Annotated in this window: 59 protein-coding genes and 1 tRNA gene (2 of these 60 cut by a window edge); 29 read left to right on the forward strand and 31 right to left on the reverse strand. The window is 66.7% G+C overall.

Annotated features, from left to right (window positions below):
* From kynU to G4Z14_RS03500, 3 genes are all read left to right on the forward strand, one after another.
* Positions 1-251: the end of a kynureninase gene (kynU, locus tag G4Z14_RS03490; protein WP_164623347.1), read on the forward strand. Its footprint begins 943 nt before the window's first position; only the last 251 of its 1,194 coding nucleotides appear in the window; its start codon lies beyond the left edge, outside the window; its stop codon occupies positions 249-251.
* Positions 252-476: 225 nt separating this feature from the next.
* Positions 477-1,310, forward strand: a complete 834-nt coding sequence (gene kynA, locus G4Z14_RS03495; protein ID WP_164623348.1) for a tryptophan 2,3-dioxygenase — start codon at positions 477-479, stop codon at positions 1,308-1,310.
* 131 nt (positions 1,311-1,441) lie between these two features.
* The gene (locus G4Z14_RS03500) at positions 1,442-2,440 is read left to right on the forward strand and encodes a L,D-transpeptidase (RefSeq protein WP_227751485.1); all 999 of its coding nucleotides are present in this window, start codon (positions 1,442-1,444) and stop codon (positions 2,438-2,440) included.
* Between the two features lie 88 nt (positions 2,441-2,528).
* On the opposite strand, the gene G4Z14_RS03505 is transcribed toward G4Z14_RS03500, so the two are convergent.
* From G4Z14_RS03505 to G4Z14_RS03525, 5 genes are all read right to left on the reverse strand, one after another.
* Complete coding sequence (locus tag G4Z14_RS03505) at positions 2,529-3,215, reverse strand: D-lyxose/D-mannose family sugar isomerase (protein ID WP_164623349.1); 687 nt, start codon at positions 3,213-3,215, stop codon at positions 2,529-2,531.
* A 161-nt stretch (positions 3,216-3,376) separates the two neighbouring features.
* Positions 3,377-3,604, reverse strand: a complete 228-nt coding sequence (locus G4Z14_RS03510; protein WP_164623350.1) for an N-(5'-phosphoribosyl)anthranilate isomerase — start codon at positions 3,602-3,604, stop codon at positions 3,377-3,379.
* Between the two features lie 35 nt (positions 3,605-3,639).
* Positions 3,640-4,401 (reverse strand): gamma-glutamyl-gamma-aminobutyrate hydrolase family protein, encoded by a 762-nt coding sequence (locus tag G4Z14_RS03515; protein ID WP_164623351.1) that lies wholly within the window; start codon positions 4,399-4,401, stop codon positions 3,640-3,642.
* Positions 4,402-4,556: 155 nt separating this feature from the next.
* Entirely contained in the window at positions 4,557-5,459 is a 903-nt protein-coding gene (locus tag G4Z14_RS03520; protein WP_164623352.1) for a DMT family transporter, read from the reverse strand.
* Positions 5,456-6,661, reverse strand: coding sequence for a pyridoxal-phosphate-dependent aminotransferase family protein (locus G4Z14_RS03525; protein WP_164623353.1), 1,206 nt, complete (start codon positions 6,659-6,661; stop codon positions 5,456-5,458). The genes G4Z14_RS03520 and G4Z14_RS03525 overlap by 4 nt, the downstream gene beginning before the upstream one ends.
* Before the next feature lie 192 nt (positions 6,662-6,853).
* On the opposite strand from G4Z14_RS03525, the gene G4Z14_RS03530 reads away from it, so the two are divergent.
* A complete protein-coding gene (locus G4Z14_RS03530) occupies positions 6,854-8,566 on the forward strand; it encodes an ABC transporter ATP-binding protein (protein WP_227751486.1) in 1,713 nt (570 codons plus the stop codon).
* Positions 8,567-8,570: 4 nt separating this feature from the next.
* Positions 8,571-9,323: a CAF17-like 4Fe-4S cluster assembly/insertion protein YgfZ gene (ygfZ, locus tag G4Z14_RS03535; protein ID WP_164623354.1), complete on the forward strand. Its 753-nt coding sequence runs from the start codon at positions 8,571-8,573 to the stop codon at positions 9,321-9,323.
* 52 nt (positions 9,324-9,375) lie between these two features.
* On the opposite strand, the gene efp is transcribed toward ygfZ, so the two are convergent.
* Positions 9,376-9,939 (reverse strand): elongation factor P, encoded by a 564-nt coding sequence (gene efp, locus G4Z14_RS03540; protein ID WP_164623355.1) that lies wholly within the window; start codon positions 9,937-9,939, stop codon positions 9,376-9,378.
* Between the two features lie 213 nt (positions 9,940-10,152).
* On the opposite strand from efp, the gene G4Z14_RS03545 reads away from it, so the two are divergent.
* The gene (locus G4Z14_RS03545) at positions 10,153-10,479 is read left to right on the forward strand and encodes a DUF6280 family protein (protein WP_164623356.1); all 327 of its coding nucleotides are present in this window, start codon (positions 10,153-10,155) and stop codon (positions 10,477-10,479) included.
* A 96-nt stretch (positions 10,480-10,575) separates the two neighbouring features.
* Here the strand turns inward: G4Z14_RS03545 and G4Z14_RS03550 are convergent, their stop codons facing one another.
* From G4Z14_RS03550 to G4Z14_RS03560, 3 genes are all read right to left on the reverse strand, one after another.
* Positions 10,576-11,505, reverse strand: coding sequence for a TIR domain-containing protein (locus tag G4Z14_RS03550; protein WP_164623357.1), 930 nt, complete (start codon positions 11,503-11,505; stop codon positions 10,576-10,578).
* Positions 11,506-11,626: 121 nt separating this feature from the next.
* Positions 11,627-13,012 (reverse strand): TolC family outer membrane protein, encoded by a 1,386-nt coding sequence (locus G4Z14_RS03555; protein ID WP_164623358.1) that lies wholly within the window; start codon positions 13,010-13,012, stop codon positions 11,627-11,629.
* A gap of 97 nt (positions 13,013-13,109) precedes the next feature.
* Complete coding sequence (locus tag G4Z14_RS03560) at positions 13,110-13,763, reverse strand: protein-L-isoaspartate O-methyltransferase family protein (RefSeq protein WP_164623359.1); 654 nt, start codon at positions 13,761-13,763, stop codon at positions 13,110-13,112.
* A 209-nt stretch (positions 13,764-13,972) separates the two neighbouring features.
* Between G4Z14_RS03560 and G4Z14_RS03565 the strand changes: the two genes are divergently transcribed.
* Positions 13,973-14,290, forward strand: a complete 318-nt coding sequence (locus tag G4Z14_RS03565; protein WP_164623360.1) for a hypothetical protein — start codon at positions 13,973-13,975, stop codon at positions 14,288-14,290.
* Between the two features lie 75 nt (positions 14,291-14,365).
* Here the strand turns inward: G4Z14_RS03565 and G4Z14_RS03570 are convergent, their stop codons facing one another.
* The 8 genes from G4Z14_RS03570 to G4Z14_RS03605 all read right to left on the reverse strand — a co-directional run bounded on the left by G4Z14_RS03570 (position 14,366) and on the right by G4Z14_RS03605 (position 22,302).
* Entirely contained in the window at positions 14,366-15,979 is a 1,614-nt protein-coding gene (locus tag G4Z14_RS03570) for an AMP-binding protein (RefSeq protein WP_164623361.1), read from the reverse strand.
* Positions 15,980-16,025: 46 nt separating this feature from the next.
* Positions 16,026-16,424, reverse strand: coding sequence for a RidA family protein (locus tag G4Z14_RS03575; protein ID WP_164623362.1), 399 nt, complete (start codon positions 16,422-16,424; stop codon positions 16,026-16,028).
* Positions 16,421-16,834, reverse strand: coding sequence for an acyl-CoA thioesterase (locus G4Z14_RS03580; RefSeq protein ID WP_164623363.1), 414 nt, complete (start codon positions 16,832-16,834; stop codon positions 16,421-16,423). The genes G4Z14_RS03575 and G4Z14_RS03580 overlap by 4 nt, the downstream gene beginning before the upstream one ends.
* The gene (locus G4Z14_RS03585) at positions 16,831-17,967 is read right to left on the reverse strand and encodes an acyl-CoA dehydrogenase family protein (protein WP_164623364.1); all 1,137 of its coding nucleotides are present in this window, start codon (positions 17,965-17,967) and stop codon (positions 16,831-16,833) included. Before G4Z14_RS03585 ends, G4Z14_RS03580 begins: the two co-directional genes overlap by 4 nt.
* 75 nt (positions 17,968-18,042) lie before the next feature.
* Positions 18,043-18,855 (reverse strand): enoyl-CoA hydratase family protein, encoded by an 813-nt coding sequence (locus tag G4Z14_RS03590; protein WP_164623365.1) that lies wholly within the window; start codon positions 18,853-18,855, stop codon positions 18,043-18,045.
* Positions 18,852-19,283, reverse strand: coding sequence for a MarR family winged helix-turn-helix transcriptional regulator (locus G4Z14_RS03595; RefSeq protein ID WP_164623366.1), 432 nt, complete (start codon positions 19,281-19,283; stop codon positions 18,852-18,854). Before G4Z14_RS03595 ends, G4Z14_RS03590 begins: the two co-directional genes overlap by 4 nt.
* The gene (locus G4Z14_RS03600) at positions 19,280-20,020 is read right to left on the reverse strand and encodes an SDR family NAD(P)-dependent oxidoreductase (RefSeq protein ID WP_164623367.1); all 741 of its coding nucleotides are present in this window, start codon (positions 20,018-20,020) and stop codon (positions 19,280-19,282) included. Before G4Z14_RS03600 ends, G4Z14_RS03595 begins: the two co-directional genes overlap by 4 nt.
* Entirely contained in the window at positions 20,017-22,302 is a 2,286-nt protein-coding gene (locus G4Z14_RS03605) for a bifunctional salicylyl-CoA 5-hydroxylase/oxidoreductase (protein ID WP_164623368.1), read from the reverse strand. Before G4Z14_RS03605 ends, G4Z14_RS03600 begins: the two co-directional genes overlap by 4 nt.
* Before the next feature lie 110 nt (positions 22,303-22,412).
* Between G4Z14_RS03605 and G4Z14_RS03610 the strand changes: the two genes are divergently transcribed.
* The 3 genes from G4Z14_RS03610 to G4Z14_RS03620 are packed head-to-tail and all read left to right on the forward strand — an operon-like array spanning position 22,413 to position 25,419.
* Positions 22,413-23,171: an enoyl-CoA hydratase-related protein gene (locus G4Z14_RS03610; RefSeq protein ID WP_164623369.1), complete on the forward strand. Its 759-nt coding sequence runs from the start codon at positions 22,413-22,415 to the stop codon at positions 23,169-23,171.
* An 11-nt stretch (positions 23,172-23,182) separates the two neighbouring features.
* Positions 23,183-24,295, forward strand: coding sequence for a 3-hydroxyacyl-CoA dehydrogenase (locus G4Z14_RS03615; protein ID WP_164623370.1), 1,113 nt, complete (start codon positions 23,183-23,185; stop codon positions 24,293-24,295).
* Positions 24,295-25,419: an aminotransferase class V-fold PLP-dependent enzyme gene (locus G4Z14_RS03620; RefSeq protein WP_164623371.1), complete on the forward strand. Its 1,125-nt coding sequence runs from the start codon at positions 24,295-24,297 to the stop codon at positions 25,417-25,419. Before G4Z14_RS03615 ends, G4Z14_RS03620 begins: the two co-directional genes overlap by 1 nt.
* A gap of 43 nt (positions 25,420-25,462) precedes the next feature.
* On the opposite strand, the gene G4Z14_RS03625 is transcribed toward G4Z14_RS03620, so the two are convergent.
* Positions 25,463-26,017 (reverse strand): winged helix DNA-binding protein, encoded by a 555-nt coding sequence (locus G4Z14_RS03625; RefSeq protein WP_164623372.1) that lies wholly within the window; start codon positions 26,015-26,017, stop codon positions 25,463-25,465.
* Positions 26,018-26,136: 119 nt separating this feature from the next.
* On the opposite strand from G4Z14_RS03625, the gene G4Z14_RS03630 reads away from it, so the two are divergent.
* Entirely contained in the window at positions 26,137-27,228 is a 1,092-nt protein-coding gene (locus G4Z14_RS03630; RefSeq protein ID WP_164623373.1) for an LLM class flavin-dependent oxidoreductase, read from the forward strand.
* Positions 27,229-27,264: 36 nt separating this feature from the next.
* Entirely contained in the window at positions 27,265-27,753 is a 489-nt protein-coding gene (locus G4Z14_RS03635) for a flavin reductase family protein (protein ID WP_164623374.1), read from the forward strand.
* 98 nt (positions 27,754-27,851) lie between these two features.
* Here G4Z14_RS03635 and G4Z14_RS03640 read toward each other — a convergent pair whose 3' ends face one another.
* The 5 genes from G4Z14_RS03640 to G4Z14_RS03660 all read right to left on the reverse strand — a co-directional run bounded on the left by G4Z14_RS03640 (position 27,852) and on the right by G4Z14_RS03660 (position 34,455).
* Positions 27,852-29,390 carry an indolepyruvate oxidoreductase subunit beta family protein gene (locus G4Z14_RS03640; RefSeq protein ID WP_164623375.1) on the reverse strand — a complete coding sequence of 513 codons (1,539 nt, stop codon included), beginning with the start codon at positions 29,388-29,390 and terminating at the stop codon, positions 27,852-27,854.
* Complete coding sequence (locus tag G4Z14_RS03645; protein WP_164623376.1) at positions 29,387-31,552, reverse strand: thiamine pyrophosphate-dependent enzyme; 2,166 nt, start codon at positions 31,550-31,552, stop codon at positions 29,387-29,389. Before G4Z14_RS03645 ends, G4Z14_RS03640 begins: the two co-directional genes overlap by 4 nt.
* A 3-nt stretch (positions 31,553-31,555) precedes the next feature.
* Positions 31,556-32,026: a MarR family winged helix-turn-helix transcriptional regulator gene (locus G4Z14_RS03650; protein WP_164623377.1), complete on the reverse strand. Its 471-nt coding sequence runs from the start codon at positions 32,024-32,026 to the stop codon at positions 31,556-31,558.
* Positions 32,023-33,582 (reverse strand): phytoene desaturase family protein, encoded by a 1,560-nt coding sequence (locus tag G4Z14_RS03655; RefSeq protein WP_164623378.1) that lies wholly within the window; start codon positions 33,580-33,582, stop codon positions 32,023-32,025. Before G4Z14_RS03655 ends, G4Z14_RS03650 begins: the two co-directional genes overlap by 4 nt.
* Before the next feature lie 81 nt (positions 33,583-33,663).
* Entirely contained in the window at positions 33,664-34,455 is a 792-nt protein-coding gene (locus G4Z14_RS03660) for a cyclase family protein (RefSeq protein ID WP_164623379.1), read from the reverse strand.
* Positions 34,456-34,559: 104 nt separating this feature from the next.
* Here G4Z14_RS03660 and G4Z14_RS03665 point away from each other — a divergent pair, with 104 nt between their 5' ends.
* The 8 genes from G4Z14_RS03665 to G4Z14_RS03700 all read left to right on the forward strand — a co-directional run bounded on the left by G4Z14_RS03665 (position 34,560) and on the right by G4Z14_RS03700 (position 42,795).
* Positions 34,560-36,125 (forward strand): phytoene desaturase family protein, encoded by a 1,566-nt coding sequence (locus G4Z14_RS03665; RefSeq protein WP_164623380.1) that lies wholly within the window; start codon positions 34,560-34,562, stop codon positions 36,123-36,125.
* A gap of 47 nt (positions 36,126-36,172) precedes the next feature.
* Positions 36,173-37,693: an ABC transporter substrate-binding protein gene (locus G4Z14_RS03670; RefSeq protein WP_164623381.1), complete on the forward strand. Its 1,521-nt coding sequence runs from the start codon at positions 36,173-36,175 to the stop codon at positions 37,691-37,693.
* Positions 37,694-37,834: 141 nt separating this feature from the next.
* On the forward strand, positions 37,835-38,848 hold the full coding sequence (locus tag G4Z14_RS03675) for an ABC transporter permease (protein ID WP_164623382.1): 1,014 nt from the start codon (positions 37,835-37,837) through the stop codon (positions 38,846-38,848).
* Positions 38,838-39,704, forward strand: a complete 867-nt coding sequence (locus G4Z14_RS03680; protein WP_164623383.1) for an ABC transporter permease — start codon at positions 38,838-38,840, stop codon at positions 39,702-39,704. Before G4Z14_RS03675 ends, G4Z14_RS03680 begins: the two co-directional genes overlap by 11 nt.
* On the forward strand, positions 39,701-40,573 hold the full coding sequence (locus tag G4Z14_RS03685) for an ABC transporter ATP-binding protein (protein ID WP_164623384.1): 873 nt from the start codon (positions 39,701-39,703) through the stop codon (positions 40,571-40,573). Before G4Z14_RS03680 ends, G4Z14_RS03685 begins: the two co-directional genes overlap by 4 nt.
* Positions 40,566-41,366, forward strand: coding sequence for an ATP-binding cassette domain-containing protein (locus G4Z14_RS03690; RefSeq protein WP_164623385.1), 801 nt, complete (start codon positions 40,566-40,568; stop codon positions 41,364-41,366). Before G4Z14_RS03685 ends, G4Z14_RS03690 begins: the two co-directional genes overlap by 8 nt.
* 60 nt (positions 41,367-41,426) lie before the next feature.
* Positions 41,427-41,879 (forward strand): RbsD/FucU family protein, encoded by a 453-nt coding sequence (locus tag G4Z14_RS03695; RefSeq protein ID WP_164623386.1) that lies wholly within the window; start codon positions 41,427-41,429, stop codon positions 41,877-41,879.
* A gap of 4 nt (positions 41,880-41,883) precedes the next feature.
* Positions 41,884-42,795 (forward strand): ribokinase, encoded by a 912-nt coding sequence (locus G4Z14_RS03700; RefSeq protein WP_164623387.1) that lies wholly within the window; start codon positions 41,884-41,886, stop codon positions 42,793-42,795.
* A 47-nt stretch (positions 42,796-42,842) separates the two neighbouring features.
* On the opposite strand, the gene G4Z14_RS03705 is transcribed toward G4Z14_RS03700, so the two are convergent.
* The gene (locus tag G4Z14_RS03705) at positions 42,843-43,232 is read right to left on the reverse strand and encodes a YkvA family protein (RefSeq protein WP_164623388.1); all 390 of its coding nucleotides are present in this window, start codon (positions 43,230-43,232) and stop codon (positions 42,843-42,845) included.
* A gap of 31 nt (positions 43,233-43,263) precedes the next feature.
* Positions 43,264-44,616 (reverse strand): phosphohexomutase domain-containing protein, encoded by a 1,353-nt coding sequence (locus G4Z14_RS03710; protein ID WP_164623389.1) that lies wholly within the window; start codon positions 44,614-44,616, stop codon positions 43,264-43,266.
* 102 nt (positions 44,617-44,718) lie between these two features.
* Between G4Z14_RS03710 and hisB the strand changes: the two genes are divergently transcribed.
* The 3 genes from hisB to G4Z14_RS03725 all read left to right on the forward strand — a co-directional run bounded on the left by hisB (position 44,719) and on the right by G4Z14_RS03725 (position 46,926).
* Positions 44,719-45,306 (forward strand): imidazoleglycerol-phosphate dehydratase HisB, encoded by a 588-nt coding sequence (hisB, locus tag G4Z14_RS03715; RefSeq protein ID WP_164623390.1) that lies wholly within the window; start codon positions 44,719-44,721, stop codon positions 45,304-45,306.
* A 70-nt stretch (positions 45,307-45,376) separates the two neighbouring features.
* Positions 45,377-46,015: an imidazole glycerol phosphate synthase subunit HisH gene (gene hisH, locus G4Z14_RS03720; protein ID WP_164623391.1), complete on the forward strand. Its 639-nt coding sequence runs from the start codon at positions 45,377-45,379 to the stop codon at positions 46,013-46,015.
* Positions 46,003-46,926 (forward strand): glutaminase, encoded by a 924-nt coding sequence (locus G4Z14_RS03725; protein ID WP_164623392.1) that lies wholly within the window; start codon positions 46,003-46,005, stop codon positions 46,924-46,926. The genes hisH and G4Z14_RS03725 overlap by 13 nt, the downstream gene beginning before the upstream one ends.
* On the opposite strand, the gene G4Z14_RS03730 is transcribed toward G4Z14_RS03725, so the two are convergent.
* The 3 genes from G4Z14_RS03730 to G4Z14_RS03740 all read right to left on the reverse strand — a co-directional run bounded on the left by G4Z14_RS03730 (position 46,923) and on the right by G4Z14_RS03740 (position 48,475).
* Positions 46,923-47,156 (reverse strand): Ada metal-binding domain-containing protein, encoded by a 234-nt coding sequence (locus G4Z14_RS03730; RefSeq protein WP_164623393.1) that lies wholly within the window; start codon positions 47,154-47,156, stop codon positions 46,923-46,925. The genes G4Z14_RS03725 and G4Z14_RS03730 overlap by 4 nt on opposite strands.
* Positions 47,144-48,022, reverse strand: coding sequence for a DMT family transporter (locus G4Z14_RS03735; RefSeq protein WP_164623394.1), 879 nt, complete (start codon positions 48,020-48,022; stop codon positions 47,144-47,146). The genes G4Z14_RS03730 and G4Z14_RS03735 overlap by 13 nt, the downstream gene beginning before the upstream one ends.
* Before the next feature lie 63 nt (positions 48,023-48,085).
* Positions 48,086-48,475, reverse strand: coding sequence for a DUF2147 domain-containing protein (locus tag G4Z14_RS03740; protein ID WP_164623395.1), 390 nt, complete (start codon positions 48,473-48,475; stop codon positions 48,086-48,088).
* A 151-nt stretch (positions 48,476-48,626) separates the two neighbouring features.
* On the opposite strand from G4Z14_RS03740, the gene hisA reads away from it, so the two are divergent.
* The 3 genes from hisA to G4Z14_RS03755 all read left to right on the forward strand — a co-directional run bounded on the left by hisA (position 48,627) and on the right by G4Z14_RS03755 (position 50,565).
* Positions 48,627-49,346 (forward strand): 1-(5-phosphoribosyl)-5-[(5-phosphoribosylamino)methylideneamino]imidazole-4-carboxamide isomerase, encoded by a 720-nt coding sequence (gene hisA, locus G4Z14_RS03745; protein WP_164623396.1) that lies wholly within the window; start codon positions 48,627-48,629, stop codon positions 49,344-49,346.
* Positions 49,347-49,480: 134 nt separating this feature from the next.
* Positions 49,481-50,242: an imidazole glycerol phosphate synthase subunit HisF gene (gene hisF / locus G4Z14_RS03750; RefSeq protein ID WP_164623397.1), complete on the forward strand. Its 762-nt coding sequence runs from the start codon at positions 49,481-49,483 to the stop codon at positions 50,240-50,242.
* A complete protein-coding gene (locus tag G4Z14_RS03755) occupies positions 50,239-50,565 on the forward strand; it encodes a phosphoribosyl-ATP diphosphatase (protein WP_164623398.1) in 327 nt (108 codons plus the stop codon). The genes hisF and G4Z14_RS03755 overlap by 4 nt, the downstream gene beginning before the upstream one ends.
* A gap of 51 nt (positions 50,566-50,616) precedes the next feature.
* On the opposite strand, the gene G4Z14_RS03760 is transcribed toward G4Z14_RS03755, so the two are convergent.
* On the reverse strand, positions 50,617-51,042 hold the full coding sequence (locus G4Z14_RS03760) for a CoA-binding protein (protein WP_164623399.1): 426 nt from the start codon (positions 51,040-51,042) through the stop codon (positions 50,617-50,619).
* 164 nt (positions 51,043-51,206) lie between these two features.
* A complete protein-coding gene (gene rlmB, locus G4Z14_RS03765; protein ID WP_227751487.1) occupies positions 51,207-52,013 on the reverse strand; it encodes a 23S rRNA (guanosine(2251)-2'-O)-methyltransferase RlmB in 807 nt (268 codons plus the stop codon).
* A gap of 126 nt (positions 52,014-52,139) precedes the next feature.
* Here rlmB and G4Z14_RS03770 point away from each other — a divergent pair.
* Positions 52,140-52,223: transfer RNA gene (locus tag G4Z14_RS03770), tRNA-Tyr, on the forward strand.
* Between the two features lie 98 nt (positions 52,224-52,321).
* The gene (locus tag G4Z14_RS03775; protein WP_164623400.1) at positions 52,322-53,110 is read left to right on the forward strand and encodes a dimethylarginine dimethylaminohydrolase; all 789 of its coding nucleotides are present in this window, start codon (positions 52,322-52,324) and stop codon (positions 53,108-53,110) included.
* Here the strand turns inward: G4Z14_RS03775 and G4Z14_RS03780 are convergent.
* Entirely contained in the window at positions 53,107-53,532 is a 426-nt protein-coding gene (locus tag G4Z14_RS03780) for a hypothetical protein (protein WP_227751488.1), read from the reverse strand. The two genes, G4Z14_RS03775 and G4Z14_RS03780, sit on opposite strands and share 4 nt — an antisense overlap.
* A 78-nt stretch (positions 53,533-53,610) precedes the next feature.
* Between G4Z14_RS03780 and G4Z14_RS03785 the strand changes: the two genes are divergently transcribed.
* Positions 53,611-53,898, forward strand: partial view of a hypothetical protein gene (locus G4Z14_RS03785; protein WP_164623401.1) — the beginning only. Its footprint extends 714 nt past the window's final position; only the first 288 of its 1,002 coding nucleotides appear in the window; it begins with the start codon at positions 53,611-53,613; its stop codon lies beyond the right edge, outside the window.

Below are 53,898 nucleotides of genomic sequence, written 5' to 3' on the forward strand. Positions count from 1 at the left end.
CCCCGCGCGATCACGCCCTGCGCGGCAGCCAGGTGTCGTTCCGCCACCCCGAAGGCTATGCGATCATGCAGGCGCTGATCTCGAAAGGCGTGATCGGCGACTTCCGCGCTCCCGACATCATCCGCTTCGGCTTCACCCCGCTCTACACCTCGGACGCTGACGTGACCAAGGCCGTCGACATCCTGGCCGAGATCATGGCAAACTCGCTCTGGGATATCCCGGAGTTCAAGACCCGCAAGAAGGTCACCTGACCCATGGCTTTCATACTGGCTCAAATATCCCCGCCGGAGGCTCCCGGCCTCTCGGTCGGAGCCTCCGGCGGGGATATTTTGACCAATGTGAAAGCCGCAAGCGCCCCCCTGTGCCGTCCCTCGGGCTGGACCTGCCTGTGGCGCACCCTGGGCAATCTCTCGGTGCTGAACCGGAAGGCCTGCGTCTGACGCGTGCCCTTTCCCTTTCACCCTACGGAGACGACCATGACTACCTATGACCCCGCCAAGGATGGCGCGCAGATGTCCTTCGACGGCCGCATGTCCTATGGCGACTATCTGCAGATCGACCGCATCCTTTCGTCGCAGCGCCTGCTGACCGGCGCGCATGACGAGATGCTGTTCATCATCCAGCACCAGACCTCGGAGCTGTGGATGATGCTGGCGCTGCACGAGCTGGATGCCGCCCGCCGCGCCGTGGCCGAAGACCGGGCGCGCGAGGCCTTCAAGATGCTGGCGCGAATCTCCCGCATCTTCGAGCAATTGAACAACGCCTGGGACGTGCTGCGCACCATGACGCCGGCCGATTACACCACCTTCCGCGAGGGGCTCGGGCAATCGTCGGGCTTCCAGTCCTGGCAATACCGGCTGATCGAATATGCCGTCGGCAACCGCAACCTTGCCATGCTGAAACCCCATGCCCACCGCGCCGACCTGACGGCCAAGCTCGAGGCCGAGCTTGCCCGCCCCTCGCTTTACGACGAGGCGCTGCGCCATCTCGCCCGCGCCGGCCTGCCGGTGCCGCAGGAGGTGCTGACGCGCGACCTGCGCCAGCCCTGGGTCGCCCATGAGGGCGTGCAGGCGGTCTGGGAAATGGTCTACCGCGAGCCGCTGAAATATTGGGAGGCCTATGAACTGGCCGAAAAGCTGGTGGATTTCGAGGATTACTTCCGCCGCTGGCGCTTCAACCACGTCACCACGGTCGAGCGCGTGATCGGCTTCAAGCGCGGCACCGGCGGCACCTCGGGGGTGAATTACCTGCGCCGCATGCTGGAGGTCGAGCTTTTCCCCGAACTGTGGCACCTGCGCACCACGCTCTAGGGCTTTCGGCGTATTCCGGGCCACATTCCCCATTGCGGGAGGTCGGGGGGCTTTGACGAGACAAAACCCCTCGGCTAAGCGTAACTGGAACAGATCGGCCTTTCACGGCCCGGAATCGCTTGGAAACCTCGATGCCCCATTTTGTCCTTCGCCTGTTGGCCATGACGGCCCTGTCGCTTTCGCTGGCAGCCTGCGTGACCGATCCGGCCCTGATGGGCACCACGGTCGCCTCGTCCTCGGTCAAGACCAAGGATCTGCCGCGCGAGGCGAAGCTGCTTGAAGGCGTCTATGCCGCAAAGGCCGATCCGCAGTTCAATGTTCCGGCCGTTCCGGTGGAAAAGGTGCCGCAGCAGTTCCAGCGCCAGACTGTGGTCTATGAGACCGACCAGCCGGTCGGCACCATCATCATCAACCCCGGCGCCAAGCATCTCTATCTCGTCACCGGCAAGAACAAGGCCGTGCGCTATGGCATCGCCGTCGGTCGGGCCGGGTTCCAGTGGTCGGGCGAGGCGCTGATCACCGATCGCAAGACCTGGCCGTCCTGGACGCCGCCGAAGGAGATGATCGAGCGCAAGCCGGAACTGGCCAAATGGGAGAAGGGCCAGCCCGGCGGCCTGGACAACCCGCTTGGTGCCCGCGCGCTTTATCTGACCACCAATGGCGTCGACTACGGCTATCGCATCCACGGCACGCCGGAATGGAACTCGATCGGGCGCAGCGCCTCGTCAGGCTGCATCCGGATGATCAACCAGGACGTGATGGACCTCTATGAGCGCGTGCCCAACAATACCAAGGTCATCGTGCTGAATGCCGATGGCTCGATGCCGAAGGGCCTGACGCTGCCGCCGCCGCAGCCGAAGAAGGCGAAGCCGGCGGAACCGGCGATCGTAGTGCCGAAGCCGGCCGTGATGCCGGCCCCGATCATCACCAATGGCGCGCCCGCGGTCGTCCCGGCCCCGGCCGCCACCGTCATGCCGGCGGTTGCCCCGGCTGCCCCGGCCCCGGCTGCGGCTGCGGCCCCGGCGGCTGCAACGCCGGCCCCCGCCCCGACGGCGACGCCCGCTGCGGCTGCCCAACCGGCCGCCGCCTGTTTGGTGGCGCTGGTGAACGGCGTCTGTCCGTCGAACTGAGACACCGGTGCAGGACACCAGGCGGCCCCGCCGGGCCGCCTGGTGTCAGTTGCCCAAGCCGCGCGCGCGCCGGACGGCGGCGGCCCGTTCAGCCCAGCCAGCGCCGGTAATCGCTGACCAGGAGGTGCAGCGGGGCCTCGTCCTCGTCGATCTCGGCAAAGCGGCCGATCGGGTCGCGAAAGATGTTGTCGGTCTCGTCGTCATTGACCGTCGAAACCTCGCCGATCAGCACATCGCCCCCTTCGCCCCAGAAGGCATGCCAGTCGCCCGGCATCAGAGTGACGCTTTCGCCGGGCGCCAGTCGCAGCTTTTCACCGGGGGCAAAGGCCCGGTCGATGCCGTCGCAGCGCACGAGGCCACCGCGGTCGGCGGCAAAGCCGCCCCGGTCGTCCGAGCCGTAAAGCTCGACCACCAGCGTCGCGCCGCCGCGGTTGATGATGTCCTCGGCCTTGAGGACATGGGTGTGCATCGGCGACAGCTGATCCTGCCGTGAAATCAACAGCTTCTCGGCATAGCACATGCCGCCGCCGCGCTGCAGGTCGGACAGCAGCCCGTTGCGGAGCGTGAAGAGAAAAAGGCCAAGCTCGTCAAACTGGCCCTGCCCGTAATCGGTGATGTCCCAGCCGCAGCGCCCCGAAATCACCCGCGCCGCACGCGCCTTGTTGGCGCGGAACGCCTCCGGCGTCCAATAGGCAAACGGCGGCAGGGCGAAACCATGGCGGCGGATCATGTCATCGGCAGCCTGCATGATCTGGTTGATGCGTGAGCGTTTCATCGGCCCCCCCTTCTGTCCGGCCGATCATACCCCGCCCGCCCGCGCCAACAAGCGGCGAAAATCGCCCGATTTTCGCACCGGATTTCCGGACGGAAATCCCGGGCCGGCCCGGCCGGGTGGAATTCGTGTGCATTCCATTTGCGATTTTCGGGGAAAATCGCCTAGACCAGCCGCTGCACGGGTTCGCGGTTGCAAAAGACCACGAACTGACCGGCGTTGCGGTAGACCCGGAAGCCCCGGCGTTTCATCTCGGCCAGAAAGGCCTCGGTGCCGACGAAACGGTCGACATCCGACGCCTTGCGACGGATCACCTCGCCGTTCCGTGCCGCGCGCGAGGCAAAGAATTCGGCGTAGAACTGCTGCGGGGTCTGGGGCTGAATCGCGGACATGCGCCGATCCTGCCCCGACTTGGGTAAACAGCCGGTTAAGACCGGCCGGCCCAGATCCTGACCGCCTGTCCGAAGGCGGCAAACAGCGGTCGCGACACCGGGTCATTCGCCGCGTTCCATTCCGGATGCCATTGCACCGCAAGCGTAAAGCCCGGCGCATCCTGCACATAGATCGCCTCGGGCGTGTCGTCGGGGGCGCGGCCCTCGATCACGATACGGTGGCCGGGACGGGCAATGCCCTGACCGTGCAGGGTGTTGGTCATCACCTCTTCGGCCCCCATCAGCCGATGGAACACCCCGCCCTTGGTGAAGCGCACCGGATGGCGCAGGGCAAAGGCTTCTTCCAGCGTGCCTTCGGGCGGCATACGGTGGTTCATCCGCCCCGGCAGCTCGCGGATTTCGGGATGCAGGCTGCCCCCCATCGCCACGTTCAGCTCCTGAAAGCCCCGGCAGATGCCGAGGAAGGGCTGGCCGCGTTCCACGCAAGCCCGGATCAGCGGCAGCGTGATCGCATCGCGGCAGCGGTCGAACTCGCCATGCGCCGGGGTCTCCGCCTCGCCATATTCCGACGGATGCACATTCGGCCGCCCGCCGGTCAAGAGGAAGCCGTCGCACAGCTCCAGCAGCTCGTCGACCTGCACCAGTCGCGGGTCCGAGGGCAGGATGATCGGCAGGCAGTCGGCCACCTCGGCTACGGCGGTCGAGTTGATATGCCCGGAGGCATGCACCGGGTAGCGGTCATTCATCTGATGCGAATTGGCGATGATGCCGACAGTCGGCCGTTTGCCTTTTGCCATGGGAGGTTCCTTCACGCCTGATGTCACAATAGGCAGTGCCGCGCCCAAGGTGAAGCCCCCGAAGCGCAGGGGAGCTGTGCGCAAAAGCGCTTCACCGAGGGGGAGTTGCGATCGGAGCGGATTGCCCGATGCGGCGGCAAGCGGGAAAACGGCCCTCAGGGCTGCTCTACCCCGTCCGGTGCCGGCGGGCGGCCAAGGGCGCGCTCGCGCATCGAGATGTAAAGCGCGCAGGCAATCAGGATCCCCACCCCGACAAAGGTCCAGAAGTCCGGGAAATCCCGGAAGAAGGCCCAACCGAGGATGACCGACGTCACCATCTCGGTATAGGCCAGCGGCGCCAGAAGCGAGGCTTCGGCATGGTCATAGGCCCGCACGATCATCAGATGGCCGAAGGTGGCGATGAAGGCCAGCGCCACGAACAGCGCCCATTGCGCCGGCGTCGGCGGCACCCAGACTGTCCAGATCACGACCGACAGGATCAGCCCGCCCAGGAGCGAGGTCTGGAACGTCGTGACCATGGCATGCGCCTGCCCCGAGATTGCCCGCGTCATCACGAAATAGCAGGCCAGAAATCCCCCCGCGCCAAGCGCCAGCCAGGAGCCGGGGTTCACTTCGGTCAGGCCGGGGCGGATGATGATGAGCGTGCCGATGAAGCCCACCGCCACCGCGATCAGCCGGCGCGGGCCGACATGTTCGCGCAGGATCAGGGCCGACAGCAGGGTGACAATCAGCGGCTGGACGAAGAAGATCGCCAGGGCGTCGGCAATCGGCAACCAGCGCAGCGACAGGAAGAAGCAGAAGGTGGCGGAAACCAGGAAAGCGGCGCGGATCAGGTGATAGACCGGCCGCGCCGGCCAAAGGCCCCGCGGCCCGGCAATGCGCAGCGCGAAGGGCAGCGTCAGCACCGCGCCAAGCGCCAGCCGCGCCCAGACGATCTGCAACACGGGCAGCCCCTCGGCGCCAAGGATCTTGGCGATCACGTCGATGCCGGGCAGTACCGCCATGGCGCCAAGCATCAGGGCGACGCCGAAGATCGGGTGTTTGACCTGCGTGTTCATGCCCGCACCGCCGCCACCACCGCCGTCGCCGCCTCCAGCGCCCCTGCCCCATGCGGAATGGCAAGCGCCTGCAGCCCCGCCTGCATCACCGCCAGCACCCCCAGCGTCATATGGGCGTTGACATGGCCCATATGGGCGACGCGCAAGAAGCCGCTGCCCTGCGGGTCGTCCTCGGTCGCCATGCCCAGACCGATGCCCAGCGTCACGCCTGCCTGCGTCTCGCACCAGTGCCGCAACCGCGCCGCATCCGGCGCCCCGAAGCGCGCCGCCGTGACGGCCCGGGCGCGGGCGGGCGGTTCGGCCATGTTCAGCCCGATGCGCGGATGGCCCTGCCCCCAGGCGTCAAACGCCGCCCAGACCGTCCTGGCCAGCGCCTCGTGCCGCGCCCAGACATTCGGCAGCCCTTCGTCGCGCAGGATCATGCTCAGCGCCTCGCGCAGGCCGTAAAGGTGATGCGTCGGCGCAGTGCCGTGCCAGTATTGCCAGAACTCCGGCCCGTCGGCCCGCGGCGTCCAGTCCCAGTAGGGCGTGCGCAGGCCCGCCGTGGCGCCGACCGCCCGGGCCTTTTCGGAAAACCAGACAAAACCCATGCCGGGCGGCAGCATCAGGCCCTTCTGGCTGGCGGCAAAGGCGATATCGACGCCCCAGTCGTCCATGCGGAATTCGTCGCAGCCCATCGAGGCGATGCAATCCACCCCCAGAAGCGCCGGATGCCGCGCCCGATCCATGGCGGCGCGCAGGCCGGCGATATCGGTGCGGGCCGAGCTTGCAGTGTCGACATGGGTGGTCAGCACCGCCTTGATCTGCCCGTCATCGGCGGCAAGCCTTGCCTCGACCCGCACAAGATCGGGCGTCGCATGGCGGCCGAAATCCATCACCTCGACGGCAACCCCCTGCGCTGTCAGCACATTGGCCCAGCCAAGTCCGAACAGCCCCGAGGCCAAGAGCAACACCTTGTCGCCGCGGGAAAACAGGTTGGTGTCCACCGCCTCCCAAAGCGCATGGCCGTTGCCGATGTAGCAGGCGACATTGCCGGCCGTACCCGCCAGCGCGCGCAGGTCGGGCCAGAGCGAGCCGACCAGCCCGATCAGCTCGCCGTCATAGATGTTCGGCGCGGTGCGGTGCATGGCGTTCTGGATGCGGTCCGGCACGACCGACGGCCCCGGAATGGCAAGGTAGGGGCGGCCATGGGCAAGCGTCATCGGGCGTCCTTTCGGCTGGATGCCCAAGGGCTAACCCCACCCCCTTGCCCCGTCAACCGACGCGCGGGAACTGGTCCGACCGCCTCCCGGCTTCTGGACAGCACCGCGCGGCGGGGCTATGGCTGGTCCCTGCCCTTTCCCCGCGCCACAGGCCCAAGTTTGAGCGACGCTCCCCCCCCGAAACCCCGCCTCATGTCCAGGTTCTGGCGCGATTACCTGCGCCCGCAGGCCGGGATGATCGCCCTCGCCTTTCTGCTGCTGCTGATCGAGGGCGCGACGCTGGGTGCGCTGTCGAAGGCGATCGAGCCGCTGTTCGATCAGGTCTTTGCCAAGGGCGACCAGGCCGCGCTCTGGCCGGTCGGTCTTGCCATCCTCGGGCTGTTCGTGATCCGCGGCCTTGCCACCATCGCCTCGCGCACGGTGATTTCCGCGGTGACGCAAAAGGTCGCCGCCCTGATGCAATCGGCCCTTCTGCGCCATTTGCTGACACTGGAGGGCCGGTTCTTTCAGGACAACCCGCCCGGCGCGCTGATCGAGCGGGTGCAGGGAGACACGCTGGCAGTGCAGGGCATCTGGAGCGCGCTTGTTACCGGCATCGGGCGCGATCTGTTCAGTCTGGTGTTCCTGTTCGTCGTCGCGCTGTCGATTGATCCGGTCTGGACCATCGCCGCGCTGGTCGGGGCGCCACTGCTGATCCTGCCTTCGGTTCTGGTGCAGCGCTATATCCGCAAGAAGGTCGTGCAGCTGCGCAATCAGGCGGGCTTGCGGGCGACACGGCTGGACGAGATCTTCCACGGCATTCAGGCCGTCAAGCTCAACCGGATGGAGGCCTATCAGGCCGATCGCTTTGACCGGGTGCTGGGGCTGATGCGGCGGGCCGAGATCAAGATCTCGGCGGGCCGGGCACTGATGCCCGGCATGATGGATTTCGTCACCGGCTTCGGCTTTTTCGCGGTCCTGCTGATGGCCGGCGGCCAGATCGCCGGGGGCGCGCGCAGCACGGGCGAGTTCATGGCCTTCTTCACCGCCATGTCGCTGACCTTCCAGCCCATGCGCCGCCTTGGCGATCTGTCGGGCAGCTGGCAGGTAGCTTCGGCCAGTCTGGAGCGGATCTACCGGCTGCTTGATACCGCGCCGGCGCAGACCCGCCCGGCCCGCAGCGCCACCCTGCCCGCCCCCGGCGCCCCGGAGATCCGGTTTCAGGACGTGACCTTTGCCCATGGCGACCAGCCGGTGCTGCGCGGCCTCAGCTTCACTGCCCGCGCCGGGCAGACCACCGCCATCGTCGGGGCCTCGGGGGCGGGAAAATCGACGGTGTTCCAGCTGCTGACCGGCCTTCTCGATCCGGCCTCGGGGCAGATCCTGATCGGTGGGATCGACACGGCGGCGCTGGCGCTGCCCGATCAGCGCCGGCTCTTTGCCTCTGTCACGCAGGATGCCGCGCTTTTCGACGAAACCCTGCGCGAGAATGTCGAGCTTGGCCGCCCGCTGGACGATGCCGCGCTCAAGGCCGCGCTGGCCATGGCGCATGTGACCGACTTCCTGCCGAACCTGCCGCTTGGTGTCGACACCCCGGTCGGCCCGCGCGGCTCGGCGCTGTCGGGCGGGCAAAAGCAGCGGGTGGCGATTGCGCGGGCCCTGGCGCAGGACGCGCCGGTGCTGCTGCTTGACGAGGCGACCAGCGCGCTGGACGCCGGCTCCGAGGCCGCCATCGCAGCCGCCCTCGCCCGCGCCGCACAGGGGCGCACGACGCTGGTGATCGCCCACCGCCTTGCCACCGTGCGCGAGGCCGACCATATCCTTGTCATGGATCAGGGCCGGGTGGTCGAAGAAGGCCCACACGCCGCACTTCTGGCGCAGGGCGGAATTTATGCGCGGCTTTACCAGCTGCAATTCAAGGGCTGAACCGATGGGAGAAACCACCCCTGACCGCAAGGTCTATGCCCTGAGCGGCGCCGATGCGCTGCCGTTCCTGCAGGGCCTTGTAACGAATGACGTGCTGCCCTTGGCCAAGGCGCCCGGCATCGTCTGGGCGGCGCTGCTGACGCCGCAGGGCAAGTATCTGGCCGATTTCTTCGTGGTGAACACTGGCGGGGCGCTGCTTCTGGACATCAAGGACAGCCTTGCCGAGACGACTGTCCAGCGCCTGTCCATGTACAAGCTGCGCGCCGATGTGCAGATCACCCCCACCGAGCTGGCCGTGACCCGCGGCCTTGGCCCGGCGCCCGAGGCCGCCCTGCCCGACCCGCGCCACCCGGCGCTCGGCTGGCGGGCTTACGGCGCGGCGGGCAGCGCCCCGCAGATCGACTGGGACGCGATCCGCGTCGCCCATGTCATCCCCGAAGGCGGCATCGAGCTGATCCCGAACGACAGCTACATCCTGGAAAACGGCTTCGAGCGGCTGAACGGCGTCCATTTCCGCAAGGGCTGCTATGTCGGGCAGGAAGTCACCGCGCGGATGAAGCACAAGACCGAGTTGCGCAAGGGGCTGGTGCGGCTGGGCATCGACGGCGCGGCCCCGGTCGGCAGCGAGGTAACGGCAGACGGCAAGCCGGTGGGCCGGCTGTTCACTCAGGCGGGCGGACGCGCGTTGGCGCATCTGCGGCTCGATCTGGCGCAGGGCGACCTGATGGCGGCAACCGCATCGCTGCGGCTGGAATAGCAAAAGGCCGCCCGCAGGCGGCCCCGAAATTCGCCCGAATTTCGCCGCGCCCTCAGGCGCGTTCGGAATATTCCATGGTGTCGGTGTTGACGATCACATCCTCGTCGATGTCGATGAAGGGCGGAACCATGATCCGCACGCCATTGTCCAGCACCGCGGGCTTGTAGGACTTGCTGGCGGTCTGGCCGTTCTGCACCGGCTCGGATTCCACCACCTTGCAGGTCACCTTGACCGGCAGGCGCACGTTCAACGGCTCTTCGCCGTAATACTGCACCGCCACCGTCATGCCATCCTGCAGGAACGGCCGGCGATCGCCCAGAAGCTCGGCATCCAGTTCGATCTGCTCATAGGTCTCGGTGTCCATGAACACCAGCTTCCCGTCGGTTTCATACAGGAACTGCTGGTCCTTCATCTCCAGATCGACCTGATCGACCTTGTCTTCCGAGCGGAAGCGTTCATTCAGCTTGCGCCCATCGCGCAGGTTCTTCAGCTCGGCCTGCGCAAAGGCCCCGCCCTTGCCGGGCTTGACGTGAGTGACCTTCACCGCCGCCCACAGACCGCCATCGTGGTCAATGATGGTGCCGGGCTTGAGTTCGTTTCCGTTGATCTTGGCCATGGTGGCAAAACCTTGTCAAAAGGTTGAATTGTTCAGGTGGCCCCCTATATATGGCAGATTGTTCCGGGGCAAGCCGACTAGATACGGTGCTGGCATATTCGACCCATGCACAAAACGCATGGCTGTTATTCGAAAGATGACAAGCCGAATCGTAGCAAAGTCGTTACAAGCACAGAACGCGAGAAAGACAAGAGCAAGAACAGGATCACGAGCATGCTCGATTCCATCGACAGCACGGCCTTCAACTTTGAACAGGGGCAGCGCGCCCGCAAGCTGTTTGCCGCAGTGGTGCTGGCTGCCCTCGACGATGCGATCGCCGATGACAAGAAATACGGCAACGGGCCGGACCAGATCGCCCGCTGGGCGCGGTCGCGCGACGGGCGCGAAGTGCTGTCCTGCGCCGGGATCGACCCGAACGAGCGTGTGGTGAAGGGCCTGATGGAATTCGTGTCCAAGGGCGTGCGCACTTCGGTCGCGCTCAGCCGCGAAGAATCCGAACGCCGCCACGCGCTGGAAATGGAACAGGCCGAAGCCGCCTGATCCGGCCCCGCGCCCCGGCCAGATGCAAAAGCGCCCCGCGGGGCGTTTTTTTCATGGCAGGCGGCATGGGTGGCGCCGAGACGGCGGCGCTGCGCGTTACAGCAGATCGTCCGAGGCCAGCCCCCGGGCGATCTCGGCCCGCACCAGCTTGCGGATGTTGCGGGTGATGCGTTCGCCCAACCGGCCCTGAAGCTCTTCGCGCAGCACGTCGCGGACGATCTCGCGCAGCATGGCCTCGTCGACCGGCAGCTCCGGCAGGTCATCGCCCGGCGCGGCGCGCAAGGCAGAGACCTTTGGCCCCATGTCGCCCAGCTCTTGCAGCACCGCCGCTTCCGCCGCGTCCGCCCAGGTCAGCGGCGGCTCGACCGAACCCGCGGCCCAGGGATCGGGGCGAAGCTGGTCGGCCTCGTCCGCCCCGGCCGATTGCGCCCAGCCCGGCAGGGTGGCGCTTTCGTCGGCCTGATGCAGCCGGTCCGCCCCGGGCTCCGGTGCGGCCGGGTCGGGGTTCCGGGCCTCAAAGCCGATCCCGGCCAGCTCGCTTTCGGCCTGAACCGCTTCGACATAGGCGGTTGCAAACCGCTCCGACACGGCTCCGGCATCCGGCGCGGCCTCGGGGTCAGGCTCGGCGGCAGCGGCGACCGCGGGCTCCGAGCGGCTCGACTGGAACTGCACCGGGGCGACATAATCCTCGATCACCGGGACATCTTCCCAGATCTCGGCCAGCGGCGCATCGAGCGGCGCGTCAAGCGAGGCATCTCCGGTCTCAGGCTCCCAGTCATCGGATTGCTGATCGACCCCGGCCCCGACCGCCGCCACCAGATCGTCAATGCCGCGCGCGGCGGGGCTTTCGACACCCGGATTGTCCTGAACCACCCGCAGGGCGGGGGTCAGCAACAGCTTGCCGCGCTCGCCAGCCCCCGCAGGCGCTGCGCCCGAGGCCGCCACTGGCCGCATGTCTTCCGACACCAGCCGCCGGATCGACGACAGCACATCCTCGATATCGCTGCTGCTCAACGGTTCTGACATGCCGATTTCTGCCCTGTCTTGTACCCCTTGCGGGTTTTCCCGGACCATAGCGCGGGTGCCTTGGCAGCACAAGAAAAAGGCCCGCGCGGTGGCGGGCCTTCCTTGCAGGTGTTGCACGGGATCAATCCGCGATCTTTTCCAGAATGCGGTCCAGCGCCTTGCCCTGCGCCGAATGCACCGGCGCAGCCTTGACGGCGTCGTAATAGGCTTCCGGATCAAAGCTCGGCACCCCGAGGTTCAGCTGTTCGGCGGTCAGCTGCCCCATCGCCGACAGCACCTGGTAGACCCCGACATAGCGGTTGGCCTCGGCTTCCAGCCGGGCAGCGCGGGCCGAAAGCAGGTCCTGCTCGGCGTTCAGCACGTCCAGCGTGGTGCGGGCGCCAAGTTTCGCCTCCTCGCGCACCCCGTCAAAGGCCTTTTGCGCCGCCGTCACCTGCTGGCGCCCGGCCTCGATCGAGGCATGGGCCACCGCCAGCTGCGCCCAGGCCTGACCGACCGTCTCGCTGACCTGCACCACCGCCTGCAGAAGCCCTGCCTCCGCCTGTTCCTTGCCCGCCATGCTCTTGCGGTAGACCGCGGCATTCTTGCCGCCCGACAGCACGGTCTGGCTCAACTGCAGCCCGACCCCGAGCGAGGCCGGCCCGTCCTGCACATCCTTGCTCAGATCGACCGAAGCGCCCAGCGTCGGCCCAAAGGCCGTGGCGGCGATCTTCACGTTCAGATCGGCGGCCGCGGCCTGATGCTGGGCCTGGATGACAACCGGATGGCCGCGTTCGGCGACCGCCTTCGCCGCCTCAAGCGAACCGGGCAGCGCGGGCGTCTTGGGCGCCGGCGCCAGAGTGCCGGGATAATGGCCCGTCACCGCCTTGTAGCGCTCGCGCGCCACCATCAGCTGGCCCTGTGCCGCAGCCAGATTGGCATTCGACGCCGCCAGTGCCGCCTCGGCCAGCGACACGTCGGTCTGCGTCACCTCCCCCACCTCGAAACGGTCGCGGGCGGCGCGCAGTTCCTGCGTGATGACCCGCACGTTCGATTCGCGCAGCGCCACGATCTCGTGCTGCAACTGCACGTCGACATAGGCCGACACGGCGGCCAGCAGCACCTGCTGCTCCACGTTCACCAGCGACGAGCGCGCCGCCAGCACCTGCTCGCGCGCGGCGGCAACCGACAGCTTGCCACGGCCGCCGGCCCACAGCACGACCTGGGCGGACAATTCCAGACTGGCCGAAGTCTGATGGTCGAAGGGCGCCGAGAACGGGCTGCTGCGGATCGAGCGATCATATTGCCGCGCCCCGGCCGAGGCGGCAAATTCCAGCACCGGACGCAGGCTGGCCACGGCGATCGCGGCATCCTCGTCGGCGGCCCGCAACACCGCCTGGTTCTGATCCAGCAGGTTCGAGGTCTTGTAGGCCGCCACCAGCGCGTCAGCCAGCGTCTCGGCCTGCGCCGCGGCCGAGGCCATGGCAAACCCCGTCACAAAGCCGAAGAGTTTCAGGAATTTCCGCATCTTTGCCGCCTATCTTTGGTCACGTCCGGTTCTGGCCCGCCCCGCCCTTACCCCTCGCGTCGCGGGGCGCAAGGCGGGACATCGCGGCATTCATATTCTAAAGTTCGAATTCATGTCGAGGGGCAAACCCCGCCATCACCGGCGCGGCCGCATTGAAGGCAAAGCGCCAGACCAGCTTGCCGCCGGCCTTGTGGCCGATCTTCACGGCGCCAAGCGGGCCGTCCATGAACAGCGCGGCAATCCGCCCGCCGTCCTTCAACTGATCCACCAGCGCCTGCGGAATGGCCTCCACCCCGCCCTGCACCGTGATGACGTCATAGGTGCCGCATTTCGCGCAGCCCGCGGCGAGCGGGCCGGCGACGACCGCCACATTGTCCACGCCTTCGGCCGCCAGCTGGCGCTGCGCCTCGGCGGCAAGCGCCTCATCCTCCTCGACCGCAACCACCGCCTCGGCCATGCGGGCGATGACCGCCGAAGAATACCCCAGCCCGCAACCAAGATCGAGCACCACCTCCGACGGCTGGATGTCCAGCGCGTCCAGCATCTTCGCCAGGGTGCGCGCCTCGAGCATCACGCGGTCGCCGCCAAGGACAAGGTTCTCGCCGATATAGGCCGCCTCGCGCTTGGCGCCCGGCACATAGACCTCGCGCGGGACGGCGAGCATGGCCTCGATGATCGGGAATTTGGTGACATCCTGCGGGCGCACCTGAGTGTCGACCATCATCACGCGGCGGGCGGAATAGGTGCTCATCTGAATACCTTCGGCAATTGGGTCAGCTTGCGCCCCGTCTTGCCACAGCCCGCGCGCAGGGGCAACGGCACAATGCGCGCTTTGGCAAGGCAGAGGCGGTGGAATTCTCCGATCCGCCGCAAAGCTGGCATGATTCGTTAACTCCGCCCGGCACATCCTGCCCCGGACGATGAAACCGCTCCGATGAAACCGCTCCAAGGGGGATTGCCATGCCCAACCTGTCACCCGCCGATGAACTGGCCGAGATCCGCGCCGAAATTGCCCGGCTGAAGGCGCGCGAGGCCGCCTTGCGGTCCCTGTTCCTGTCCGATCCCGCAGCCAGCCACTCCGGCCGCTGGAGCCGGGTCGAAGTGGTGCAAAGCCAGGAGCGGCGCTTCAACCCCGCGCTCCTGCCCGACAGCATCCGGCAGGACCCGCGCTATTGCGACCTGCGCCTTGTGCAGACTGTGCGCTGCCTGCCCGCCACGCTGACGGTGGCGGTGCGCCCCGGCTGGCCGATCCGGCGCGACCCCGCGGCGCTGCACTGACGGTTGCGGCCCAGGGGTGATTTCCGCCCGGAAATCGCCATGCGGAATTCGCCCGAATTCCGCCCCGCCGCCCGCTCAGTGCTTCAGCTTGAAGCGCTGGATCTTGCCGGTCTGGGTCTTGGGCAGGGCCTGCACGAAGATCACCCGGCGCGGATATTTGTAGGGCGCGATGGTCAGCTTCACATGATCCTGCAACAGCTTGATCATGCGGGCATCCCCGACCCGCCCCTCGGCCAGCACGACATGGGCCTCGACGATCATGCCGCGCTCTTCGTCCGGCGCCCCCACCACCGCGCATTCCGCCACATCGGGATGCGCCAGCAGCGCCGCCTCCACTTCCGGCCCGGCGATGTTGTAGCCGGCCGAAATGATCATGTCGTCCGAGCGCGCGGCAAAGTGGAAGCGCCCCTCCTCGTCCTGCCAGAAGCTGTCGCCAGTCAGGTTCCAGCCGTCGCGGACATATTTCTTCTGCCGCGCATCGGCAAGATAGCGGCACCCCGTCGGCCCGCGCACCGCCAGACGACCGACCTCGCCGCGCGGCAGTTCCTTCATCTCCTCGTCCACGATCCGCGCCTCATAGCCCGTCACCGGCCGCCCGGTGCAGGCCGGGCGATGGTCATCAAAGCGGTTGGTCAGGAAGATGTGCAGCATCTCGGTGGCGCCGATGCCGTCCAGCATCGGCTTGCCGGTCTTGGCCATCCATTCCTCATAGACCGGCGCCGGCAGGGTTTCGCCCGCACTGACCGCCGCGCGCAGCGACGACAGGTCGGCCCCCTCGTCCATCGCCTTCAGCATCACCCGATAGGCGGTGGGCGCGGTGAAACAGACTGTCGCCTTGTGGGTCTGGATGATCTCGATCATGTTCGGCGGGCTGGCCTGTTCCAAGAGCGCCGCCGCCGCGCCAAAGCGCAAGGGAAACACCGCCAGCCCGCCCAGCCCGAAGGTAAAGGCCAGCGGGGGCGAGCCAACGAAGACATCGTCGGGCGTCACGCCCAGCACTTCGCGGGCATAGCCGTCGGCGATGATGAGAAGGTCGCGGTGAAAGGCCATTGCCCCCTTCGGCTCGCCTGTCGTGCCGCTGGTAAAGCCGATCAGCGCCACATCGTCGCGCCCGACGGGGGGCGCGGTGAAGCGCACCGATTTGCCCAGGGCAAGCCGGTCCAGCTCGGCATCATGGTTCGCCGTGCCGTCAAAGCCGACCACCGCCTTGAGATATTTCGAATGCTTGGCGCAGGCCACCATCTCGTCCATCAGCCGGGTGTCGCAAAGGGCAAGGCTGATCTCGCCCTTGTCGACGATCTGGCCCAGCTCGCCCGCCCGCAGCATCGGCATGGTGTTGACCACCACTGCGCCGGCCTTGGTCGCCGCCAGCCAGCAGGCCACCATCGCCGGATTGTTCGCCGACCGGATCATCACGCGATTTCCGGGCTTTACGCCGTAATCTTCAACCAGAACATGCGCGATGCGGTTGGTCCAGTCGGCCAACTCCTTGTAGGTCCGCAAGCGGCCATTGCCGATCAGCGCGGTGTGGTCGCCAAAGCCCTTGTCCACCATGCGGTCGGTCAGCTCGACGGCGGCATTGATGAACTCGGGGTACTGGAACTGCTCCAGCCGGAATTCCGGCCAGTCCTCGACTGGCGGCAGGCGGTCGCGGGTGAAAGTGTCGGTGTGGCCGGTCGGTCCCAGCATGGCAAAACTCCCCTGTTGATGCCCCGGTTTGGCCCGGGATCTGCGGTTATTGCGGAATGACGGCAGTGGCCTCGATCTCGACCTTGGCGCGGTTCTCGACCAGCGCCACGACCTGCACCAGCGCCATCGCCGGATAGTGCCGCCCGATGATCTCTTTATAAGCGGCGCCCAAGCCTTTGAGATTGGCCAGATATTCCCGCTTGTCGGTGACATACCAGGTCAGGCGCACCAGATGCTCGGGCTTGGCCCCGGCCTCGGCCAGCACCTCGACGATCGAGCGCAGCGCCTGCGCCACCTGCGCGACGAAGTCGTCGGTCTCGAACTCGCAGTCCGCGTTCCAGCCGATCAGCCCGCCGGTGAACACCATGCGGCCGGTGGCGGCGACGCCATTGGCATAGCCCCGCGCCGGTTTCCAATGTTTCGGGTGCAGGATTTCGTGGCTCATTCTTCGGTCTCCAGATGTGCGGCCAACCGGGCGCGCAGCGCCTCGGGCCAGGCTGCGGCCTTCATGTTGTCGATCCAGACAAGGGTGAGATGCGCCCGCATCCGCAGTTCGGCCCCCATCCGCCCGGTGATCTCCACCACCGCCGAACTGCCGCCCAGCTTGCGGACGACCAGCGTGAAGGCCACCTTGTCGCCCAGCCGCGAGGGCGCCACGAAATCCGCTTCGATATGCACCGTCGGCACGCCATTGCGGCGGCCATCCAGATGCATCTCGGCAAAACTGCGGCCCACCTCGTCGGCGAAGAAATTCTCGACAACCGAGTTGGTCATCTCGAAATAGCGCGGATAGAACACGATCCCCGCCGGGTCGCAGTGGTTGAACTCGATCTGAATGATGCGGCTGTAGCTCATCCCAGAAGGCTCCGCGCGATCACCACCCGCTGCACGTCGCTGGCGCCTTCATAGATGCGCAGCGCCCGGATCTCGCGGTACAGGCTTTCCACCGCAAAGCCGCTGCGTACCCCGTCGCCGCCATGCAGCTGCACGGCCATGTCGATCACCTTCTGCGCCGCCTCGGTGGCATAAAGCTTGGCCATCGCCGCCTCGCGCGAGATGCGGGCCTGGCCCATGTCCTTGACCCAGGCGGCGCGATAGATCAGCAGCGCGGCGGCGTCGATCTGCACCGCCATGTCGGCCAGATGCCCCTGCACCATCTGGTAATCGGCCAGCCGCCCGCCCCCGGCGCGCTCGCGCGTTGCCCGCACCAAGGCCTCGTCCAGCGCCCGGCGGGCAAAACCCAGCGCCGCCGCGCCCACAGTCGAGCGGAACACATCCAGCACCGACATCGCAATCTTGAACCCCTCGCCCGGCTTGCCGATCAGCGCCGCCTCGGGCAGCACCACATCGCTCAGCCCCAGATGCGCCAGCGGATGCGGCGCCATCACCTCGATGCGGTCCAGCACCGTCAGGCCGGGCGTGTCCGCCGGCAGCAGGAAGGCCGAAAGCCCCTTCGCCCCCGGCGCCTCGCCGGTGCGGGCGATGATGACATAGACATCGGCAATGCCGCCGTTCGAGATATAGGTCTTTTCGCCGTTCAGCACCCAGCCCTGCGGCCCGCGCACCGCTGTCGTGGCGGTCTGCGCCACATCCGACCCGGCCCCCGGCTCGGTCAGGGCAAAACCCGAAATCGCCTGCCCGGCCCGAGTGCGCGCCAGCCACTCCCGCTGCGCCGGCGTGCCGAAGAGCGACACCGCCCCCATGCCAAGCCCCTGCATGGCAAAGGCGAAATCCGCCAGCCCGTCATGGCGCGCCAGCGTCTCGCGGCTCAGGCAAAGCGTGCGCACATCCAGCGCTTCGCCCGCCCCGGCCGCGGTCGGCTGCAACCAGCCCCCCGCGCCCAAGGCCGCGACCAGCCCCTTGCAGGCCGCGTCGACATCGCCGTGATCCACTGGCAGGTGCGCCGCGCACCAGCCCTCCAGCGCCTGCGCATGGGCGCGGTGGCGCTCTTCGAAGAAGGGCCAGCTCAGGAAGGATCGGTCTGCCATGTCTTCATCTGTTCCTAAATATCCTCCGGGGGTCCGGGGGTGGAAAACCCCCGGCGAATTTTCGTCGAAAATTCGTCAGTCGCCCTGAAACACCGGTTTTTCGCGTGCCACAAAGGCGTGATAGGCGCGTTCGAAGTCGCGGGTCTGCATGCAGATCGCCTGCGCCTGCGCCTCGGCCTCGATCGCCTGTTCCAGCCCCATGTTCCATTCCTGATTGAGCTGGGTCTTGGTGATGCCATGGGCAAAGGTCGGCCCGGCGGCGATGCGGCTGGCCAGTTTCCACGCCTCGGCCTCCAGCGCCTCCGCCCCGTGCAGCGCGTTCCAGAAGCCCCAGGCGGCACCCTCCTCGGCGCCCATCACCCGGCCGGTGTACAAAAGCTCCGCCGCCCGGCCCTGCCCGATGATGCGCGGCAGCATGGCGCAGGCGCCCATGTCGCAGCCGGCCAGCCCGACGCGGGTGAACAGGAACGCCGCCTTCGCCTCCGCCGTCGCCAGCCGCAGATCCGAGGCCATGGCGACGATCGCCCCAGCGCCGACACAGACCCCGTCCACCGCCGCGATGATCGGCTTGCCGCAGCCGATCATCGCCTTGACCAGATCGCCGGTCATCCGGGTGAAGGCGAGAAGTTCCTTCATATCCATGCCCACGAGCGGGCCGATGATGTCATGCACATCGCCGCCCGAGCAGAAATTGCCGCCGTTCGAGGCGAAGATCACTACGTCGATGTCGCTGGCATAGACCAGCGCGCGGAAGGTGTCGCGCAGTTCGGCATAGCTGTCGAAGGTCAGCGGGTTCTTGCGGTCAGGCCGGTTCAGCCGGATCGTGGCGATCCGGTCCTTGGCCTCCCACAGGAAATGTTGGGGCTGAAGGCCCGCCATCTTGGTCATGTCTTGCCCATCCGCTTGAGAATTTCGGTCAGCGCGTCGAGATCGGCCTCGCCCAGCCCGTCAAAGAGCTTGTCCACTTCCGCCTCATGGCCCTGCGCCATGACTTCAAAGGCGGCGATGCCCTCCGGCGTCATGGCGACATAGACGGTGCGGCGGTCGGTTTCCGACGGCGTGCGGCGCACCATGCCGTCGGCCTCCAGCCGGTCGACCACGGCGGTCGCGTTGCCGTTCGACACCAGCAGCATGCGGGAAAGTTCGCTCATCGTCACCCCGTCGCGGCGGCGGTAGAGCGCCGCCATCACGTCAAACCGCGGCAGGGTGGTGTCATGGTTCAGCCGCAGGTATTCGCGCAGGGCGTTTTCGCTACCGCGGGTCACGCCCAGCAGGCGGATCCACATCTTCAGCCGGCGCTTGGACAGATCGCTCATACTTCGCCCCCCGCAATGGTGATGCACTGGCCGTTGATGCCCTCGGACCCTGCGCCGGCAAGAAACAACGCGGCGGCAGTGACTTCGGACGGTTGGAACAGCCGGTTCTGCGGGTTCAGTCCCTCCAGCGCGGCGCGCGCCTCGGCCAGCGTCTTGCCGGTCTTTTCGGCGATCACCTGCACCGAATGGTCGGTCATCGGGGTGTCCAGAAAGCCGGGGCAAATGGCGTTCACGGTAATGGGCTTGCGCGCCACTTCCAGCGCCAGCGAACGGCACATGCCGATCACCCCGTGCTTGGCCGCCGCATAGGGCGCGACCTTGGCATAGCCCTTCAGCCCTGCGGTCGAGGCGACCGCGATCAGCCGGCCCCAGCCGGTGAACTGGTTCAGCCCTTCGCGGAAGGTCAGGAACACGCCGGTCAGGTTCACCGCCAGCATGGCGTTCCACTGGTCCAGCGAGGTTTTCGCCATCACCGAACTGTCGGCCGCCCCGGCATTGGCGATGACGATATCCACCGCCCCGGCCTCCGCAAACATCCGTTTCACGGAGGCCTCGTCGGTGACATCACCCTGCACGGCCCGGATGCCCCCGGCCTTGGCCGCGACCGCCTGCAGGGCGTCCAGCCGCCTGCCCGCGATCACCACCTCTGCGCCCCCGGCGGCAAAGCCGAGCGCGAGGTTTTCCCCCGCGCCCGAGCCGCCCCCGGTGATCAGCACCCGTTTGCCCAGCAGTGTCATGCCCGAAGTTGCTCCTGTTGCCGCTCGCGCAGGCGGAACATCAGGTCGCGCCCGCCCTTGTAAGCCACGGGCCAGTCCGATTCCGTGTCCCCCTGCGCCACCGCAGCATGCAACGTCCAGTAAGGGTCGGCCAGATGCATCCGCGCCAGACAGACAAGGTCGGCCCGGCCCGCCATCAGGATGCCGTTGACCTGATCGTAGTCGGAGATGTTGCCGACGGTGATGGTGGCGATCCCGGCCTCGTTCTTGATGCGGTCGCTGAACGGGGTCTGGAACATCCGGCCATAGATCGGCTTTTCCGCCGGGTCGGTCTGGCCCGAGGAGACATCGATGATATCGGCCCCTGCCGCGCGGAACATCCGGGCAATCGCCACCGCCTCGTCCGGGGTGACACCGCCGTCGATCCAGTCATGCGCCGAAATCCGCACGCTCATCGGCCTGGCCGCCGGCACGACGGCGCGCATGGCGCTGAACACCTCCAGCGGATAGCGCATGCGGTTCTCAAGGCTGCCGCCATACTCGTCGGTCCGCGTGTTGGTGACGGGCGAGATGAAGGAGGCGATCAGATAGCCATGCGCGGCGTGCAGTTCGATCATGTCGGCCCCGGCCCGCACCGCCATTTCGGTGGCCGCGACGAACTCGGCCTTCACGCGCTCGAGATCGGCACGGTCCATGGACTTGGGGACTGCATTGACCGGCCGATAGGCCAGCGCGCTTGGCGCCAGAGTCGGCCAGTTGCCGGCCGGCAGAGGCATGTCGACCCCGCCCTCCCACGGCACGCAGGTTGAAGCCTTGCGCCCGGCATGGCCGATCTGGATGCAGAGCTTGGCCGTCGTCTCGGCATGGATGAAATCGGCCAGCCGCTTCCAGGCCGCCTCGTGTTCGGGCGCATAAAGGCCGGGGCAGCCGGGGGTGATGCGGCCCTCGGGCGAAACGCAGGTCATTTCGGTATAGACCAGCCCCGCCCCGCCCTTGGCGCGTTCGGCGTAATGGCTGAAATGCCAGTCGGTCGGGCAACCATCGACGGCCTTGTACTGCGCCATCGGCGAGACCACGATGCGATTCTTCAAGGTCATGTCGCGCAGGCGGAACGGCGCGAACATCGGCCGCCGTCCCGGCTTGCCGCCCTGCTCGGCCTGATACCAGTCCTCCGACCGGCCGAGCCAGTCCGGATCGCGCAAGCGCAGGTTTTCATGCGAAATCCGCTGGCTGCGGGTCAAGAGCGAATAGGCGAACTGCGGCATCGGCATGTCGAGATAGCGTTCCACCTGCTCGAACCATTCAAGGCTGTTGCGCGCCGCCGATTGCAGGCGCAGAACCTCGATCCGGCGCTCGTCCTGATAGCGCTGGAAGGCGCCCTCCAGCGTCGGCTCGGAATGCAGGTAATCGGCCAAGGCAATCGCTGAGTCAAAGGCCAGACGCGACCCCGAGCCGATGGAATAATGCCCGGTCGCCGCCGCATCGCCCATCAACACGACGTTGCCATTGTACCAACGCTCACACAGCACGCGCGGGAACTGCATCCACACCGCCGAGCCGCGCAAATGCGCCGCATTCGACATCAGCTCATGCCCGCCCAGATGCTTTTCAAAGATCTTGCGGCAAGTCTCGACGGTTTCTTCCTTGGTCATCGTCTCGAACCCGGCGCGGTCCCAGGTGTCGGGCATGCAATCGACGATGAAAGTCGCGGTGTTGTCGTCGAACTGGTAGACATGCGCCCAGAACCAGCCCCATTCGGTCTTTTCGAAGATGAAGGTGAAGGCGTCGTCGAATTTCTGATGCGTGCCAAGCCAGATGAACTTCACCAGCCGCTGATCAATGTCGGGCTTGAACACCTCGGCATATTCGCGGCGCACAAGGCTGTTGATGCCGTCGGTTGCCACCACCAGATCGTAGTCCTTTCGGTAATCCTCCGCCGTCTTGAATTCGGTCTGGAACTCCATCTTCACGCCCAGCTCGCGGGCGCGTTCCTGCAAGAGGATCAGCATCGCCTTGCGGCCGATCCCGGCAAAGCCATGGCCGCCCGACACCGTGCGTTCGGTGCCGCGCACCACGGCGATATCGTCCCAATAGGCAAACTGGCTGCGGATCGCCTCGGTCGACTTCGGGTCGTTCTTCTGCATCCGGCCCAACGCGTCATCCGACAGCACCACGCCCCAGCCAAAGGTGTCATTGGCCTTGTTGCGTTCCAGCACGGTCACGTCATGGCTTGCATCGCGCAGCTTCATCGAGATGGCGAAGTAAAGGCCAGCGGGGCCGCCCCCAAGGCAGAGAATCTTCATGGCTTCCTCCAAAAGGCGCGTTTGAGTTGAGGTTGGCACCGCTCGAAAACAATTTCAAGCTTGAAATTTCTATCTTGAAAAATTTGTCGCAAGCCCGCAGAGTGCAGACCATGGAACAGGTCATCATCGAGAACATGGGCGCCTGGGTGAAGATCACCCTGAACCGCCCCGAGGCGAAGAACGCGCTGAATACGGCCGTTCTGGCGCAAGTCGCGGCAACCCTGACGGATGCGGCGGCAGACCCCGCCATTCGCGCGGCGCTGATCTGCGGCGCAGAGGGCAATTTCGCCGCCGGGGCCGACATCGGCGAGATCGAAACCAAGACCGCAAGCGAAGGTGCGGTTGACCCGCGCAAAGGCCATTGGGCCGCGATCCGCGCCTTCCCGAAGCCGCTGGTGGCGGCGGTGGACGGTTTCGCCCTTGGCGGTGGCCTTGAACTGGCCTTGATGGCCGACATGATCGTGCTGGGGGCCGATGCCAAGCTTGGCCTGCCGGAAACCAGTCTCGGCCTCATTCCCGGTGCAGGCGGCGCGCAGCGGCTTTTGGCGCTGGCGGGCCGGGCGCGGGCGACGCGGCTGGTTCTGGGTGGGGAAATCATTGACGCGGCAACGGCTTACGGCTGGGGCCTTGCCGGCTGGCTTGCCGATGGCCCCGCCCTGCCCGAGGCCGAAGCCCTGATTGCACGGATGTGCAAACGCGCGCCGCTTGCCCTGCAGGCCGCCAAGGCCGCGCTGGTGCAGGGCGATGAGCAAGCTCTTGCCCTGTCGCAGGAGCGCGCGGCTTTCGAACGCCTCCTCGACAGCGCCGACAAGACCGAAGGCATCCGCGCCTTCCGCGAGAAACGCAAACCGGAGTTTCGGGGGCAATGAACGGGGGGCCAATGACCACCATCGGAATCATCGGCCTTGGCACCATGGGCCTCGGCATCGCGCAGGTCTACGCCGCCGCCGGGTTCCCGGTAATCGCCACCGATGCCCATGAGCCTGCCCGCGCCACCGCCCGCACCCGCATGGCCGAGGCGCTGCAAGCCCGCATCACCGCCGGCAAACTCACCGAGGCCGCCCGTGATGCGACGCTGGCCAACCTGACCGTCGTGGAAAGCCTTGCCGCCTTCGCCCCCTGCGATCTGGTGATCGAGGCCATCGTCGAGAAGCTGGAGGCGAAACACAGCCTCTTTGCCACGCTGGAGTCCATCGTCCGTCCCAACTGCATCCTCGCCACCAACACCTCCTCAATCCCGGTGCGCGACATTGCCAAGGGCCTTTCCCACCCCGACCGCGTGCTGGCGCTGCATTTCTTCAACCCGCCGACCGCGATGAAGCTGGTGGAGCTGGCACCGCATGCCAGAACCTTGAGAAATCGCATCAGCTTCGCTCTGGAAATCTCTGAAAAAGCTGGAAAAACCGTCGTCGAATGCCCCGACCGTCCCGGCTTCATCGTCAACCGCTGCGCTCGGCCGTTCTACGGCGAAGCGCTGGCACTGCTGGCCGAAGGCCGCTCGGCCTCCGACATCGACGCCGCGATGCTGGCCGCCGGCTACCGGCTCGGCCCCCTGTCGCTGATCGACCTCATCGGCGCCGACATCAACCTTGCCGCGACTAAGGGCATGCACGCCGCCATGGGCAACCATCCGCGTTATCACGTCTTTGCCGCGCTGGCCGATCAGGTCGCCAAGGGCCATCTCGGGCGCAAATCCGGGCAGGGCTTTCTGCACCCCGCCCAGCCCGGCCCCTCCCCAGCCGATGCCGCCGCGATTGCCCTGCGCATTGAGGCCACGCTCATCAACGAGGCGCATTGGCTCCTCAGCGAAGGCGGTACAACCGCCGAGGGCATCGACACCGCCATGAAGCTTGGCCTCAACTTCCCCCGCGGCCCCTTCGAGGCGCTGGCGCTCCACGGCCGCGAGGCGGTGCTGGCCACCCTCGCCGCCTTGCAGGCCGCCGCCCCCGATGCTTTGAGACCCCGCTACACCCCAGCCCCCGGATTGATCTGATGTCTGACGCCTATTTCCTCTATCACTCCATCGGCATGTATCCCGGCAAGGACGCCGACCTCGCCCGCGCGCTGAGCGCCTTCGCGCAGGTCTGGGGCAAGCCCGATGACAGCCAGTGGGGCCATGTCCTGCCGCTGCGCGCCCGCTTCATCGACCGCTGGCGCGCCATCCTGAACGCCGCGCCGAACACGGTAACGACTTTCGAAAACGTCACCTCGGCCTTTCACAGCCTGCTCCTGTCGCTGCCTGCCGGCCATTTGCAGGGCAAAACGGTTCTGGTCGGCGCCGATTGCTTTCCCTCGAACCATTTCCTCCTGAACGGCATGGCGGCGCGTCACGGCTTCACCCTGAAGACCGTCCCCTTCCGCCAGGGCGCCGCCCATGTCGAGGACGAGGATTTCCTTGACGCCTGGACGCCCGATGTCGGCCTCGCGCTCCTCACCTGGGTCTCCTCCACCACCTCGCACCGCATCAACCTGCCGGCGATGGTGGCCCATGGCCGCCGCATGGGCAGCCTGATCGGGGTGGATGTCACCCAAGGCGTCGGCCTCATCCCCTTCGACGTCCACGCGCCGGAGGTCGATTTCGCCGTCACCACCTCGCTCAAATGGATGTGCGGCACGCCCGGCGCCGGCATCCTTTACGCCTCGCCCCGCCTGACGCCGCATCTGACCCCGGAGCTGCGCGGCTGGTTCAGCCAGGAAAACCCCTTCAACTGGGACATCACGAACTTCACCTATGCCCCCGACATCCGCCGCTTCGACAATGGCACGCCCTCGTGCCTGTCGGCGCTGGCCAGCCTGCCGGCGATGGACTGGCACGCAGGTCAGGACCACGGCGCGATCCTCGCCCATAACCGCCACCTGACGGCGCAGCTTTTCACCCTGGCCGATGATCTTGCCCTGCCCCCGCTCACGCCGCGCGCCGAGGGCAAACGCGGCGGCTCGGTCATGCTGCGCCTGCCCGAGAGCCACCCGGCCGGCGCTGTGGTGGCCGCCCTGCGCGCGCAAGGCATCACCAGCGACAACCGCAGCCAGACCCTGCGCCTGTCTCCCGGCATCATCACCAGCGAAGCGGGCGTCTCGCGGCTGCACAGGGCGCTGGCGCAGATCCTGCGCGGCTGAGCCTTTCATACTGGCCCAAATATCCATGCAACGCCGGCCGCGCTCACCCCCGCCGGTGGGTCGCGGCCACGCGGGCGATCTCCTCATAGACGCCGGACAGCAGGTTCAGCGTCCGCCCCGCCTCGGCCAGCCGCTGGGCAAAGCCCGGCATGTCGGCGATCTCGGCGAGCAGCAGCTTGCGCCGCAAGACCGCGTAATCGTCGGTGACCCGGCGCCCCTCTTCGGTGCAGTCATAGGTCACGCCCGACCGCCCCGCGCCCTGCCGCAGGATCAGCCCGGCGCCCAGAAGCTTGCGCAGCGAATACTGGATGTTCGGCACGTCGTCGCGGTTCATCAGCCGGGCGATTTCCTTCAAGGATTTCGGCCGGTCGTTCATCCGGATGATGTGCAGCATGGCGTTTTCCGGCCCGGTCGCCGCCAGATCGCAGACGCTGGCAAGGCATTCCGACTGCCAGCGCCCGAATCCCTCGAAGGCCCGCATCAGCGCGAATTCCAGCTCGGTCGTGTCGACCTCGGCCGCTGACTGCGCAAGGTGCCAGCGCCGGTCCAAAGCGGCATCTCCGGTATTTGTTTGAGTTTGAACGATTTTCTTCGCCATGCACCGCCCCATTCGTCAAAGGCCAACCTGCCTTGGGAAAACCGTTGACGCAAAGGGTTTTTAAGATAGACTTTCAATCATAAAATAAAACCAAACCTCCAACAGACAGGGAACCGACCATGACACAGAACCGGATGCTTTCCGGCGGCTTCAAGCTGGGCACCTTTTCGACGAACTGCTCGTCGGGGATGACCCCCACCCAGGCGAAAGAGCGCTGGGTGAACTCCTGGGACAACAACCTTGCGCTGGCCAAGCTGCTCGATGCGGCAGGGATCGACTTCATGCTGCCGATCGCGCGCTGGATCGGCTATGGCGGGCCGACCGACTTTCACGGCGGCGTGCTGGAGACGATGACCTGGGCGGCGGGGCTGCTGGCCGCGACCAAGGACATCTCGGTCTTCGCCACCATCCACACCTCCGCCAACCATCCGGTGGTGATCGCCAAGCAGATCGCCACCATCGACCAGATCGGCCGCGGCCGCGCCGGGCTGAACATCGTCGCCGGCTGGAACAAGCCGGAATACGAGGCGCTGGGGTTGAGCCTGCCCGATGACCATGAAACCCGCTATGGCTATGCGCAGGAATGGTATGACCTGATCCGCAAGATCTGGGCCTCGGACAGCCATTTCGACTGGAACGGGACCTATTTCAAGGGCATCAAGGGGCTGAAGGGCGATCCGGCGCCGCTGCGCGGCTCGGTTCCCGTCATCAATGCCGCAGGCTCGCCGCAGGGCCGCGAGTTCGCCACCGACAACGCCAATTTCCTGTTCACGCCCGCCATCGACCTTGGCCGCTCGAAAGAGGAAATCGCCGCGCTCAAGGCGCAGGCCAAGGCCAAGAATCGCGAGGTGGGCGTGCTGACCTTCTCCCATGTCGTCTGCCGCCCGACCGAGAAGGAGGCGCGCGAATATGTCCGCTACATCGTCGATGAAAACGCCGATTGGGAGGCCACCGACAACCTTATCCGCCTTCAACTGGCGCATGCGCTCTCGTTCCCCCATGATCTTCTGACCCAGATCCGCTTTGGCATGGCCCTCGGCCACGGCGGCTTTCCGTTGATCGGCACCCCCGATCAGGTGGCCGCGGGGCTGGTCGCGCTGCACGAGGCGGGTTTTGGCGGCACCACGCTCTCCTTCGTCGACTATGTGAAGGAATTCCCCTATTTCGCCGAAGAAGTTCTGCCGCGCCTGACCAAGGCCGGCATCCGCTAAGCGGCCCGGCGCGCAACAGGTTCACAGGAGACCACCATGACCGACCAGCCAGATGCCAAATCCTTTCGGGACGCCATGCGGGCCTTTGTCGGCAATTGCTCGGTGCTGACCGTCGGGGCATGCGATGAGGCCACCGGGCTGGTGGTCACCTCGGGCATCTCGCTTTCGGCGGACCCGGCGCTGATCCTCGCCTGCGTCAACCGCACCTCTTCCAGCTGGCCGCTGTTCTCCCCCGGGGCGGCCTTTGGCTGGTCCTCGCTCGGCGCCGCCCATCAGGGTGTCGCCGAGCGGTTTTCCGGCTTTGGCGGGGTGAAGGGCCCGGCGCGCTATGCGGGGGCCGACTGGGAAAGCGTCGCGGGGGCGCAGCTGCTGGTCGGGGCGCCCACGGCCTTTGCCTGCACCGTCGACGAAAAGATCGACCGCGCCACCCATTCCATCATCATCGGCCGCATCCATGCCATTCGCACGGCGCCCGAAACCGGCGCGCTGATCTACTGGAACGGCCAGTATCGCAGCCTGAGCTAAGCAGAGCGGCTGCGCCGCAAGCTTGCAAGCAAGGCTCTGGCCTGCGGCCAACCGCCTTGCGGCAGAGGGGGCCGTCGGAAGGGCCTGCTTCCGCCGGCCTACAGGAAACTGCGGATGGTGGCGATGGCGCCGTCGAGCGCCTTGCCCTCTTCGTCCTTGAGCGCCGCTTCGCGCAGGCGGGCAGCCCATTGCGGTGCGTCGTCGCGGTCTTTCACCAGCGCGATCGCTGTCAGCACCCGGTCGAACTTGGACAGCCCGCGGGCGTGGGTGTCGGAGTAGCCCTTGACCAGCCGCCGGCAGCGGATGACTTCGACGGCAAGGTCGTAGTTCTGCGGCAGGTAGCCCATGGCGGTCGCGAGCCAGCGGTCGAGATGCGCCTGTTCTTCGGCATGGCGCAGGGTTTTCAGCCGCCAGCCCTTCAGCCCGCCCAGAACATGCAGCATCAGAAAGCCGCGCAGGCTGTCGGTGCGCAGGCGGCGGCCCTTGTTGAACAGCCGGTCCACCAGCGCCATGCGATCGGTGTTGGCCGCCCAACGCGCGCCCATCTTCGCCGGCAGCAGCGAGACCAGCTCCTCGGCGCGCGGGTGCAGGAATTCGGTGACTTGCATCACGTTCCTGTCCTTGGCGCCCATCTCGCGGGAAATCCGCGCCATGCGGCCGGCGCGCGTCTTCTGGTCGGCGACGCGGATGATGTCGTCATAGGCCATGGCATTGGCGATGTATTTTGCCGCCTCGCGCGTCAGGTCAAAGGGCGCGCGGTCAGCGGCAAGCACGGTTTCGACGCGGGTCAGGTAGGCGCGGCCATAGGCAAGATCCTGAAACTCCACCACCTTCTTCAGCCCGGCCCCGGCCATGGCGGCGGCCTCGCCCGGCAGGCGGGCAGCGCGGGCTTCGAGCGCCTGCCAGTCGGCCATGAGCCTTGCCGGGCCTCTGGCCGTCCCCGGTTTGGGTTTCTCTGCGGCGGCCACCGGGGCCGCAGCCCCCTCCTGCGCCGCCTTGTAGCCGACGTCAAAGGCCCGCAGCGAGGGTTCCACCCCCTTGCCGCCGGCGCGGATCGCGGCCTCGAAGGCCGCGCGCGGGAAAGGCAGCGCTTCGGATCCTGCAAGGGCGCCGAAGAGGCTGGCGGAGATCACCGAGCCGGCCTTGAGCGCGAGCGCGTCGAAATCGGCGGCGATCAGGCGGCGGGCGGCGACCTCGGCGGCGGCCATCACCTCGGCGGAGGAGGCGATGCCGTCGCCCGGCACCATCTTTTCCGAAACCGCCAGCGCCCGGTGGGTGGAGGTGATGAGCGTGGTGCGGTCGGGGGTGACGAAGCCGCGCAGGATCGAGCGGCCGGCCTCCATCATCTCGGCCGTAATCATGATGTCGACATCGCCCGCAGCCGGCATCAGCGAGAAGATCGGCGTACCGGCGCCTGCTGGGGCCATCTCGACATAATAGACCGTCGCGCCAGTGCGCTGCGCCACCCCGGCGACGGAGGTTGCCTGCGCGGCATAGCCATTGGCGCGGGCAAGATCCTCGATCCAGCCGGTCAGGACGCCACCGCCCTGCCCGCCCACGGCCAAGAGCGCCAGCTTGATGATGCCGCCCATCTTCGGGTCTTGCGGGCGGGGGTCCAGGGCCTGATGCAGGGTCATTCGGCGGCTCCGTCAAGGAAGGTGGGGGCGAAGCTGAGACGGCGAGCGTCGCGGCGGGCTTGCAGCCAGCCGATGATCCGGGCGCGCAGGCTTGCCATGCGCTTTTCCCAGACGCTCGGGTTATGCACCACGTCGGCGCGGTAGAAGGAGGGGCAAAGGACGGCGGCATCGGCCACTTCGCCGCAATTGCCGCAGCCGACGCAGGACTGGTCGATGCTTGCCACCGGATCGTCGCGCAGGGGATCGTCCAGCCGCTTCAGCGACAGCGAGGGGCAGCCCGAGAGCCGGATGCAGGCGTGATCGCCGGTGCAGACCGCCTCATCAATGCCAAAGCGCGGCGCCTCGACCCGGCGGCCCTCCTTGATCGCCTTCTGCGCCAGCGGCTTTTCGCGGCGCTGCCGGTTCAGCATGCATTCCGAGGAGGCGACGATGACCTTCGGCCCCTTCTCGGGCGTGGTCAGCGCCTCGCGGATGGTGTCGCGCATCTTTGCCACATCATAGGTGCGGTCGATCTGGCGCACCCAGTCGATGCCGATGCCGTTCAGCGCCTTGGCAATCGGGTTCTTCGTGGCCTTGGTGGCATTGTCGGCGCGGCTTGACATCACGTCCTGCCCGCCGGTCGCCGCCGAATAGTAGTTGTCGACGATGATCGCCACGCCGTCGGATTTGTTGAAGGCCATGTTGGTGAAGGAGGAGGACAGGCCGTTGTGCCAGAACCCGCCGTCGCCGATGATCGCCACCGCCCGCTTGTCGCCGCCGCCGTCGAAGGCGCCGTTGGCGGCGGGGCCAAGACCGTAGCCCATGGTCGCGCCGCCGATTTCAAAGGGCGGCAGGCTGGCGAACAGGTGGCAGCCGATGTCGGCGGCGATCTGGTGCTTGCCAAGCTCCTTTTCCACCAGCTTCATCGCGGCGAAGATCGGCCGTTCCGGGCAGCCGGTGCAAAAGCCCGGCGGGCGGATCGGCACGGTTTTCGACAGGTCGGGGATTTCCGGGCGGTCGATGTTCGGCGCGCGCACGGCGGCGGGCAACAGGCTGGGCGCGGCGGTGCGCAGGAAGCTTTCCACCGCATCCAGCATGACCGCGCCGGTATATTCCCCGGCCATCGGGAAGATGTTCTTGCCATGCAGCTTAACGCCCGACCCGGCGCGGTAAAGGAAGCTGCCAAGCTGGGTTTCGATGAATTCGGGCTGCCCTTCCTCGACGACAAGGACATGGTCCTTGCCCTCGCAGAACTCCAGAAACTGCGAGGAAATCAGCGGGTAGGTGACGTTCAGCACATAAAGCGGCACTTCGGTGTTGCCGTAGATATCGGCAAGCCCAAGGCGCTGCAGGGCGCGGATCAGGCTGTTATACATGCCGCCCTGCACGATGATGCCAAAGCCGGCATCCTTCGGGCCGAAGAATTCGTTCAAGCCCCTGTCCTGAATGAATTTCTCCGCCGCCGGCCAGCGGTTCTTCACCTTGTCCTGCTCATGGGCATAGGACATCGGCGGCAGCACGACGCGGGCGAAATCGCTGCGCGGGGCGGCCAGTGCCTCGCGCACGGTCAGCTTGGGGCGCTGGTTGTCGCGGGTGGTGAAGCTGCCGGTGACATGGCAGGACCGGATGCGCACCATCAGCATGACGGGGGTGTTCGACGCCTCCGACAGGTCGAACCCGTCCGACACCATCTTCACGATCGACGGCAGGTTCGGGCGCGGATCGAGAAGCCACATCTGCGCCTTCATGGCGAAGGGGTGGCTGCGCTCCTGCATGATCGACGAGCCTTCGCCGTAATCCTCGCCGACGATCACCATCGCCCCGCCGGTCACGCCGGAGGACGACAGGTTCGCAAGCGCGTCCGAGGCGACGTTGACCCCGACCGGGCCCTTGAAGGTGACAGCACCGCGGATCGGGTAATGCACCGAAGCCGCCAGCATCGCCGCCGCCGCCGCCTCGTTGGCATTGGCCTCGAACCGCACGCCAAGTTCGCCCAGAAGCTCCTCGGCATCGGCCAGAACGTCCATCAGATGGCTGATCGGCGCCCCCTGATAGCCGCCGACATAGCCGACCCCGCTTTCCAGAAGCGCCTTGGTGATGGCAAGGATGCCCTCGCCGGTAAAGGTTTCCCCCGCGCCCAGTTTCAGATGTTCGACTTCGGCCTTGAAAGAGCGTTCTGCCATGGTTCAGATCTCGTGCTTGCGGATGTTGACCAGCATTTTCTGCAAGGTCGCGACAAAGGCCCGGCGCTCGTCCTCGGGGATGCCGCGGAACATCCGGGCCTGTGCTTCGGCCATATGCGGCCAAAGCTCCTCGAAGACCGCGCGGCCGGCCTCGGTGATATAGACCCGTACCGCGCGGCTGTCGGCGGCATCGGTTTCGCGGCGGATCAGGCCTTCGGTCTGCAACTGGTCAAGCGCGCGGGACAGGGTGGATTGCTCGACCACGGTATAGACCGCCAGTTCGCGGATCAGCGGTCCTTCCAGCACCGTCAGCACCGCCAGCGCGCGGGCCTTGGGCGTGGTCAGCCCCATCTCGGCCATCTCGTCGCGGAAGCCGGCGTTGTAGCGACCCATGATGCGGTTCATCAGGTAGGGCGCGAAGTTGGTCAGGCCAACCTCGCCCAGTTTCGGCGGGCGTTGCGGGCTGTCCGTCATGCCCCGAGCCTTTTCGCCGCGTTGAAGCCCGAGCCGCCGCCAAGGCCGGGGCCGGGGTGGGTGGAGGCGCCGATGTGAAGGAGGCCGCGCACCGCGCCGGTGCCATTCGTCGAATGGGCAAAGGGTCGCCAGAGGAAGAACTGGTCGATGCCGCAGTGCCCGCCATAGGGGTCGCCGCCGACAAGGTTCATGTTCATCGCCTCCAGATCGGCGGGTGAATAGGCGCGGCGGACGATCTTGATGGCGTCGAAATTGCGGATATGGCGGCGCAGGATCGCCTCCAGCCGGTCGGCAAAGGGCTCGCGCGCCGATGCCCAGTCGCGGGCGGTGATCTCGCCGGCCGCATCACCCTTGATGACGCGCGGCGCGTCGGGGATTTGCAGCCAGAGCACCGCCTTGCCCTCCGGGCAGCGCGAGGGGTCAAGGCGCGAGGGCTGGCCGACGCAGATCGTGGGCGTCTCAGGCAGCAGCCCGCGCTCGGCCTCATTGGCCGATTTCGACACCGCGTCGATGCCATCGGTCAGGTGGATCAGCGCCACGTCGCCCAAGCCGGCGGTCCGCCATTCGGGGGGCCGATCCAGTGCGAAATGCAGCTGGAAATCGCCGCGCCCGTGGCGGAAGGTCCGCGCCGCTTCGCGGTCCTCGGGCAGGGTGACGCCCTGCAACAACCGCCCGTAAAGCTGCCCCGGCGCGACCGAGGCGAGGACGGATTTCGACGAAATCCGCTCCCCTCCTGCCAGACGCACGCCGGTTACCCGGCCGTTCTGCACGGTGATTTCCTCGACATCCGCGCCGATGCGCAAGCTGCCGCCCTTTTCCGCGATCAGCGCCGCAAAGGCCCGCACCGCCGCGCCCGCCCCGCCCTTGACCACCGGCGCCCCGGCCGCCTCGAGCGCAAAGGCGATGACCTTGCCCATCTGCGCCGAATAGGTGCTTTCCGGCGTCAGCCCGCAATGCAAGACCCAAGGCGCCCAGAGCGCCTGTACCAAGGGGCTTTGGTAATTTGCTTCAAGCCAGCCCCGCGCCGGCGCCAAAGCGCTGCCCATCCAGGCCGCAAGGCCCCTGAGTCCACGCTTGCGCACCTGCCCGAACAGCAGTTTCGCCGTTCCCCATGACCAGAGATTGCCGCCGAGCAGTGCGAACAGGAAAGGCGCATCGGCCGCAATCGCGCCCACGTCGGCGGCGTGCCGGTCGCCGTCTCCGGCGGCCAAGGCGTTGAACGCGGCGACGTTCCGGCCCTGATCCATGCTCAGCACCAGGGACGAGCCATCGGGGCGCAGCACTGCCGTCGGCTGGCCCGCATGGCAATACTCAAAGCCATGCCGCGCCAGATGCGGGCCAAGCGCCGCCCCGGCGGGCGAGGTCATGAACAGCACGAAGGTCGCCGCCATCACATCATGGTGGAACCCCGGCAGGGTGATGTCCTCGGTGCGCATGCAGCCGCCAAGGCTGGCCTCGCGCTCCAGCACCAGCACGCGGTCGCCTTTCAGCGCCAACATCGCCGCCGCGACAAGCCCGTTGATGCCGGACCCGATGATGATGTGGTCAAAACCCATGTTTGCCCCATTCAAGACAAAGGAAACCAAGGGGATGGGCGCAATCCCGCCCACCCCGCGCTTGCCGCCATAAGGCCGCCGTCAGCCGCGCGGCACCAGCGCCAGCGCCCGGATCGGCGAGCCGGTGCCGTTCTTGATCTTCAGGGGCGCGGCAATCAGGATCGCACCCTTGGCCGGCAGCTTGTCGAGATTGGCAAGGCTGGCGAGGCCATAGCAGTTGTGCTTGTGCAGCAGGTTATGCGCCGGGAAGGGCGGGGTCATCCCGCCCGCCTGCCCCGCATCGGTGCCGATGCACTGGCTGCCCCAGCCGACGATGCCCTTGGACAAGAGGTATTCGATCACCTCGGCGGTTGGGCCGGGGGTATGCGGGCCGGTCTCGTTGGCATTGAGGAACAGCGCCTCGTCATGCGCGCGGCTGTCCCAGTCCGACCGCAGCACCACCCATTCGCCAGCCTTGATCGCGCCATGCTTGGCCTCCCAAGCCTTCACATGGTCGATGGTCAGCAGGAAATCGGGATTCGCGCCGCATTCGGCGCTGAAATCCAGCACGTTGACCGGCGCGACCAGCCGCTGCACCGGCAGGCTGTCGGTGTAGCCGTCAGCATAGTCCTTGCCGGTGATCCAGTGGTGCGGCGCGTCGAAATGCGTGCCGGAATGCTCGCCCACCTTCAGCCAGTTCCAGGCCCAGAACGGACCGTCCTGATCATATTCCGAAATGCGGTGAATCTCGATCGCCGGGGTGTCCTTGGCGAAATCCGGCGGCAGTTTCAGCAGCGGCGTCTCCGGCCCCAGAACGCCCGAGCAATCCACCACCTCAACCCCGCCCGAAGCCAGCAGTCCGGCAAGGCTCGCCAGCACATTTGCAGAAGTCATCGTCATCTCCCTGTTGGTGGGGCCTGTCTCCACCCCTCTCGATTCACTCTAGACAGATTTAAATGCATTTGCAAATATCTCTGCAACAACGGGGTGAAGATTCCATGCCGGATACCTTCGATGCGGTCCTGATCGGTGCGGGCCACAACACACTGGCCTGTGCGTTGCAGCTTGCCCGCAAGGGCTGGCGGGTCGGGGTATTCGAACAGGCCGCGGTGGCCGGCGGTGCGGTCAAGACTGGCGAATATACCCTGCCGGGCTTTCGCCATGACTGGGCGGCGATGAACCTGTCGCTGTTCGCCGGAAGCCCGTTCTGCAAGGAAAATGCCGAGGAACTGGGCCAGCATGGCGTGGAATTCGTGCCGGTGTCGCGCCCCTTTGCCTCGGCCTTTCCCGATGGCCGCTGGTGCGGCGTCAGCATCGACGCCGACGAAACCCGGGCGCGAATCGCAGGCTTCGCGCCCGAGGATGCCGAAACCTGGCAGCGGCTGAGCGCGGCCTTCGCCAATGAGGCGCCGCATCTTTTCGGCCTTCTCGGCAGCGCAATGCGGATTCGTGCGCTTGCATATTTTGTGTTCAAAATACTCCGCGCCAAGGGCCTTGGCTGCACGCTCGACATGGCGCGCTTCCTGATGCAATCGCCGCGGCAATGGCTGGACCAGAGCTTTGTTTCGCCCGAGGTCAAGGCGATGCTCGGCGCCTGGGGCATGCATCTGGATTTCGCCCCGGATGTCGCGGGCGGCGCGCTGTTTCCCTATCTTGAGGGCATGGCGGGACAGGCCTTTGGCATGGCGCTGGGGCGCGGCGGGGCGGATACGATCATCCGCGCGATGGTGGCGGCGATCAGGGCGCGCGGCGGCGTGGTCGAGGTAAATGCCCCGGTGGCGCGCATCCTGCAGGACGGCCGGCGGGCCAGCGGCATCGAACTGGTGGGTGGCCGCCGCATCCTGGCCAGCCGCGCGGTGATCGCCGGCGTCGCCCCGCGCGCCCTGCCCCGCCTGACCGGCGGCATCACCCCAGAATTTGACCGGGCGATGACCGGCTTCACCCATGCCCCCGGCACGATGATGATTCATCTGGCGATGGACGGCCTGCCCGACTGGGCGGCGGGAGCAGAACTGCAATCCTTCGCCTATGTCCATCTCGCCCCCAGCCTTGACCAGATGGCCCGCACCTATCAGCAGGCGCAGGCCGGGCTTCTGCCCGATGAGCCGATCCTTGTCGTCGGCCAGCCGACCTCGTTCGATCCTTCCCGCGCGCCCGAGGGCAAGCATGTGCTCTGGCTGCAGGTGCGCATGGTGCCGGGGACCATCCGCGGCGATGCCAAGGGCGAGATTGCCGCGACCGACTGGGACGCGGCGGCCGGGCCGATGGCCGAACGTGCGCTCGACATTCTGGAGCGCTACGCCCCCGGCACGCGGGCGAAGATCCTTGGCCGCCGCGTGGTCACCCCGCGCGACCTTGAGGCCGACAACCCCAACCTCGTCGGCGGCGATCAGGTCTGCGGCAGCCACCATCTGGCGCAGCATTTCCTCTTCCGCCCGGTGCGCGGCCATGCCGATGGCTCGACCCCCTTGCAGAACCTGCACCTGACCGGGGCGGGCGTCTGGCCCGGCGCCGGCACCGGCGCGGGGCCGGGAACCCTTTTGGCCAGAAGACTGGCCAGATAACTGAAAAACAACAAGAAAACCATGAACTTCAACCAACAGGAAACACCATGAACCTTTCACGCCGTTCCCTTTTGCAGCTCTCGGCTGCGACCGTGGCCGCAGGAGCCTTTGGCCTGCCGGCCCGCGCCCAAGCCATCGACGAGCTGGTCATCGCCTATAACGTCAACCTGCCGGCCTGGGACCCGACTGTCGGCCCCTCGGCAGTGAACCCGACCCTTCAGGGCATCTACCAGTCGGTGTTTGACCAGTACATCCTGCAACAACCCGACCTGAAACCGGCGCCGGGCCTGTTGACCGAATGGGGCTGGAACGAGGACAAGACCCAGGTCTGGATGACAGTGCGCGAGGGCGTCACCTGGCACGACGGCAGCCCCTTCACCGCCGAGGATGTGGCCTGGAGCCTGGCCCGCGTCGCCAAGCCGGAAACCGGCAGCCCGATCCAGTTCGTCTGGGGCACGCTGGCAAACCACCGCGTCGAGGGCAACAAGGTGATCGCCGATGTCGCGCAGTTCGACCCGACGATCTTCAAATGGATGTATTTCCTGACCGGCTACGTCCTGCCGAAAGCCTATTACGAAAAGGTCGGTGCCGAAGGCTTCGAGGCGGCGCCCGTCGGCACCGGCCCCTATATGGTCGAGAAGTTCGAGCGCAACGCCTTTGTCCGGCTGAAGGCCAACGCGAATTACTGGGGCGGCAAGCCCGAATTCGACACTGTGACCATCAAGTTCGTTACCGACAGCGCCGCACGGGTGGCCGAAGTGGAATCGGGCAATGCCCATGTCACGCTGGAAGTGCCTTATGAGGAATACGACCGGCTGAAGGCCAGCCTGACCGGCACCGCCGCGCCGATCTCGGACATCGGGATGATCTTCCTCAACGACATCGAGGTGATGAGCGATCCGAACGTCCGCAAGGCCGCGGTTCACGCCATTGACAAGCAGGCGATCATCGACCGCCTGCTGGGCGGCTATGGCGTGAAGATCGACACGCTGGAAACCCCGCAATACGACGCCTTCGACGCCTCGATCTCCGTGCCCTATGACGAGGCCAAGGCGATCGAGCTTCTGGCCGCCTCGGGCTTTGGTCCCGACAATCCGGTGAAGTTCAAGATCCAGACCACCAAGGGCTTCAAGCCCAAGGATTACGAGATGATTCAGGCCATTGTGGGCCTGTGGCGCAAGGTGGGGATCGAGGCTGAAATCGAGATCTACGAGATTGCCAAGCATTACGAATTGCGCGGCGCCGACACGCTGGCGCCGGCGGCCTTCTACAACTGGGGCAACTCGGTGGGCGATCCGACCACCTCGACCGGCTTTGCGATGTTCGGCCCCTCGCCGCATTCGGTCTGGGATGGCGAGGACCTTACGGCGATGATCGGCCCGCTTTGGGGCGAGAAGGACGAGGCCAAGCGGATCGAGGGCTGGAAGGCGGTCGACAGATACATCGCCGAGAACGCGCTGGTCATTCCGCTGCTGCAATATGTCCAGCCGATCCTGTCGGCGCCGGGCGTGGTGGTGACGCCGCATGCCTCAGGCGCGCTCTTGCCGCATCTGATGAAGCGGGCCTGAGCCTGAACCCGTCGTTCCTGCTGAGACCCCGGGGGTTTCACACCCCCGGACCCCCGTGGGATATTTCAGCCACATTGAAGGCACCGGGCAGGTCTGGCTTTGGCCGGACCACTCCGGGCCGGTACAGGCAAGTCTCTGAAGATGCAGCTATTCCGCGCGTTTCTCTTGCGCCTTGCGACGACAGCCGTGACCCTGATCGGGGTGGCGGTGATCGTGTTCGTCGTCATCCGGGTGGTGCCCGGCAACCCGATCGCCATGATGCTGCCGCCCGGCGCGACCGAGGCCGACATTGCGCGACTGACGGCACAGTATGGCCTTGATAAATCCATTCCCGCGCAGTTCCTGATCTGGTGTCAGGGGGTGGTGCAGGGGGATTTCGGCACCTCGATCACCTCGAACCAGCCGGTATTGCGGCTTGTGCTGGGGCGGCTTCCGGCGACGCTGGAATTGTCGATCATGGCTTTGGTCATCGCGGTTGTCATCGGTGGGGCAATTGCCCTGACCGGCACGCGCAACCGGGGCACCAAGGTGGAGGCCGCGCTGGACGTGGGCAATGGCATGGCGCTGTCGGTGCCGGATTTCCTCTGGGGGCTGGTGCTGATCCTCATCTTCGGCGTGCTCTGGCCGGTGTTCCACATCTCGGGTCGGGTGACACCCAGTCTGGAGCTGCCCTTCACCACCGATTTCTATCTTTTCGAAAGCGTGCTGCGCCTGCGCTTCGATCTCTGGGCCGATATCGTCAGCCACATGTTCATGCCGGCGCTGGCGCTGGCGATCCCCCTGGCGGCGATCATCGGGCAACTTCTGAAACAGAGCCTGAAGGAAACCATGCATCTCGATTACGTCACGCTGGCGCGCACCAAGGGCTATGGCGAGAACCACGTCATCACCCGCGAGGCGCTGCCGAATGCCATCCTGCCGACGCTGACGCTGGTCGGGGTGCAGTTCACCTTCCTGATTGGCGGCACCGTCATCATCGAGCGGCTGTTTTCCTATGAGGGGCTGGGCAACATGGCGATTGATGCGGTCATCAACCGCGACCTGCCGCTCATTCAGGGCATCGTGATCCTGTTTGCCGCGATCTTCACCGCGGTGAACCTGATCGTCGACCTCTCCTATGCCCTGCTCAATCCGAGGCTGCGCCATGGCCAGTAATTCCGGGACTGACGGACGATCGCAAATCCGCCGCCGGGTGGGGCTGAAGCTCTGGCTCTCGGCGGGATGGCTGGGGGTGCTGGTGCTGGCGGCCCTGCTGGCGCCCTGGATCGCCCCGCAAGACCCCTTGGCGCAGGATCTGTTTCTGGGCCGCTTGCCGCCGGTCTGGCAGCAGGGCGCCGAGCCGGGGTTCTGGCTGGGCACCGACTCGCTCGGCCGCGATGTGCTGAGCCGCATCCTTTACGGCGCGCGGCTGGCGCTGATCGTGGCACTGGTGGCCGGAAGCCTGACCTGCCTGATCGGGGCAAGCCTTGGCCTGATGGCGGGGTTCCTGCGCGGCTGGGTCGATGTGGTCATCAGCCGCGCCATCGACATCTGGATGGCCTTCCCGCCGGTGTTGTTCTCGATCCTCCTCATCGCGGTCATGGGGCCGGGGCTGGTGTCGATCATCCTGGCCATTGTCGTCATCGACTGGACGCGCTTTGCCCGCGTGGTGCGGGCCGAGGCGATGGCGCAGGGCGCGATGGATTATGTCGCCTCGGCGCAGGTGGCGGGCCGGGGGCGGGTCTCGACCATGCTGACCGAAATCCTGCCCAATGTGTTGCCGACCATCGTCGTCCTCCTGACGCTGGAGATGGGCATCGCGGTGATCGTCGAGGCGATCCTGTCTTTCGTGAACCTGTCGATTTCCACCGACGATCCGACCTGGGGCGGCATGATTGCCGAGGGGCGGACCTCGATCCATCAGGCCTGGTGGGTGCTGATCTTCCCGCTCGTCACGCTGTTCCTGACCGTCCTGTCGTTTTCCCAACTTGGCGAAGGGTTGAAAGACCGCTTCGATCCGGTGCTGCGATGAGCTTTCTGAAGATCACCGGCCTGTCGGCGCGGCTGAAAGGCACGGCGTTTCCCATCCTGCGCGATGTGTCGCTGGAGGTGGCGGCGGGCGAGGTGCATGGGCTGGTCGGCGAAAGCGGCGCCGGCAAGTCGATGATCGGCAAGGCGGTGCTGGGCATCCTGCCCGCCTCGGTCGAGATCACCAGAGGCGCGATCGAGCTGGACGGGATGGACCTTCTGTCCCTGCCCCCGGCCGAACGCCGCCGCCGGATCGGCGCGACGGCGGCGCTCATTCCGCAAGACCCTCTGACCGCGCTCAACCCCTCGCGCCGGATCGGGCCGCAGGTCACCGACCGGCTGGTTGACATTCTGGGCTGGCCGCGCGCCAGGGCCGAGACGCGGGCGCGGGAATTGCTGGCCGAAGTGCATATCCCCGACCCCGAGCGGGTGATGCGATCTTATCCGCACGAGTTGTCGGGCGGCATGCGCCAGCGCATCCTGATCGCCAGCGCCTTTGCCGCCGAGCCGAAGCTGATCGTGGCGGACGAGCCGACGACGGCGCTGGATGTGACGGTGCAGAAGCAGATCCTGAAGCTGATCGCCGAGATGCAGGCCCGGCACGGCACGGCGCTGTTGTTCGTGACGCATGACCTTGGGGTGGTGAGCAAGGTCTGCCAGTCGCTCTCGGTGCTTTATGGCGGCAAAGTGATGGAGGCGACCACGGTGCGCGACTTTTTCCGGCAGCCGGCGCATGGCTATTCCCGCGCGCTTCTGGCGGCGACGCCGAAATACACCGATCCGGCCGCAAGCCTGACCCCCGTCCCCGATGCGGTCATCGCTGCCGTGCAGGCCGAGATCGCCGCCCATGACCGGAGCCTGCGCCATGGCTGACCTTTACAGCGTCGAAAACCTGCACCTGTCCCTGCCGGACCTGACGAAGAAGCCCCTGCTGGGCAGCGCGCCGCGGATCGAGATCCTGAAGGATGTCAGCTTTGCCCTGCCCAAGGGCGAGATTCTGGGCATCGTCGGCGGCTCCGGTTCGGGCAAATCCACGCTGGGCCGGGCCATGGTGCGGCTTCTGGAGCCGACCGGCGGCAAGGTGCTGTTTGGCGGGCAGGACATCACCCATCTGGACGAGGCGGCGCTGCGCCCGCTGCGGCGACGCTTCCAGATGATCTTTCAGGATCCGATGAGCAGTCTGAACCCGCGCCACCGCGTCGGGCAGATCATCGCCGCGCCCTTGGCCCTGCACGGCTTTGCCGATGTGCCGGCGCGGGTAACGGAGGCGCTGGACCATGTCGGCCTGCCCCGGCATTTCGCCGCCCGCTACCCGCATGAGCTGTCGGGCGGGCAGCGGCAGCGGGTGGGTATTGCGCGGGCCATCGCGCTGCGGCCCGAGTTCATTCTGGCCGACGAGATCGTCTCGGGGCTGGATGTGTCGTCTCAGGCGCAGGTGTTGAACCTTCTGGAAGGGCTGGTAAAGGAACTGGGCCTGACGCTGGCGTTCATCAGCCATGACCTCAGCGTGATCCGGCGCCTCTGCAGCCGGGTCTTGGTGCTTTATCGCGGCGCGATCGTCGAGAATGCCGCCACCGCCGACCTGTTCGCTGCCCCGAAGGCCGCCTATACCCGCGAGCTTCTGGACGCGATCCCGCTGCCCGACCCCGATCAGCTCTGGGCCTGAACATGGCTTCTTGACCACGGGGTCAGCTTTCGCGCAGCCTGCGGCGAAGGGGGGCGCGACATGCTGAAGGGAATCGATCACCGGCTGAATGCCGACCTGCTGCAGGCGCTGCGCGCCATGGGCCATGGCGACATGCTGATGCTGACCGATGTGAACTTCCCCGGCGCGGCACTGGCGCCCCATACGGTTGCCGGCCGCTTGCTGACCATGGAGAACCTGACCGCCGCCGAGGCGGCCCGTGCCATCCTGTCGGTCCTGCCGCTGGATACCTTCGTGCACGATTTCGCCGCCCGCATGGAGGTGGTGGGCGATCCGGCCGCCATCCCCCCGGTTCAGGCCGAGGTGCAGGCCGAGATCGACCGCGCCGAGGGTCGCCCGCGGCCGATGACGGCGATCGACCGTTTTGCCTATTACGATCTGGCCAAACAGGCCTTTGTCCTCGTCCAGACCGGAGAACGCCGGCTTTACGGCTGCTTCATGTTCCGCAAGGGCGTCATCATGCCGACGGAATGACCCCATGAAATATATCGTAAATCTCGGCATCTTCGTCGCCGACGCCGCCTTCCGCGCCGCCCGCCTGCCGAAGATGGGCGAAACCATCCTTGGCAATGGCTTTGCGCTGGGGCCGGGGGGCAAGGGCTCGAACCAGTCGGTCGCTTCGGCCATGGCCGGGGGAGAGGTGCATTTCATCACCCGGCTGGGCGACGATGATTTCGCCGCCATGGCGCGCGGGGTCTGGGCGCGCGCCGGCGTCACGCCCGAAGTGACGGTGGACCGCGACAGCTTTACCGGCGCGGCGATGATCTTTCTCGAAGACGCCACCGGCAACAATGCCATCATCGTCACGCCCGGCGCGGCAAATCGCATCACTCCGGCCGATGTCGAAGCGCGGGCCGGCCTGATCGAAAGGGCGGCACTCTTCATGACCCAGCTTGAGCAGCCGATCCCCGCCGCCCGCCGCGGCCTTGAAATCGCCCGCGCCGCCGGTGTGACCACCATCCTCAACCCCGCCCCCGCCGCCGCCCTGCCCGATGACATGCTCGCACTCTGCGACTACCTGACGCCCAACGAATCCGAAGCCGAGGCGCTGACCGGCCTGCCCGTCACCACAATCGCCGAGGCAAGGGCCGCCGCCGAGGCGCTCCGCGCCAAGGGAGTCGGGGCGGTGGTCATCACCCTTGGCGACAAGGGCGCGCTTTACCATGACGGCAGGGTGACGCTGCACAGCCCGGTGCTGTCCGCCGGCAAGGTGGTGGACACCACCGGCGCGGGCGACGCCTTCAACGGCGGCTTCGCGGTGGCCTTGGCCGAAGGCCAGGCCATTGAACAGGCGCTGCGTTTCGCCTCTGCCACGGCGGGCATTTCGGTGACGCGTCCGGGAACCGCCGGCGCGATGCCGTCACGGGCCGAGATCGAGGCGCTGTTGTAGGGCGGCTTGGGAAAACAGGCCTAGCAGCGCCCGCCGCACCCCAGCGCTCATGGCCCGGCAAGCCAGTGCCAAAGCACCAAGGCCGCCCCCAGCCAGACCGCCATGACCAGAACCAGCCCGACCTTGCTTGACGGCTTCTTGCCCTCACGCGCCATCCACTGACGGGCCTGCTCCCGGCAGTCCGCAAGCACCGGCGCGGGCAATGTCCTGAGGGTCAGGTAGATCAGTCCGGGCAGCAGGATGAGGTCGTCGAGATAGCCAAGCACCGGAATGAAATCCGGGATCAGGTCGACGGGGCTCAGGGCATAGGCGACCACGACCGCGCCCAAGGCCCTTGAATACCACGGAACACCCGGATGCTGTGCGGCGAACCACAGCGTCACGCCATCGCGTTTGACCGCCTTGGCCCAGCTTTTCAGAGGATCGATCAGCGACAAGACCCAGCGCCTTTCTGCACATCGCGCCCGCCTAGCCGGCCGCGATCACCGCCGACAGTTCCGCGACCTTCAGCGCCACCAGCGCCGCGTCGCCCTTGGCCTCCACGTTCAGCCGCAGCAGCGGCTCGGTGTTCGACGACCGCAGGTTGAACCGCCAGGCCCCCATGTCAAAGCTGTGGCCGTCGAGGTGGTCGACATCCTCGGCCTGCGCGCCATAGCTGTAGGCGATCTTGCCGATGATCTTCTTCGCATCGGCCACCTTGAAATTCACCTCGCCCGAGGACGGAAACGCCGCCCGCCGCGCCGCCAGCAGCGACGACAGGCCTTGCCCGCTGCGTCCCATCAACTCGGCCACCAGAAGCCAGGGGATCATGCCGGAATCGCAACACATGAAATCGCGGAAATAGTGATGCGCCGACATCTCGCCGCCATAGACCGCGCCGTGGTCGCGCATCGCCGCCTTGAGATAGGCATGGCCCGTCGGTGCCATCACCGCCCGCCCCCCGGCGCGGGCCACGATGTCCTGGGTGTTCCAGATCACGCGGGGGTCATGCACGATCACCGCCCCCGGCTCCTTGGCCAGAAACACCTCGGCCAAAAGCCCCACGACATATTCGCCCGCGACGAAGGCTCCGGTCTCATCGAAGAGGAAACAGCGGTCGAAATCGCCGTCCCAGGCGACGCCCAGATCGGCCCCATGGGCGCGCACCGCATCGGCCGTCACCGGCTGGTTCTCCGGCAACAAGGGGTTCGGGATGCCGTTCGGAAAGGCGCCGTCCGGGGCATGGTGCATGCGGATGAACTCCAGCGGCGCCCCTGCGGCGGCCAGAGCCTCGGCCAGCGCATCGAAGCTCGGCCCCGCCGCGCCATTGCCGGCATTGACCACGATCTTCAACGGCCGCAGCGCCGCCACATCGACAAAGGACATCAGCCGCGCCACATAGGCCGCCCGCGGGTCAATCGGCGTCGGGCGACCCTCCCGCGCCGCGCCGAAGACCCCCGCCACGGCCCGCGCCTTCACCGCCTGAAACACCTCCGGCGACAACGGCCGCGCCCCGGCACCGACCAGCTTCATGCCGTTGTAATCCATCGGATTGTGGCTGGCCGTCACCTCGATGCCGGCATCGGCGCCAAGATGGTCGGTGGCGAAATACATCTCCTCGGTGCCGCAGAGGCCCAGCGCCAGCACCTCACAGCCCGCCGCCATCAGCCCCTCGGCCACCGCCGCCGCCAGCTCCGCAGAGGACGCGCGCGGATCGTGGCCCAAGACCACCCGGCCTGCCCCCAGCTCCTCGGCAAAGGCCCGCGCGATGGTGCGGGCCACGGCGGGGTTCAACTCCTCGCCCAGCCGCCCGCGAATGTCATAGGCCTTGAAACACCGCATCGCGCCCCCTTCCCGCAAACCCCGGCCATCTAGGCGCGGGCGCAAAGGCTTTGCAAGCCCGCCCCCACGGCCTATAAGGCCCGCAAGCCAGAGGGAGACGCCATGCGCAGCGCCGAGATCACCCGCAAGACCAACGAGACCGCGATCGAAGTCGCGGTGAACCTCGACGGCACCGGCAAGTCCGACTGCCACACCGGCGTCGGGTTCTTCGACCACATGCTCGACCAGCTGGCGCGGCATTCGCTGATCGACATCACGCTGCGCGCAACGGGCGATCTGCACATCGACGACCACCACACCGTGGAAGATTGCGGCATCGCGCTCGGTCAGGCACTGACCCGCGCGCTTGGCGACAAGAAAGGCATCCGCCGCTACGGCCATTTCCGGCTGGCGATGGACGACACGCAGGTCGCCTGCGCGCTCGATCTGTCGGCGCGGCCCTTCCTCGTCTGGAACCTGCCCTTCCCGACGCCGAAGATCGGCAGCTTCGACACCGAACTGGTGCGCGAGTTCTTTCAGGCGCTGGCCACCCATGGCGGTATCACTTGCCATGTCGACCTGATCCACGGCTTCAACAGCCACCACATCGCCGAAGCCGCCTTCAAGGCGGTCGCCCGGTCGCTGCGCGAGGCGGTGGAGCCCGATCCACGCATGGCCGGCGTGCTGCCCTCGACCAAGGGTGCGCTTTAAGCCCTTTCATCTGTTCCTAAATATCCCCGCCGGAGGCTCCCACAGCCCCGGCCGCGACAAGGGTTCCGAAATGCTCACCGTCCTCGTCGATTATGACAGCGGCAACCTGCACTCCGCCGAAAAGGCCTTCCAGCGCATGGCGGCCGAGACCGGCGCCGGCGAGATCCTCGTCACCTCGCGCCCCGAGGATGTGGCGCGGGCCGACCGGATCGTGCTGCCGGGCGATGGTGCCTTCCCCGCCTGCCGCAAGGCGCTTGGCGCCTATGGCGGACTGTTCGAGGCGATCTCCGAGGCCGTCACCATCCGCGCCCGGCCCTTTCTTGGCATCTGCGTCGGCATGCAGATGATGGCATCCTGGGGCCGCGAATATCAGGACACCGCCGGCTTTGACTGGATCGGCGGCGAGGTGGTGAAGATCACCCCGGCCGATCCTGCGCTGAAAGTGCCGCACATGGGCTGGAACGATCTGGTGATCGACCATCCTCACCCGGTGCTGACCGGAGTGCAGACCGGCGATCACGCCTATTTCGTGCATTCCTACCATTTCCGGGTGGCAAACCCCGCCCATCGCCTCGCCCATTGCGACTATGCCGGCGACATCACCGCGATCATCGGGCGCGACACCATGGTCGGCACCCAGTTCCACCCGGAAAAATCGCAGGCCCTCGGGCTGCGGCTGATCGGCAATTTCCTGCAATGGGCGCCCTGAGCGATCTGCAACCGATCCTTGACCGGATCGGCGCGGAAATGGCCGAAGCCCCCGACCGGGGCCGGGTGGCCGATTACATTCCCGAACTGGCGCATGTCTCGGACCGGCAGTTTGCCATGGCGGTCTGCCTGCCCGACGGGCAATGCCTGACCTCCGGCGCCGCCGATACCGGCTTTTCCATCCAGTCGATCAGCAAGGTCTTTACCCTTGCCATCGCCCTTGGCCGGCTGGGCGACCAGCTCTGGACCCGCGTCGGGCGCGAGCCCTCGGGCCTGTCGTTCAACTCGGTGGTGCAGCTCGAAACCGAAAACGGCATTCCGCGCAATCCCTTCATCAATGCCGGCGCGCTTGTGGTCACCGATGCCATCCTCACCGGCCGCACCCCGCGCGAGGTGCTGGGCGAAGTCTTGCGCTTTCTGCGCGAAGCGGCGTCGGACGATGACATCCACATCAACAAGGCGGTGGCCGCTTCGGAACAGGCCCATGGCCACCGCAATCTGGCGCTGGCGCATTTCATGGCAGCCCATGGCAACCTTGTGAACCCGCCCGCCCTGACTTGCGGCACCTATTTCCACCAATGCGCCATCGAGATGACCGCCCGCCAGCTGGCCATGGCCGGGCGCTTCCTGATGGGGGCGCCGGGGGCCGCGCGGCTGGTGTCGCCCGCCCGGGTGCGGCGGATCAATGCGCTGATGCTGACCTGCGGCCATTATGACGGCTCGGGCGAATTCGCCTACCGGGTCGGCCTGCCCGGCAAGTCCGGGGTGGGCGGCGGCATTCTGGCCATCGCGCCGGGCCGCGCTTCGATCGCGGTCTGGTCGCCGGGGCTGAACGAGCAAGGCAATTCGCAGCTTGGCACGCTGGCCATCGAGCGGCTGGCCCGCGCCACCGGCTGGTCGGTATTCGGCTAGCCCTGCCCGCCGCCACAGCGCTTGCAGGCGCGGTATCCCGCCGCCTCGGCGCCTGCGCGGCTGTCGAAGATCCGCAGGTTCTGCCGCAAGGGCGTCCGCGCCGGGCAGCCGGGCCGGCAATGAATGCCGGTCGTCGCCACGCCATATACCAGCGCCGCCTTATCCGCCCGCGCCGCGAAGGCAAGCCATTCCTCGTCGGTGGCAGCCCTGCCGCCCTTCAACCGCGCCATTTCGCAAGCCTCCCGTCCATCGCCACCAGCCCCGCCAGAATCAGCCCCAGCCCCGCCAGATGCCGCGGCAGCACCGGCTCACCCAGCACCAGAACCCCGAGCCCGATGGCCGAGGCCGGAATCAGGAAGGTGACCAGCGACAGCATCACCGCCCCGGCGCGGGCCAGCAGCCGGAAATACAGGATATAGGCCAGCGCCGTCGACATGAGCGCCAACCCCGCCACCGCCAGCAGCGGCCGCGTCGGCGGCACCGGCAGGCTCCAGGGCCGGTCGACCGCCAGCCAGACCGGCAACAGCATCAGCGCCGCCGAGACCAGCATGCCGAAGGCCACCTGCAAGGGCGCCAGTCCCATCGGTTTGAACCGCCGCCCCCAGACCCCGGCAAAGCCATAGGACAGCGCCGCACCGAGGCAGGCGGCAATCGCCCAGAGCCCGCCGCCTGCCCCGCCGCCGGCAATCACCAGAACCCCGGCAAAGCCCAAGGCCAGCCCCAGCGCCTTGGCCTTGGTCAGGCGCTCGTCGGTGGTAAAGACATGGGCCACGATCACCGTCCAGAGCGGTGTGGTGGCGTTCAGGATCGAGGCCAGCCCGCCGGTGATCTCGCCCTGCGCCAGCACCAAAAGCGTGAAGGGCACCACGTTGTTCAGCGCCCCCATCACGACGAGCGCCGCCCAGACCCGCCGCCCCTTCGGCAGACCACCACCGGAGACCGCCAGCCACAGCGCCAAGAGCCCTGCCGCGCCCGCCACCCGCAGCCAGACGATGCTGAGCACCGCCAGCCCCTCCAGCGCCAGTTCCACGAAAAGAAACGACCCGCCCCACAGGATGGAGAGGATCGTCAGGGTCATCCAGTTCGTCGCGCTCATGCCGGCCTCCGCTTCGGCCCTTCATGCCACAGCCGCCCCGGCGGCGCGACCCGAAGCCTGCGGCTAGTTCACCCGGGCCCAGGTGCCGCCATCGCGGCAGATGCCAAAGACGCAGCCCCGCACCTTCAGGCTGTCGCCCGCAAGCGTCATGTCGCTGTCATAGGTCTTGTCGCGGTCGGGCGACCAGACCTTGCCATCGTCATAAAGCCCGTCCGGATAGGCCACCATGTCCCAGACGATCTGCTTGCCGAGATTGGGGCTGTCAATCTCCTTGCCCGCCCCGTCAAACGCCTTGACCAGCGTGCCGCAGTACGCAGCGCCACAGGCGGCAATCTTCACATGGCCGAAATTGCCGTTGTCATCGGGCTTGGTCTTCCAGACCCCCTCGACCGGATCGGCCATGGCCGCGCCCGCGCCCAGCACCAGCAGCACCGCCAGAACCAGCTTCCTCATCGTGATCTTCCTCCCAGAACTCTGCCGCCCGATCATCGACGACGACCCGCCCCGCTGTCCAGCGTGACGTCAGGTCCAGAATTGCCGGCGAAGCCCCTTGGCATTTGCCCGCCCCCGGCCTAAGGCAGCCGCAGCGAAAAGGGAGACCCCGATGATCCTCTATCCCGCCATCGACCTGAAGGACGGCCAATGCGTGCGGCTCTTGCGCGGCGAGATGTCGGCGGCCACCGTGTTCGGAGATGATCCCGCGGCGCAAGCGCTGAAGTTCCAGAACGCCGGCTGCGAATGGCTGCACCTCGTCGACCTGAACGGCGCCTTCGCCGGAACCCCGGTCAACGGCGCGGCGGTGGAGGCGATCCTGAAAGCGGTGAAGGTGCCGGCCCAGCTTGGCGGCGGCATCCGCGACATGGCCACCATCGCGATGTGGCTGGACAAGGGCCTTGCCCGGGTGATCCTCGGCACTGTGGCGGTGGAAGACCCCGGCCTCGTGCGCGAAGCCGCCCGCGCCTTTCCCGGCAAGGTCGCCGTCGGCATTGACGCCCGCAAGGGCTTTGTCGCCACCAAGGGCTGGGCGACCGAGACCACAGTGCAGGCCACCGACCTTGCCCGCAGCTTCGAGGATGCCGGCGTCGCCGCGCTCATCTACACCGACATCGACCGCGACGGCGCCATGCAGGGGCCGAACATCGAGGCGACCGAGGCTCTGGCCCGCGCCGTCTCGATTCCCGTCATCGCCTCGGGCGGAGTTTCCCGCATGGCGGACCTGATCGCACTGCAGGGCACCGGCGTCATCGCCGGCGCCATCTCGGGCCGGGCGCTCTATGACGGGGCAATTGATCTGGGCGAAGCGCTCAAGGCGCTGAAAGCCTGATTTCGCCTGTTCCAAAATATCCTCGGGGGTTTGCTGTTGGTTCGCCATTGGTTCAAGAACCAACAGCATGGGCCGCAAGCCAGAGGGGGGCGAGCCCCCTTCCCCCGCCAGACCCAAGCCGCTAGGGTGCCGCCATGCTGAAAACCCGCATCATTCCCTGCCTTGATGTCGCCGATGGCCGTGTGGTCAAGGGCGTGAACTTCGTCAACCTGATCGACGCCGGCGATCCGGTGGAGGCGGCGCGGGCCTATGACGCGGCGGGCGCGGACGAGCTGTGCTTTCTCGACATCCACGCCACGCATGAAAACCGCGGCACGATGTTCGATCTGGTCACCCGCACCGCCGAGCAATGCTTCATGCCGCTGACCGTGGGCGGCGGGGTGCGCACGCCGCAGGACGTGCGCGCGCTCCTGTTGGCCGGGGCCGACAAGGTGTCGTTCAACTCTGCCGCCGTCGCCAATCCCGATGTCGTGGCCGAGGCCGCCGACCGTTTCGGCAGCCAGTGCATCGTGGTGGCGATCGACGCCAAGACTGTCGCCCCCGGCAAATGGGAGATCTTCACCCATGGTGGCCGCAAGCCCACCGGCATCGACGCGGTGGAGTTTGCCCGCACCGTGGCGGCCAAGGGGGCGGGGGAAATCCTGCTTACCTCGATGGACCGCGACGGCACCAAGGGCGGCTACAACCTTGCCCTGACCCGCGCCATTGCCGACGCAGTGCCAGTCCCGGTCATCGCCTCGGGCGGGGTTGGCACGCTCGACCATCTGGTCGAGGGCGTCACCGAGGGCCACGCCAGCGCGGTGCTCGCCGCCTCGATCTTCCACTTCGGCACCTATACCATCGGCCAGGCCAAGGCCCATATGGCCGCCGCCGGCATTCCCATGAGGCTGTCATGACCACCCCTGATCCGACTGTCCTCCAGCGCCTCGCCGCCACCATCGAGGCCCGCAAGGGCGCCGATCCCGACTCGTCCTGGACCGCCAAGCTTTTCGCCAAGGGCCCCGAGAAATGCGCCGAGAAGTTCGGCGAGGAGGCGGTCGAGGCGATCATCGAGGCGGTGAAGGGCGACCGCGAGAAACTCGCCGCCGAGGCGGCGGATGTGCTCTACCACCTTCTTGTCATGCTGGCCGCCCGCGATGTGAGCCTTGCCGAGGTGCTGGCGGTGCTGGAAGTCCGCGAAGGCACTTCGGGTATCGCGGAAAAAGCCGCGCGCGGCTGAGGCCCAAATTTCTTCGAAGAAATTTGGCAAAAATCTTCGAAGATTTTTGCCCTACAGCCCCAGCCGCGGAATTTCGATCGCCGGGCAGCGGTTCATCACCACCTCCATGCCCGCCGCCCCCGCCTTGGCGGCCGCCTCGGCATTCTCGATGCCAAGCTGCATCCAGATCACCTTCGCCCCCGAGGCCAGCGCCGCCTCCACCACCGGCGGCACGTGCTCGGACCGGCGGAAGATGTCGACCATGTCGACCGGCCCCACCTCGGCCAGAGAGGCCCGCACCACTTCGCCAAGGCCGCTGTCCAGCCCCGCCTGCCCCGGATTGACCGGGATCACCCGATAGCCCCGGCGCACGAGATAGGCGGCGACGCGGTGGCTCGGCCGGTCGGGCTTCGGCGACCAGCCGACAAGGGCGATGGTCTTGACCTCTGTCAGGATGCGCGCGATGCGGGCGTCCTCGGCCGGGGCGTCAAGGCTCATGGGTCTGGCTCCTGAAAGAAAGCGCCCGAAAGCCAAGGCCCCGGGCGCAAGGTGTGGAACGAGGGACAGTAGACAGGCGAAGCGGTGGTTCCAGTGCCGCTCGGCACTATTCTACATGGGATGCCGGCGCGCGCGTTAAAGCCCCCTCGCATATTTGTGATCCCTCAGCGCGTCGCAGCCGCATAAAGGCTGACTGCGGCGGCGTTCGAGACATTCAGGCTGCCGAAGGCGCCGGCAAAGGGAATGCGGGCGATCACGTCGCAGGTCTCGCGGGTGCGCTCGCGCAGGCCCGGTCCTTCGGCCCCCATGATCAGGGCGAGCGGCCGGCCGCGGGTCGGCACCAGCGCCTCGGCCAGCGTCACGTCGGCCTCGCCGTCCAGGCCGATGAGCGTGTAGCCCATCGCCTTCAGCTCGACCATGGCATCGGCCAGATTGGTGACCTTGAGATAGGGTTGCCGCTCCAGCGCTCCGCTCGCGGTCTTGGCCAGCGCCCCGGTTTCGGGGGCCGAATGGTGGCGCGGCGCAATGACCGCGCGGGCACCGAACACCTCGGCCGAACGCAGGATGGCGCCGACGTTATGGGGGTCGGTCACCCGGTCCAGCAGCACCAGCAACGGCTCGCCCGCGCCGGAAATCGCCAGATCTTCAAGCTTGCCCCAGTTCAAGGGCCGCACTTCCAGCGCCGCGCCCTGATGCACCGAGCCTTCGTCGATCGGCACGTCAAAGCGCCGCGGGTCGACGATTTCCGGCGCGATCCCGGCCTCGGCAATTGCCGCTTCCAGCTTGTCGAAGGCGTTCTTCGTCACCACCAGCCGCAGCTTTTCCCGCGCCGGATTGGCCAGCGCATCACGCACCGCATGCAGGCCGAAAAGCCAGACCGTCTCTTTCGCCTCGGCCTTGCGGCCGCGTTCCTTGTCCACCACCCAGTCGGGTTTCTTCGCCATGATCTTGGCCCCTTCGCGTTTGCCCATGCTCTGACCAGATCAACCGATTTTGGCAAGCGGCAAGTGACAGGAAATTTCCGGTCAAAAGGCAAGGCTTGGGCCGCAACGCCCCCTTGACGCCCCCCGCCCCCTTGGGTATTCCCCCCGCACAGTGGGCGATATGCTACAAGGTGTGGCAGCGGACTGTAACTCCGCCGAGGCGACTCATGCCTGGTTCGATTCCAGGATCGCCCACCATTCTGCCCGTCGCGGCAGTCACAAAGGCCAGCCTTCGGGCTGGCCTTTTGCGTTTTGCCGTGGTCGATTGGCGCCGATCTGTCCCGAAAGGCCCGTCCATGCGCTCGTATCGCTTCACCCATGCCATCACCCGCCTGCCGCCCGCCAGCGCCATCAACGGCCTGCGCGCGGTGGATACCGGCAGCCCCGATCTTGCCCGGATGCGGGCCCATCACGCCGATTATGTCGCGGCGCTGCAATCGACCGGGGCGACGGTGCTGGAACTGCCCGCGCTGGAGGCGTTCCCCGACAGCCTGTTCGTCGAGGACACTGCGCTTTGCCTGCCCGAAGGGGCGATCGTCATGCGGCCCGGTGCGCCATCGCGTTTGGGCGAGGCGGCGGAAATGGCGCCGCATCTGCGCGCGCTTTATGGCGAGGTGCGCCAGATCACCGGCGCGGAGAATTTCATCGAAGGCGGCGACATCCTGACCACCGAGACCGAAATTCTCGTCGGCCGCTCGGCCCGCACCAATGCCGGCGGCGTGGCGGAACTGACCCGCCTTGTCGCCGACTGGGGCCATAGCGTGCGCGAGGTCTTCACCCCGCCGGGCGTTCTGCATTTCAAGACCGACTGCTCGCTCTTGGACGCCGAGACCATTCTTGCGACCGAACGGCTGGATGCCTCGGGCTGCTTCACCGGCTACCGGGTGATCCACACCGCGCCGGGCGAGGAGGCCTGCGCCAACGCCATCCGCTTCAACGATCTGGTGCTGTTCCCCGCCGGCTTCCCGCGCACCCGCGACAAGCTGCTGGCCGCGGGTTACGCCCTGCGCGAGATCGGCAATTCGGAATGCGCCAAGCTGGATGGCGGCATGTCCTGCCTGTCGCTGCGCTTCACGCCGTCTTAAGGCATCAGCACCGCCTTGCGCTCATAGTCGGCGGTGTCGGTGCTGCCGTCGTCGTAGGTGACCAGCAGGCTGACCGTGGCGATCGAGCCGAGCGGCTGGGTGAGGAACAGGAAGGCGTTGTCCTCGGCTTTCAGGGCATTGGGCACCGCTTCGCCCTCGTAGCAGGGCTCCATCGCGAAGGGTGTCTCGGCGGGGGCGCCATTCAGCCCATAGGCGATGGTGCTGACCCCGCAGCGCCAGGCCAGAAGATTGGTGAAGTACAGAAGATCCTGCCCGTCGAACTCGCGCACGGCAATCCAGCTTGGCTTTGTGGCGGTCAGGATCGGCTTGACCTCGGCCGCCGTGGTATAGGTCTGGGCAAGGGCAACCGTCGCGGCGGCCATCGCGGCAACTGTCATTGAAACGGCAACAATCCTGCGCATTTTGAACCTCCCGAGGCTTTTGCGGGGCATCGAACGCCCCTATAGTGACAACAGGATAACAGGGCGGACAAGATCACAATGGCCGAAACGGCGGGCGGCGGGCAAGCCTTCAACATTCTCGCCGTGGTGCAGGAGGGGCGGCTGGCCTATGAGGCGCTGTTGCTGATGGCCTCGCTGCGCGCCGCCAATCCGGGTTTCCGCGGCAAGGTGTTTCTGGCCGAACCCCAGCCCGGCAAGCGCTGGCACCGCGACCCGAGGCTGCAATCGGACCCGATCCGCGCGATGCTGGAAAGCCTTGGCGCCACGTTCCTGCCCTTTGAAAACAAGATCTTCGGCCAGTCCTACCCGCATGGCAACAAGATCGAG

Source organism: Tabrizicola oligotrophica (assembly GCF_011008935.1).
Lineage (GTDB): Bacteria > Pseudomonadota > Alphaproteobacteria > Rhodobacterales > Rhodobacteraceae > Tabrizicola_A > Tabrizicola_A oligotrophica.

Coding starts and splice junctions, on each gene's coding strand:
- G4Z14_RS03740 (WP_164623395.1), bottom strand. CDS start 48,475: ATGAGGAAGCTGGTTCTGGCGGTGCTGCTGGTGCTGGGCGCGGGCGCG.
- hisB (WP_164623390.1), top strand. CDS start 44,719: ATGCGCAGCGCCGAGATCACCCGCAAGACCAACGAGACCGCGATCGAA.
- hisF (WP_164623397.1), top strand. CDS start 49,481: ATGCTGAAAACCCGCATCATTCCCTGCCTTGATGTCGCCGATGGCCGT.
- G4Z14_RS03670 (WP_164623381.1), top strand. CDS start 36,173: ATGAACCTTTCACGCCGTTCCCTTTTGCAGCTCTCGGCTGCGACCGTG.
- G4Z14_RS03515 (WP_164623351.1), bottom strand. CDS start 4,401: ATGGCAAAAGGCAAACGGCCGACTGTCGGCATCATCGCCAATTCGCAT.
- G4Z14_RS03580 (WP_164623363.1), bottom strand. CDS start 16,834: ATGAGCTACAGCCGCATCATTCAGATCGAGTTCAACCACTGCGACCCG.
- G4Z14_RS03600 (WP_164623367.1), bottom strand. CDS start 20,020: ATGACACTGCTGGGCAAACGGGTGCTGATCACCGGGGGCGGCTCGGGC.
- G4Z14_RS03655 (WP_164623378.1), bottom strand. CDS start 33,582: ATGGGTTTTGACCACATCATCATCGGGTCCGGCATCAACGGGCTTGTC.
- G4Z14_RS03530 (WP_227751486.1), top strand. CDS start 6,854: ATGTCCAGGTTCTGGCGCGATTACCTGCGCCCGCAGGCCGGGATGATC.
- G4Z14_RS03700 (WP_164623387.1), top strand. CDS start 41,884: ATGAAATATATCGTAAATCTCGGCATCTTCGTCGCCGACGCCGCCTTC.
- G4Z14_RS03570 (WP_164623361.1), bottom strand. CDS start 15,979: ATGCTGGGACCGACCGGCCACACCGACACTTTCACCCGCGACCGCCTG.
- G4Z14_RS03685 (WP_164623384.1), top strand. CDS start 39,701: ATGAGCTTTCTGAAGATCACCGGCCTGTCGGCGCGGCTGAAAGGCACG.
- G4Z14_RS03595 (WP_164623366.1), bottom strand. CDS start 19,283: ATGAGCGATCTGTCCAAGCGCCGGCTGAAGATGTGGATCCGCCTGCTG.
- G4Z14_RS03560 (WP_164623359.1), bottom strand. CDS start 13,763: ATGAGCACCTATTCCGCCCGCCGCGTGATGATGGTCGACACTCAGGTG.
- G4Z14_RS03635 (WP_164623374.1), top strand. CDS start 27,265: ATGACCGACCAGCCAGATGCCAAATCCTTTCGGGACGCCATGCGGGCC.
- G4Z14_RS03645 (WP_164623376.1), bottom strand. CDS start 31,552: ATGGCAGAACGCTCTTTCAAGGCCGAAGTCGAACATCTGAAACTGGGC.
- G4Z14_RS03585 (WP_164623364.1), bottom strand. CDS start 17,967: ATGGCAGACCGATCCTTCCTGAGCTGGCCCTTCTTCGAAGAGCGCCAC.
- G4Z14_RS03730 (WP_164623393.1), bottom strand. CDS start 47,156: ATGGCGCGGTTGAAGGGCGGCAGGGCTGCCACCGACGAGGAATGGCTT.
- G4Z14_RS03710 (WP_164623389.1), bottom strand. CDS start 44,616: ATGCGGTGTTTCAAGGCCTATGACATTCGCGGGCGGCTGGGCGAGGAG.
- G4Z14_RS03575 (WP_164623362.1), bottom strand. CDS start 16,424: ATGAGCCACGAAATCCTGCACCCGAAACATTGGAAACCGGCGCGGGGC.
- kynA (WP_164623348.1), top strand. CDS start 477: ATGACTACCTATGACCCCGCCAAGGATGGCGCGCAGATGTCCTTCGAC.
- G4Z14_RS03755 (WP_164623398.1), top strand. CDS start 50,239: ATGACCACCCCTGATCCGACTGTCCTCCAGCGCCTCGCCGCCACCATC.
- G4Z14_RS03500 (WP_227751485.1), top strand. CDS start 1,442: ATGCCCCATTTTGTCCTTCGCCTGTTGGCCATGACGGCCCTGTCGCTT.
- G4Z14_RS03680 (WP_164623383.1), top strand. CDS start 38,838: ATGGCCAGTAATTCCGGGACTGACGGACGATCGCAAATCCGCCGCCGG.
- hisH (WP_164623391.1), top strand. CDS start 45,377: ATGCTCACCGTCCTCGTCGATTATGACAGCGGCAACCTGCACTCCGCC.
- G4Z14_RS03660 (WP_164623379.1), bottom strand. CDS start 34,455: ATGACTTCTGCAAATGTGCTGGCGAGCCTTGCCGGACTGCTGGCTTCG.
- G4Z14_RS03650 (WP_164623377.1), bottom strand. CDS start 32,026: ATGACGGACAGCCCGCAACGCCCGCCGAAACTGGGCGAGGTTGGCCTG.
- G4Z14_RS03555 (WP_164623358.1), bottom strand. CDS start 13,012: ATGCGGAAATTCCTGAAACTCTTCGGCTTTGTGACGGGGTTTGCCATG.
- G4Z14_RS03735 (WP_164623394.1), bottom strand. CDS start 48,022: ATGAGCGCGACGAACTGGATGACCCTGACGATCCTCTCCATCCTGTGG.
- G4Z14_RS03510 (WP_164623350.1), bottom strand. CDS start 3,604: ATGTCCGCGATTCAGCCCCAGACCCCGCAGCAGTTCTACGCCGAATTC.
- G4Z14_RS03625 (WP_164623372.1), bottom strand. CDS start 26,017: ATGGCGAAGAAAATCGTTCAAACTCAAACAAATACCGGAGATGCCGCT.
- G4Z14_RS03605 (WP_164623368.1), bottom strand. CDS start 22,302: ATGAAGATTCTCTGCCTTGGGGGCGGCCCCGCTGGCCTTTACTTCGCC.
- G4Z14_RS03760 (WP_164623399.1), bottom strand. CDS start 51,042: ATGAGCCTTGACGCCCCGGCCGAGGACGCCCGCATCGCGCGCATCCTG.
- G4Z14_RS03620 (WP_164623371.1), top strand. CDS start 24,295: ATGTCTGACGCCTATTTCCTCTATCACTCCATCGGCATGTATCCCGGC.
- G4Z14_RS03590 (WP_164623365.1), bottom strand. CDS start 18,855: ATGACCAAGATGGCGGGCCTTCAGCCCCAACATTTCCTGTGGGAGGCC.
- G4Z14_RS03565 (WP_164623360.1), top strand. CDS start 13,973: ATGCCCAACCTGTCACCCGCCGATGAACTGGCCGAGATCCGCGCCGAA.
- G4Z14_RS03630 (WP_164623373.1), top strand. CDS start 26,137: ATGACACAGAACCGGATGCTTTCCGGCGGCTTCAAGCTGGGCACCTTT.
- G4Z14_RS03505 (WP_164623349.1), bottom strand. CDS start 3,215: ATGAAACGCTCACGCATCAACCAGATCATGCAGGCTGCCGATGACATG.
- G4Z14_RS03780 (WP_227751488.1), bottom strand. CDS start 53,532: ATGCGCAGGATTGTTGCCGTTTCAATGACAGTTGCCGCGATGGCCGCC.
- G4Z14_RS03520 (WP_164623352.1), bottom strand. CDS start 5,459: ATGAACACGCAGGTCAAACACCCGATCTTCGGCGTCGCCCTGATGCTT.
- G4Z14_RS03690 (WP_164623385.1), top strand. CDS start 40,566: ATGGCTGACCTTTACAGCGTCGAAAACCTGCACCTGTCCCTGCCGGAC.
- G4Z14_RS03675 (WP_164623382.1), top strand. CDS start 37,835: ATGCAGCTATTCCGCGCGTTTCTCTTGCGCCTTGCGACGACAGCCGTG.
- G4Z14_RS03640 (WP_164623375.1), bottom strand. CDS start 29,390: ATGACCCTGCATCAGGCCCTGGACCCCCGCCCGCAAGACCCGAAGATG.
- G4Z14_RS03550 (WP_164623357.1), bottom strand. CDS start 11,505: ATGTCAGAACCGTTGAGCAGCAGCGATATCGAGGATGTGCTGTCGTCG.
- G4Z14_RS03695 (WP_164623386.1), top strand. CDS start 41,427: ATGCTGAAGGGAATCGATCACCGGCTGAATGCCGACCTGCTGCAGGCG.
- G4Z14_RS03545 (WP_164623356.1), top strand. CDS start 10,153: ATGCTCGATTCCATCGACAGCACGGCCTTCAACTTTGAACAGGGGCAG.
- G4Z14_RS03725 (WP_164623392.1), top strand. CDS start 46,003: ATGGGCGCCCTGAGCGATCTGCAACCGATCCTTGACCGGATCGGCGCG.
- G4Z14_RS03775 (WP_164623400.1), top strand. CDS start 52,322: ATGCGCTCGTATCGCTTCACCCATGCCATCACCCGCCTGCCGCCCGCC.
- G4Z14_RS03525 (WP_164623353.1), bottom strand. CDS start 6,661: ATGACGCTTGCCCATGGCCGCCCCTACCTTGCCATTCCGGGGCCGTCG.
- rlmB (WP_227751487.1), bottom strand. CDS start 52,013: ATGGGCAAACGCGAAGGGGCCAAGATCATGGCGAAGAAACCCGACTGG.
- ygfZ (WP_164623354.1), top strand. CDS start 8,571: ATGGGAGAAACCACCCCTGACCGCAAGGTCTATGCCCTGAGCGGCGCC.
- G4Z14_RS03610 (WP_164623369.1), top strand. CDS start 22,413: ATGGAACAGGTCATCATCGAGAACATGGGCGCCTGGGTGAAGATCACC.
- hisA (WP_164623396.1), top strand. CDS start 48,627: ATGATCCTCTATCCCGCCATCGACCTGAAGGACGGCCAATGCGTGCGG.
- efp (WP_164623355.1), bottom strand. CDS start 9,939: ATGGCCAAGATCAACGGAAACGAACTCAAGCCCGGCACCATCATTGAC.
- G4Z14_RS03615 (WP_164623370.1), top strand. CDS start 23,183: ATGACCACCATCGGAATCATCGGCCTTGGCACCATGGGCCTCGGCATC.
- G4Z14_RS03665 (WP_164623380.1), top strand. CDS start 34,560: ATGCCGGATACCTTCGATGCGGTCCTGATCGGTGCGGGCCACAACACA.